Source organism: Embleya sp. NPDC050493 (assembly GCF_044458105.1).
Classification (GTDB): Bacteria; Actinomycetota; Actinomycetes; order Streptomycetales; family Streptomycetaceae; genus Embleya.
Genome location: NZ_JBITHP010000043.1, coordinates 1 through 56817 on the forward strand (window position 1 = coordinate 1; position 56817 = coordinate 56817).

50 protein-coding genes, 1 tRNA gene and 1 pseudogene (1 of these 52 only partly in view) are annotated in these 56817 nt (G+C 72.0%); 32 read left to right on the plus strand and 20 right to left on the minus strand.

Going from position 1 to position 56817, the window contains the following annotated elements; all coding sequences use genetic code 11:
* Positions 1–829, minus strand: a pseudogene (locus tag ACIBM5_RS43595) (peptidase M28); the annotation flags it as partial.
* 260 nt (positions 830–1089) lie between these two features.
* Positions 1090–2643 (minus strand): M4 family metallopeptidase, encoded by a 1554-nt coding sequence (locus ACIBM5_RS43600; RefSeq protein WP_396012243.1) that lies wholly within the window; start codon positions 2641–2643, stop codon positions 1090–1092.
* A 725-nt stretch (positions 2644–3368) separates the two neighbouring features.
* On the opposite strand from ACIBM5_RS43600, the gene ACIBM5_RS43605 reads away from it, so the two are divergent.
* Positions 3369–3869: a hypothetical protein gene (locus tag ACIBM5_RS43605; protein ID WP_396012244.1), complete on the plus strand. Its 501-nt coding sequence runs from the start codon at positions 3369–3371 to the stop codon at positions 3867–3869.
* A gap of 412 nt (positions 3870–4281) precedes the next feature.
* On the opposite strand, the gene ACIBM5_RS43610 is transcribed toward ACIBM5_RS43605, so the two are convergent.
* The 4 genes from ACIBM5_RS43610 to ACIBM5_RS43625 form a co-directional block, all read right to left on the minus strand.
* Complete coding sequence (locus ACIBM5_RS43610; RefSeq protein ID WP_391584366.1) at positions 4282–4515, minus strand: DUF2795 domain-containing protein; 234 nt, start codon at positions 4513–4515, stop codon at positions 4282–4284.
* 308 nt (positions 4516–4823) lie between these two features.
* A complete protein-coding gene (locus tag ACIBM5_RS43615; protein ID WP_396012245.1) occupies positions 4824–5837 on the minus strand; it encodes a hypothetical protein in 1014 nt (337 codons plus the stop codon).
* 91 nt (positions 5838–5928) lie between these two features.
* Positions 5929–6564, minus strand: coding sequence for a class I SAM-dependent methyltransferase (locus ACIBM5_RS43620; RefSeq protein WP_396012246.1), 636 nt, complete (start codon positions 6562–6564; stop codon positions 5929–5931).
* Positions 6565–6595: 31 nt separating this feature from the next.
* Entirely contained in the window at positions 6596–7198 is a 603-nt protein-coding gene (locus ACIBM5_RS43625) for a TetR/AcrR family transcriptional regulator (RefSeq protein ID WP_396012247.1), read from the minus strand.
* Positions 7199–9253: 2055 nt separating this feature from the next.
* Here ACIBM5_RS43625 and ACIBM5_RS43630 point away from each other — a divergent pair.
* The 3 genes from ACIBM5_RS43630 (at position 9254) to ACIBM5_RS43640 (ending at position 11803) form a co-directional block, all read left to right on the plus strand.
* Positions 9254–9712 carry a hypothetical protein gene (locus ACIBM5_RS43630; protein WP_396012248.1) on the plus strand — a complete coding sequence of 153 codons (459 nt, stop codon included), beginning with the start codon at positions 9254–9256 and terminating at the stop codon, positions 9710–9712.
* A 98-nt stretch (positions 9713–9810) separates the two neighbouring features.
* Positions 9811–10041, plus strand: a complete 231-nt coding sequence (locus ACIBM5_RS43635; protein WP_396012250.1) for a hypothetical protein — start codon at positions 9811–9813, stop codon at positions 10039–10041.
* A 1408-nt stretch (positions 10042–11449) separates the two neighbouring features.
* Positions 11450–11803, plus strand: a complete 354-nt coding sequence (locus ACIBM5_RS43640) for a hypothetical protein (protein ID WP_396012251.1) — start codon at positions 11450–11452, stop codon at positions 11801–11803.
* 47 nt (positions 11804–11850) lie between these two features.
* Here the strand turns inward: ACIBM5_RS43640 and ACIBM5_RS43645 are convergent, their stop codons facing one another.
* On the minus strand, positions 11851–13479 hold the full coding sequence (locus ACIBM5_RS43645) for an ISL3 family transposase (RefSeq protein WP_396012252.1): 1629 nt from the start codon (positions 13477–13479) through the stop codon (positions 11851–11853).
* Positions 13480–13994: 515 nt separating this feature from the next.
* On the opposite strand from ACIBM5_RS43645, the gene ACIBM5_RS43650 reads away from it, so the two are divergent.
* From ACIBM5_RS43650 to ACIBM5_RS43675, 6 genes are all read left to right on the plus strand, one after another.
* Positions 13995–15044: a metal ABC transporter substrate-binding protein gene (locus ACIBM5_RS43650; RefSeq protein WP_396012253.1), complete on the plus strand. Its 1050-nt coding sequence runs from the start codon at positions 13995–13997 to the stop codon at positions 15042–15044.
* Between the two features lie 3 nt (positions 15045–15047).
* The gene (locus tag ACIBM5_RS43655) at positions 15048–15821 is read left to right on the plus strand and encodes a metal ABC transporter ATP-binding protein (protein WP_396012254.1); all 774 of its coding nucleotides are present in this window, start codon (positions 15048–15050) and stop codon (positions 15819–15821) included.
* A gap of 8 nt (positions 15822–15829) precedes the next feature.
* Positions 15830–16762: a metal ABC transporter permease gene (locus ACIBM5_RS43660; RefSeq protein ID WP_396012255.1), complete on the plus strand. Its 933-nt coding sequence runs from the start codon at positions 15830–15832 to the stop codon at positions 16760–16762.
* Complete coding sequence (locus tag ACIBM5_RS43665) at positions 16759–17616, plus strand: metal ABC transporter permease (protein ID WP_396012257.1); 858 nt, start codon at positions 16759–16761, stop codon at positions 17614–17616. The genes ACIBM5_RS43660 and ACIBM5_RS43665 overlap by 4 nt, the downstream gene beginning before the upstream one ends.
* A gap of 17 nt (positions 17617–17633) precedes the next feature.
* Positions 17634–18200: a Fur family transcriptional regulator gene (locus ACIBM5_RS43670; protein WP_396012258.1), complete on the plus strand. Its 567-nt coding sequence runs from the start codon at positions 17634–17636 to the stop codon at positions 18198–18200.
* 235 nt (positions 18201–18435) lie between these two features.
* On the plus strand, positions 18436–18855 hold the full coding sequence (locus ACIBM5_RS43675; protein ID WP_396012259.1) for a CBS domain-containing protein: 420 nt from the start codon (positions 18436–18438) through the stop codon (positions 18853–18855).
* 142 nt (positions 18856–18997) lie between these two features.
* Here the strand turns inward: ACIBM5_RS43675 and ACIBM5_RS43680 are convergent, their stop codons facing one another.
* On the minus strand, positions 18998–19861 hold the full coding sequence (locus ACIBM5_RS43680) for a universal stress protein (RefSeq protein WP_396012260.1): 864 nt from the start codon (positions 19859–19861) through the stop codon (positions 18998–19000).
* A gap of 86 nt (positions 19862–19947) precedes the next feature.
* Positions 19948–20934, minus strand: a complete 987-nt coding sequence (locus ACIBM5_RS43685; protein WP_396012261.1) for an alpha/beta fold hydrolase — start codon at positions 20932–20934, stop codon at positions 19948–19950.
* Between the two features lie 303 nt (positions 20935–21237).
* Here ACIBM5_RS43685 and ACIBM5_RS43690 point away from each other — a divergent pair, with 303 nt between their 5' ends.
* From ACIBM5_RS43690 to ACIBM5_RS43715, 6 genes are all read left to right on the plus strand, one after another.
* Complete coding sequence (locus tag ACIBM5_RS43690) at positions 21238–21750, plus strand: methylated-DNA--[protein]-cysteine S-methyltransferase (RefSeq protein WP_391584380.1); 513 nt, start codon at positions 21238–21240, stop codon at positions 21748–21750.
* Positions 21751–21925: 175 nt separating this feature from the next.
* Positions 21926–22384, plus strand: coding sequence for a hypothetical protein (locus ACIBM5_RS43695; protein WP_396012262.1), 459 nt, complete (start codon positions 21926–21928; stop codon positions 22382–22384).
* 55 nt (positions 22385–22439) lie between these two features.
* Positions 22440–22871 (plus strand): GNAT family N-acetyltransferase, encoded by a 432-nt coding sequence (locus ACIBM5_RS43700; RefSeq protein WP_396012263.1) that lies wholly within the window; start codon positions 22440–22442, stop codon positions 22869–22871.
* 226 nt (positions 22872–23097) lie between these two features.
* Positions 23098–24171, plus strand: coding sequence for a dihydrodipicolinate reductase (locus ACIBM5_RS43705; protein ID WP_396012264.1), 1074 nt, complete (start codon positions 23098–23100; stop codon positions 24169–24171).
* Positions 24172–24173: 2 nt separating this feature from the next.
* On the plus strand, positions 24174–24653 hold the full coding sequence (locus tag ACIBM5_RS43710) for a carboxymuconolactone decarboxylase family protein (RefSeq protein ID WP_391584384.1): 480 nt from the start codon (positions 24174–24176) through the stop codon (positions 24651–24653).
* A gap of 234 nt (positions 24654–24887) precedes the next feature.
* Positions 24888–25006: transfer RNA gene (locus ACIBM5_RS43715), tRNA-OTHER, on the plus strand.
* Positions 25007–25063: 57 nt separating this feature from the next.
* On the opposite strand, the gene ACIBM5_RS43720 is transcribed toward ACIBM5_RS43715, so the two are convergent.
* Positions 25064–25648, minus strand: a complete 585-nt coding sequence (locus ACIBM5_RS43720; RefSeq protein WP_396012265.1) for a helix-turn-helix domain-containing protein — start codon at positions 25646–25648, stop codon at positions 25064–25066.
* 331 nt (positions 25649–25979) lie between these two features.
* On the opposite strand from ACIBM5_RS43720, the gene ACIBM5_RS43725 reads away from it, so the two are divergent.
* The gene (locus tag ACIBM5_RS43725; RefSeq protein WP_396012266.1) at positions 25980–27431 is read left to right on the plus strand and encodes an MFS transporter; all 1452 of its coding nucleotides are present in this window, start codon (positions 25980–25982) and stop codon (positions 27429–27431) included.
* A gap of 66 nt (positions 27432–27497) precedes the next feature.
* Here the strand turns inward: ACIBM5_RS43725 and ACIBM5_RS43730 are convergent, their stop codons facing one another.
* On the minus strand, positions 27498–28079 hold the full coding sequence (locus ACIBM5_RS43730; protein WP_396012267.1) for a hypothetical protein: 582 nt from the start codon (positions 28077–28079) through the stop codon (positions 27498–27500).
* 169 nt (positions 28080–28248) lie between these two features.
* Positions 28249–29367 (minus strand): MBL fold metallo-hydrolase, encoded by a 1119-nt coding sequence (locus ACIBM5_RS43735; RefSeq protein WP_396012268.1) that lies wholly within the window; start codon positions 29365–29367, stop codon positions 28249–28251.
* 355 nt (positions 29368–29722) lie between these two features.
* Here ACIBM5_RS43735 and ACIBM5_RS43740 point away from each other — a divergent pair, with 355 nt between their 5' ends.
* The gene (locus ACIBM5_RS43740) at positions 29723–31168 is read left to right on the plus strand and encodes an amidase (RefSeq protein WP_396012269.1); all 1446 of its coding nucleotides are present in this window, start codon (positions 29723–29725) and stop codon (positions 31166–31168) included.
* Positions 31169–31326: 158 nt separating this feature from the next.
* Here ACIBM5_RS43740 and ACIBM5_RS43745 read toward each other — a convergent pair whose 3' ends face one another.
* Positions 31327–32193 carry an SAM-dependent methyltransferase gene (locus tag ACIBM5_RS43745; RefSeq protein ID WP_396012270.1) on the minus strand — a complete coding sequence of 289 codons (867 nt, stop codon included), beginning with the start codon at positions 32191–32193 and terminating at the stop codon, positions 31327–31329.
* A gap of 286 nt (positions 32194–32479) precedes the next feature.
* Positions 32480–33154 carry an HAD-IA family hydrolase gene (locus ACIBM5_RS43750; RefSeq protein WP_396012271.1) on the minus strand — a complete coding sequence of 225 codons (675 nt, stop codon included), beginning with the start codon at positions 33152–33154 and terminating at the stop codon, positions 32480–32482.
* A gap of 93 nt (positions 33155–33247) precedes the next feature.
* On the opposite strand from ACIBM5_RS43750, the gene ACIBM5_RS43755 reads away from it, so the two are divergent.
* Complete coding sequence (locus ACIBM5_RS43755) at positions 33248–33850, plus strand: TetR/AcrR family transcriptional regulator (RefSeq protein WP_396012272.1); 603 nt, start codon at positions 33248–33250, stop codon at positions 33848–33850.
* A gap of 227 nt (positions 33851–34077) precedes the next feature.
* Here ACIBM5_RS43755 and ACIBM5_RS43760 read toward each other — a convergent pair whose 3' ends face one another.
* Positions 34078–34470 (minus strand): DUF2267 domain-containing protein, encoded by a 393-nt coding sequence (locus tag ACIBM5_RS43760; protein WP_391584391.1) that lies wholly within the window; start codon positions 34468–34470, stop codon positions 34078–34080.
* Positions 34471–35605: 1135 nt separating this feature from the next.
* On the opposite strand from ACIBM5_RS43760, the gene ACIBM5_RS43765 reads away from it, so the two are divergent.
* Positions 35606–37042 carry a hypothetical protein gene (locus tag ACIBM5_RS43765; protein ID WP_396012273.1) on the plus strand — a complete coding sequence of 479 codons (1437 nt, stop codon included), beginning with the start codon at positions 35606–35608 and terminating at the stop codon, positions 37040–37042.
* Positions 37043–37080: 38 nt separating this feature from the next.
* Positions 37081–39093, plus strand: a complete 2013-nt coding sequence (locus tag ACIBM5_RS43770) for a phosphocholine-specific phospholipase C (RefSeq protein WP_396012274.1) — start codon at positions 37081–37083, stop codon at positions 39091–39093.
* A gap of 97 nt (positions 39094–39190) precedes the next feature.
* Here ACIBM5_RS43770 and glgX read toward each other — a convergent pair whose 3' ends face one another.
* Both glgX and ACIBM5_RS43780 read right to left on the minus strand, forming a co-directional pair.
* On the minus strand, positions 39191–41311 hold the full coding sequence (gene glgX, locus ACIBM5_RS43775) for a glycogen debranching protein GlgX (RefSeq protein WP_396012275.1): 2121 nt from the start codon (positions 41309–41311) through the stop codon (positions 39191–39193).
* 144 nt (positions 41312–41455) lie between these two features.
* The gene (locus tag ACIBM5_RS43780) at positions 41456–42262 is read right to left on the minus strand and encodes a rhomboid-like protein (protein ID WP_396012276.1); all 807 of its coding nucleotides are present in this window, start codon (positions 42260–42262) and stop codon (positions 41456–41458) included.
* Between the two features lie 251 nt (positions 42263–42513).
* Here ACIBM5_RS43780 and ACIBM5_RS43785 point away from each other — a divergent pair, with 251 nt between their 5' ends.
* On the plus strand, positions 42514–44721 hold the full coding sequence (locus tag ACIBM5_RS43785; protein WP_396012277.1) for an MMPL family transporter: 2208 nt from the start codon (positions 42514–42516) through the stop codon (positions 44719–44721).
* A gap of 102 nt (positions 44722–44823) precedes the next feature.
* Here ACIBM5_RS43785 and ACIBM5_RS43790 read toward each other — a convergent pair whose 3' ends face one another.
* The gene (locus ACIBM5_RS43790) at positions 44824–45345 is read right to left on the minus strand and encodes a type II toxin-antitoxin system RatA family toxin (protein ID WP_396012279.1); all 522 of its coding nucleotides are present in this window, start codon (positions 45343–45345) and stop codon (positions 44824–44826) included.
* Positions 45346–45575: 230 nt separating this feature from the next.
* Between ACIBM5_RS43790 and ACIBM5_RS43795 the strand changes: the two genes are divergently transcribed.
* Genes ACIBM5_RS43795 through ACIBM5_RS43805 form a run of 3 tightly spaced genes read left to right on the plus strand, consistent with a single transcriptional unit; the run spans position 45576 to position 47576 of the window.
* Entirely contained in the window at positions 45576–45767 is a 192-nt protein-coding gene (locus ACIBM5_RS43795) for a hypothetical protein (protein ID WP_355541728.1), read from the plus strand.
* Entirely contained in the window at positions 45760–46737 is a 978-nt protein-coding gene (locus ACIBM5_RS43800; protein ID WP_396012280.1) for a hypothetical protein, read from the plus strand. Before ACIBM5_RS43795 ends, ACIBM5_RS43800 begins: the two co-directional genes overlap by 8 nt.
* A gap of 2 nt (positions 46738–46739) precedes the next feature.
* A complete protein-coding gene (locus tag ACIBM5_RS43805) occupies positions 46740–47576 on the plus strand; it encodes a phosphotransferase (RefSeq protein ID WP_396012281.1) in 837 nt (278 codons plus the stop codon).
* A gap of 278 nt (positions 47577–47854) precedes the next feature.
* Here ACIBM5_RS43805 and ACIBM5_RS43810 read toward each other — a convergent pair whose 3' ends face one another.
* The gene (locus ACIBM5_RS43810; RefSeq protein WP_396012282.1) at positions 47855–48988 is read right to left on the minus strand and encodes a GDSL-type esterase/lipase family protein; all 1134 of its coding nucleotides are present in this window, start codon (positions 48986–48988) and stop codon (positions 47855–47857) included.
* 79 nt (positions 48989–49067) lie between these two features.
* Complete coding sequence (locus tag ACIBM5_RS43815; RefSeq protein ID WP_396012283.1) at positions 49068–50540, minus strand: MFS transporter; 1473 nt, start codon at positions 50538–50540, stop codon at positions 49068–49070.
* Positions 50541–50683: 143 nt separating this feature from the next.
* On the opposite strand from ACIBM5_RS43815, the gene ACIBM5_RS43820 reads away from it, so the two are divergent.
* From ACIBM5_RS43820 to ACIBM5_RS43850, 7 genes are all read left to right on the plus strand, one after another.
* Positions 50684–51373, plus strand: coding sequence for a TetR/AcrR family transcriptional regulator (locus ACIBM5_RS43820; RefSeq protein ID WP_391584402.1), 690 nt, complete (start codon positions 50684–50686; stop codon positions 51371–51373).
* A gap of 162 nt (positions 51374–51535) precedes the next feature.
* Positions 51536–52621 (plus strand): hydrogenase expression protein HypE, encoded by a 1086-nt coding sequence (locus tag ACIBM5_RS43825; protein ID WP_391584403.1) that lies wholly within the window; start codon positions 51536–51538, stop codon positions 52619–52621.
* A gap of 81 nt (positions 52622–52702) precedes the next feature.
* The gene (locus tag ACIBM5_RS43830; RefSeq protein ID WP_391584404.1) at positions 52703–54487 is read left to right on the plus strand and encodes a nickel-dependent hydrogenase large subunit; all 1785 of its coding nucleotides are present in this window, start codon (positions 52703–52705) and stop codon (positions 54485–54487) included.
* Positions 54484–55026 carry a hypothetical protein gene (locus tag ACIBM5_RS43835; protein ID WP_396012284.1) on the plus strand — a complete coding sequence of 181 codons (543 nt, stop codon included), beginning with the start codon at positions 54484–54486 and terminating at the stop codon, positions 55024–55026. Before ACIBM5_RS43830 ends, ACIBM5_RS43835 begins: the two co-directional genes overlap by 4 nt.
* Positions 55023–55673, plus strand: coding sequence for a DUF5947 family protein (locus ACIBM5_RS43840; RefSeq protein WP_396012285.1), 651 nt, complete (start codon positions 55023–55025; stop codon positions 55671–55673). Before ACIBM5_RS43835 ends, ACIBM5_RS43840 begins: the two co-directional genes overlap by 4 nt.
* Positions 55670–56386, plus strand: a complete 717-nt coding sequence (locus ACIBM5_RS43845) for a DUF6084 family protein (RefSeq protein ID WP_396012286.1) — start codon at positions 55670–55672, stop codon at positions 56384–56386. The genes ACIBM5_RS43840 and ACIBM5_RS43845 overlap by 4 nt, the downstream gene beginning before the upstream one ends.
* A protein-coding gene (locus ACIBM5_RS43850) for a hypothetical protein (RefSeq protein WP_396012287.1) crosses the window boundary here: on the plus strand, positions 56383–56817 show its start. 975 nt of this gene lie beyond the right edge of the window; 435 of the gene's 1410 nt are visible here — the first part of the coding sequence; its start codon is at positions 56383–56385; its stop codon lies beyond the right edge, outside the window. Before ACIBM5_RS43845 ends, ACIBM5_RS43850 begins: the two co-directional genes overlap by 4 nt.

The following is a 56817-nucleotide window of genomic DNA, read 5'->3' on the forward strand; positions in this document are numbered from 1 at the left end:
AGTCGCGGAGCATGTTCCATTCCTTCTGCGCCGCCCACATGACGTCGGCGCAGCCGGTCTCCTTGCTGGACGCCTGGCCGTTGCCCCACGAGTCGGTGGACTTCGTGAAGACCTGGCCGGTGGAGTAGTCCGCGCAGGTCAGACCGGGACGGTTCGGGTCGCGCAGCGAGTAGGAGCTGCCCGAGCCGGTGGTGTCGATGGTGAGCGGATTCGGGCCGTTCCATTGGCTGTTGCCGCTGCCGGCCTTGACGTCGTCGACGGTGTCGAGCACCGTGCCCGTGCTCGCGTCGACGAAGACGTGCAGACGGCTGGGCGCGGTGGCGGTACGACCGATCAGCACGGTCTCCCAGGCCAGTGCGCTCTTGCCGTCCTTGACCCGGACGACCAGACGGTGCGAGTCGACCTTGTCCACGACCGCGAGCTTGGTCTTGGACGTGGCCTCCGCCGCGCCGGCCGCCACGACGGGCTGGATCTGGACGGCTATGCGGGCATCGGTCGAGGACTGGGTCGCGCGGACGCGGCCCTGGCCGTCGGCGAGTACGACGGCGTCGCCGCCGACCACCGGGATGCCCCGGTAGGTGCGCTCGTAGGCGACGGAGTAGAGGCCGTTGACCCAGGGGGTCACCGCTTGGCGCTGGTACTCCTCGTCGGGACCCTTGGCGAGGGTGTCCAGACCACTGGCAGCGGCCCGGTCGGCGGCGGAGACCGCCAGGGCCTGCGAGCCGGGCGGAGGGGACGGATCGGCGGCGGCCGGCTGAGCAACCGTGCCGATCGCCAAACCGGCGAGCATGGCCAGGACGGTCCCGGCCGTGGTCGTTCTGCGATTCATCGAGGCTCCTTGAGTGGAAGGCAGACCTCGACCACGAATCCGGCTTTGTGCCGCACGCCTTGTGAGCGTTGCGGCCGACCGTGCACGCCGGGGTTCGTGCCCGAGCGAGCGAAACACTCACACGGTCACGTGGGTTGAGCGAAGGGATCCGGCGAGGCCAGCAAATACTGGCTAAATCGCGCGACCCCGGCGTGCCGATCGTGGAGGTGTCCGCCCGGCCGCCGAGGCGGCGCGGGGGACCGGGTCAAGGGGCCACCGGGTCAAGGGGCCACAGGGCAGGACGGGTCGTAGGTCGCCGGCACGTTCACGGCGTTCCAGGCATCCCTGGTCTTCCGGTACAGGGCGCACGTGGGGTCGAGGACCTTGGCCGCGTTCAGGGTTTGGCCGCGTAGCTTCGGGTAGTTCGTGCCGCGTGTCCTGAGCAGCAGGCCGCCGTAGAAGACCTTGCCGGCCGTTTGCACGCCGACTCCGGTGAGGGTGCTGCCGTTGCAGGTCGGGCTGGTGGGCTTGCCGCCACCGGGGTTGCTGCCTTCGGCGAGCAGATAGAACCAGTGATTCAGCGGACCCGTGGCCTTGTACTCGTCCGGAGGCAACGTGCTCGAATAGCAATTCGGGTCCCCGGCGAGCGAGGGGTTGTACATGTAGCGGATCGGTCCGTGGCCACCCAGGTCGACCATTTCGCCGACGGTGTAGTCCGGGGTGTCGAATGGCGCGGGTTCGTCGGCGTAGGCCTCGGTGAGCGCGCCGAAGATGTCGCCGGTGCCCTCGATCAGGCCGGCTTGCGCGAACGGATGGCCGGGACTGGTCCGGTCGATGCCGTGACCGTACTCGTGGCCCACGATGTCCATCGCGCCCAACCACTGACTCTTGACGTCGTGGCCGATGAACACCCGGGTGTCGTCGAACCAGGCGTTCACGGTGTCGACGCCGACGACCACCGGCCAGGTGCCGCCGTTGCCGTTGTGCCCGTTGCGGCCGAGCCAGTCGCGGAGCATGTTCCATTCCTTCTGCGCGGCCCACATGGAGTCGACGCAGCCGGTCTCCACGGCGGTGGGGTTGCCCGTGCCCCAGTCGTCGACGGTCTTGGTGAGCACGCCGGCGTTGTACTTCGAGCAACTCAGGCCCGGGCGGGTCAGGTCCTGCATGAAATAGGTGCCGCCCGAGCCGGCGGTGGTGATGGTGATCGGGTCGGGGCCGTTCCACTTGCTGTGCCCGGTTCCGGCGTGCACGTCGTCGTAGGAGTCGAGTACCACGCCGGTGCCGGCGTCGACGAAGACGTGCAGGCGGCTGGGGGCGGAGTCGGTGCGGCCGATCAGCACGGTCTCCCAGGCCGGTCGGGCGGCGTCCGCGCCCACGTGCACCACCAGGCGACGCGCGTCGATCCGGTCGACCACGGCAAGTCGGGTGCGTGCGGTGGTCTCGGCCGCCTCGGCCGCTACGGTCGGCTCGGTCGGGATGTCGCCGGGAAGTGCGCCGCCGGTCTCCACGGCACGGACCTTGCCGGTGCCGTCGGCCAACACGGCGGCGTCGCCGCCGACTACGGGAAGTCCGCGGTAGACGCGGGTGTAGGCGATCGAGTAGAGGTTGTCCACCCACGGCGTCACCATGCTCCGTAGATAGGTTTCGCCGGGTACCCGGGCCGGCGCGTTCGGGCCGCTGCCGACGGCCCGGTCGGCCGCGTCGATCGCCGCCGTCCGGGCTGCGGCCGAGGCGGGGGCCGGTGGTGGTGCCGCGTTCGATGGGGCGGTGGTGCCGATCACCAGGCCGGCGAGCAGGGCCGCGACCGACCCGAGCGTCAGCGTTCTGCGATGCATCGAGGCTCCTCGGGTTGAAGGCACGCCCCGACCACGAATCCGACTGCGATCGCGCCGGGTTCGTCGCCCGAGCGAAGGAACCCTCACACCGGGCTCGGCACATGGTCAACGAACATCGATTTATCGGCACATTTTGGCTAGACCGTGCCACGACATCGGCGCCGGGCGGGGGCGGTGATGGTGGCGGTGGCGGTGGCGCGGGCATGTGACCGTGCGATTCCGGGTGCGTCAGGGCTTCTTCGGCGCCTTCCGGGCCTACGCCGCAGCGTGCCGACTGTCCCTGACCGGCACGATCAACCAGGCCGCGGCCGACTCGCCGCCGCCGCCGGTCGCCGCGTACCGGAGCGTCGCGCGGCACCGGCCGGCGGATCGGCCCCGGCCGGTCCGAACCGGCCGAATCGGGTTCGGACGGGTGGGTTTACGACCCGCGGTGTCCGCAGCGCATCCGACACTGGTCACGGGCGGCGGCGACCGGGGGCGGCGCGGATCGGGGCACGACCCACCCTCACACCTACGCTGGGGACATGGACTCTTCGATGATGCGACGAGCACGGCGCCGGCCGGGTGGTCGAGGGTCGGGCCGGGGGTTCGCGTGACATCCGGATCGCCCGGGTGACCCGGCACGCCCGCCCCGGTGTGCTCACCTGGGAACTGCGCTTGGATGGGCGCGGGTTCGTGCCCGAGTCGCGACCCGCGTCCCGGCCGGCCGTGGACGAAGGAGCAGGGTGACCGGGAGCGGGACGCATGCGGCGGGGGGCTTCGAGCCGGCGACCGGTGCCGAGATGCGGCCGGTGTCGGTGGCGGGTGAGGGGACGGCGGAGCGGGCGGCGGCGGTTCGGGAGGCGTTCGATGCGCTGCTGCGGATTCGGGCGGTGGTGAACACGGCCGTGCCGGATCCGAGTGCGGTGCCCGCCGAGTGGGAGCGGGTTCGGATGGTGCGGGCGATCAGCCTGTCCCTGGAGGCGGCCGGGGTGCCGCCGTCGGCGGTCGACGAGCGGGGCGAGCGCACGGCGACGGGGTACTGCGTCACGGCGACCGAGCATCCCGCGGTGGTGCGGGTGGAGTGGCCGGGCCCGCGCGGAAGCGGCGCGCGGCACGAGGCGGAGACGGCGCTGCGCGGGTGCGCACGAGTGCTGGGCGGGCTGGGCTGGGTGGTGCTGGAGTACCGCGGCAGGGCCGGCAGGCGGTACCTGGAGGTCGAGGCGCCCTCGACGGTGCGGCGGTGAGCGGCGGGTGGCGCGGCGGTGGGTGACGGCGGCGCGGAAGGGGGCGCGGAAGGGGGCGCGGCGGTGGGTGACGGTGGCGCGGAGGGGCGGCGCGGGGGGGCGGTGACGGCGCGGCGCGCGACGCCCGGTTCAGGGTACGAAGATTGCGCGGTGCGCGAAGATGGCGCGGCGCGCGGGGGCGGCGCGATCTGGCGGCGCGGCGGACGGTGACGGCGCGGCGCGCGACGCCCGGTTCAGGGTACGAAGATTGCGCGGTGCGCGACGCCGGTTCGGCGCGCGTAAGACGGCGCGGCGGGCGGTGGCGGCGGGGGGCGGTGCGCCGGAGAGGGCGGCCGCTGTCGCTTCGGCCCCGGTCGGTCTGCGGTGCGTGGGTCGGTCGCGGGCGGCGTCGTGGGTTGGGCGGTGGGAGTGGCTACAGACCGGGGTCCATTCCGGCGTGCCGCCCGCACAGGGCCATGCACACCTGGTTCGGCCCCTCGTACGGGCGTTCCGGCAGTGCCGCCAGGGCCCGGGTGACCCATACCGCGGCCCCGTTGTTCGTGGCCGCCGCCGACAGCGCTTCCGGACGGGCCGGGAATCGCACGCCGAACAGCGCGCACTGCAGCGCCTCGGGTTCCATCAACGTCGATTCGCCACTACTGCGCATGGCTCCTCCACAACACCACCCGGCCACTGGTGCGCGACCCGGCGGCCGGTGTCGCCGAACACACCGGGCACCGGCCTCCGCGCGCCCTCCGGGGTGCGCGTCGACACGGAGGGCCGTCTGTCACACGAGCACCGCACATCGGTCGGGGCTCGGGATCCCGAGGCGCCGGCAGCTTTCCGTCTCAGAGCTATAATACGCCGCTCCGCCCCGACGGGACCGGGGATCGGAACGCGCCGCCCGTACCACCCGCCATCGGCGCTGCCCGGCCCGTTTCGAACCCGACGCCGGCCGACCGGGGTGGGGCGATCTCATGTGGTGAACCCGAGGTGTACGTGGTCCCGGTGGGTCGGGTCGCTGAAGAACGCGGCGCCGGAGAGTTGGTACGGGCCGCCCACGTTGTACGAGCCGGCGGCCGCGCCCGCCCGCATGAAGCCCTCGACGAGGGCGCGCGGCGTGGTCGGGTCCACCACGGATCGGCCGTCGATGCGCCATACGTCGACGGCCCGCCCCCGTGGGTGGTCGCTGGGGCGGTTGGTACCGAACACGTTGATGGGGTGGCCCGAGCGCAGGACGCTGACGTCGATGGTGTGGTCGGCGGCGAGCGTCTCCAATGCGGTCAGCACCGACGCGTGCACGGCGCCGGCCCGCACGTCGGCGGTCGCGGCGGGCGGCAGAATGATGCGCGAGTCGGCCAGGATCCGGGACGCCTGGGCGGAGAGCGACGCGGCGGCCGGTCCGGGATCCGAGGGGTACAGCGTGGTGACCGTCCAGACGGGTGTGGCCCGGCTCAACCGCACGTCCACGGTCGACCCGTCCGCCGTCACCGTGCCGTCCTCGGCCCGCGTCCACCGCCGGCAGACGACGAGCACACTCGCGGTGTCGTCCAGGATGCCGCCGTACTGGGCGTCGACCACTTCGAGCACGGCCTCCGGAGCCGGGGACGACAGCGAGCCCGCCCGGTCGGCCAACCCCGGGTCGAAGCCCTGCGCGGCCAGGCGTGCCCGAGCCGCCTCGGGCCCCTGCCCGCCGGGCGGCCACGCCCCCAGAGCCGACACCAGGGTGACCGCACGCTGCTTCACCTGCGGCTGCACGTCGCCGGGATCGGGCGCCCACGCGGTGACCGTGGGCAGCGCGGACGGGGTTGTCGTGGCGGGAGTGCCCCCGCTCGGCGGCGCGGGTCCGGTCGGCGCCGTGGTCGCGGCCGGTGTGCCGCTCGTGGGCGTCGACGTCGCGGACCGCCCACCGGAGGACGAGCAACTTGTCGCAACCGCGGCAACGCCCAGCAGCACCGCACGCCGACTCATCGCATACCGATCGTTCACCTCGCCACGGTAGGTCGCGCTCCCACCGGCTCCCGGCAGATCGCGGCCGGCGGAACCGGGTGTCGCGGCGCGGCGCCGCGTCGACGCCGGCTCAGGGCCGGGCGCGATAGACCAGGAGATAGCGCCAGAAGAGCAATCGGCGCACGGCGCATCCGGGCAACAGCGCCGCGGCCTCGCGCCGGATGCCGGACAGCGGCATCGTGGGCGTACGCACCGGCGCCGTCGTGCCTTGCTCGACCGCGCGGGCGCGGGCGCGGTCGCCGAGCCGCTCCTTCGCGGCCACGGCGAGCCGGGCGGCGGCGTTGACCGGGACGGCGGCGAGGCTGTACGCCCAGTCCACCGGGGTCCGCTCGGGATGGCAGCCCAGGATCACCAGGACCCCGCCCGGTGCGAGGGCGTCCCGCAGGGTGGCGACGGTGTCGAACGGCACGTGATGGATGCTCGCCAGGCACGAGATGAAGTCGTAGTGCCCGCGCGGGAGTTCGATGTCGGTGACGTCCGCGCACACGAAGCTCGGATTCGGCGCACCCGCGGTGCTCGGGGATCGGCGACGGGCCTCGGCGACCACCTCCTCGGCCGGATTGATCGCGTCCACCACGATGCCCGACGCGGCGAGCCGGCGCGCGAACCGCCCGGTGCCGCAGCCCACATCCAATGCCGTCCGACAGTTCTTCGGCACCTGACGCAGCAGCAGCGGATGGTAGTGGTCGTTGTGATCGAAAGACATGTCCGCGACCCTGCCACAGCGCATCCGGGCGTCAGCCGGCCGCATCTCCCGTGGCCGCGACGAGGGCGCCGTCCAGCAGCGCGTCGAGGTAGCGCTGCGCCAACTTGGGGTCGTTGCGGTCGGGGGAGTGGCGTACGGCGAAGCCCAGTCCGCAGAGCATGAGCTGGACGTCGGTGGGCCCCAGGGGCGGGCGCAGGGACTCGGCGCCGGCCGCACGGGTCAGCAGGTCGCCGGTCACGCGCAGCAGGTGATCGCGCAGTTCCAGGGTCTCGGCGGTGGCGACCCCGGGACCGAAGGCCGCCGCGGTGAAGGCCTCGTCCTGGGCGTAGGCGGTCAGCGCGGCCGCCAGGAAGTCGCGCAGGGCGCGCCGCGCGTCCGGCAGACCGGCGGCCCGTTGGGCGTGTCGGATCAGCTCGTCGAACCGGTCGGCGGCGAGTGCTTCGAGCAGCGCCTCGGGGGTGGGGAAGTGCCGGTAGACGGTGCCGACGCCGACGTCGGCGGCCAGTGCGACCGCGTTCAACTGGGGCGGCCTGCCCCTGCGCGCCAGATCGCGCGCGGCATCCATGATCCGGCGCCGATTGCGCGCGGCATCCTTGCGCAGCGTGGGTCTATGGGGTGTGGCCGTGTCGTCCATGCGGTGACGCTATCGGCCGAGCGGACGGCTGGTCCATGTGGCCGATCGATTCCACTCGACGCGGATCGCCGGCTTGCCACCTGCTGGGCGCGGGCGCGGCCGAGCCGCATTCGCCGCAGCTTGCCGCGCCTCGCCGACCGCCGCCGATCTCCCCGGTCGTCCGGAAGCCGAGCCGGAGGCGGAAGCGCTTGGGACCGTCCGCGCGCGGCTTCCTGCGTGCGGCTTCCTGCGCCCGGTTTCCTGCGCCCGGTTTCCTGCGTGCGGCTTCCTGTGCCCGGTTCCCGGTGCCTGGCTTCCTGCGCCCGGCTTCCTGCGCCCGGCTCTCCGCGCCCGGCGCCCCGGGGCGGTCAGGCGCGTGCGGCCGCGGCGGCGGACCTCGGCGGCCCCGTCGTGGACCGCGAACCGACCGTATCCCCGGCCCTGTTCGTCTGCCGCGATGTCGAGGCGCCACGGTCGTCCCGAGCGGAAGTCCCTGCCGGTGCCGGTGCGGGCGCCGCCGTCGGCGGCGGGGTCGGGGTCGGTCCAGGAAGCCGACGATCCGGCCGCCGTCGATGGGCAGGCGCGGGTAGGCCACGTCGGGCTGCACATACGCCTCGGCGAGTGACTTGATGACCGACGCGACCAGGTTTTCCTGGTCCGGGTGGACCTTGAGCGGGGTCGCGGCCGCGAAGTTGCCCGCAGCGATCGGTCCCGGCGTGGGCGGGGCGTCATGGAACGCCCTCGTGGCGGGCCATCCGAGCGGGTTTCGTCCCGGGGGTGGGCGTGGGGCTGCGGGGCGGGGGAGCGGGCGGGGCGGATGGTGCGGGGTCTGCGGGGCTCGGGTGGCGGGGGAGTGGGCCGATCAGTGTCGGCGTGCCGGGTCGATGGTTGGGGCCTCGGGGCGGGGTGCAACGCCGGGCGGGCGGTGCGCGGGGCACGGATGTCCGGGGAGTGGGGCCGATCGGTGTGAGCGTGTCGGGCGAGGGGTGGTGTGGGTTCGCCGGGTCGGTGAAATCCCGGTCGGTCGGCCTTGTTGCCGTGCCGGGTCGGGTGCGCAATCGGGGCCGTTGGAGGAGGCGCGGGGCAGGGGTGAGGTGTGCGAGCTGTGGGGGAGTGGGGTCGATCGGTGTCGCGGACGGCGCCGCCAGGTCGCGTGTCGACGGGGGGACGGTGGTCCCGGCGCAGGTCGGCGGCGAGGCCCCGGCCCCGGCCTTCGCCTCGACCCTGGCCTTCGCCTCGACCCTGGCCTTCGCCTCGACCCCGGCCTCGGTCCGGCCGTGGACCGGCGTCGGCTTGCGGGTTCGGCGACCCGGGGCAACCGTGTGCCGGGCGGGTGGGGGGTGGGTTCGCCGGGTCGGTGAACCCACGTCGTTCAGCCTTGTTGCCGTGCCGGGTCGGGGCCGCTGGAGGGGGCGCGGGCAGGATGGGGTGAGGTCTGCGGGCCGTGGGGGAGTGGGGTCGATCGGTGTCGCGGACGGCACCGCCGGGTCGCGTGTCGACGGGGCACGGTGGTCCCGGCGCAGGTCGGCGGCGAGGCCTCGGCCCCGGCCTTCGCTTCGGCCCCGGCCTCCGCCTCGACCCAGGGCTCCGCCTCGGCCCCGGCCTCCGCTTCGGCCCCGGCCTCCGCCTCGACCCAGGGCTCCGCCTCGATTCCGGCCTCCGCCTCGGCCCCGGCCTCCGCCTCGACCCAGGGCTCCGCCTCGACTCTGGCCTTGGTCCGGCCGTGGACCGGCGTCGGCTTGCGGGTTCGGCGATCCGGGTCAACCGTGTGTCGGGCGGGTGGTGGGGTGGGTTCGCCGGGTCGGGCGAAATCCCGGTCGGTGGCCTTGTTGCCGTGCCGTGCCGGGCCAGGCCGGGTGCGCGGCGGGGGCTTTGGAGCGAGGGTGCGCCGCCGGCGGGACGGATGGTGTGCGGGGCGCGGGTGTCCGGGGTGAGGGCCGACCGGTGTGGGTGGGCCGGGCAGGTGGTGGGGGTCATTCGCCGGATCGGGTGAAATCTTGGTCGGTTCGGCCTCGTTGCCGTGCCGGCGACGGAAATCGGAGGTTCTCTCGGAGAGCGGTACCGAGGGAGGTCAGGATGGGGCAGGTCGCGGCCGGTGGTGCTCCCGCCCGGCACGGCGTGTTCGGGGTGATCGTGCTGATCGCCTTGATGGCCCTGTTGCACGCGACCCACGTCCCGGGAATCGCCCATCGCGCCGCGGCGGATCCGGAGCGTTGCCCGATCGGCGTGGTCGGCCGCGCCACCGTGTCCGTCACACCCGACGCGCCCGCCGACGGACCGCCCGGCGACCACTCGGTGCGCAGCGCCACGCCCGCCGGCGAAACCGGCGGCCGACACGGACCCGCCGTCGGCCCCGCGTGTACGCCGACCACAACCCGGCCGCGGCACCACTCCACCACCGCTTCGACTTCCGCCCTCGCGGATACCGTGGCATCCCGTCCCGCCGATCCGGCCGAGGCCGGCCGGAGCCGCGCCCGCGCGACCACGAGTGTTCCCGGACCGGCCCCTTCTCGGACCGTCGTCCTGCGCTGCTGAGCGATCACCGCCGCCGAGCCGCCGCCGCACCCGGCGCGTGGCCGGACCGGCGTGTCCGCGTTCGACACCTCAGCCCCGCGAACCCGGGAGATCCCGCCATGCCCCTTGACGCCTACCTGCTCATGAGCGCCCTCGTGCGCGCCGAAGCCGCCCGCTCCGCCGCCACTGCCGGCACCGCCGCGACCTCGGACAACCCACCGCCCATCGCCACTTCGGGCCGAACCACGCCCGAAGCGATCGCCCCCGACACGGATCCGCCCGCGGTCGGCTCCTCCGGCGCCGATCAGCAGACCGACCCGCAACCTCCATCCGCAACATCGAAGTCGTAGCACCCACACAGGCCACCCGGCCCACCCACCCCGGTGTCCCCCCCGCGTACCCGCGCCGGGGGACACCGGCGCTTCCCGCCGCCGATGCTTGCTGCCGTGGGCTATGCAGATGAAGACATCGGGAGCCCACGACAAGCCCGCCGCCGACCACGCCCACCGACCCGCGGCCTTCCGCACCCGCGGCGCCGACTTCACGTTCCCGACCCGCTCGCCGACCCCAAGCACGGCCACGATCGACTGCTCGGACGGCAACACGTATCCCCGCTCGGTGGCCGGAAGATCTCCTCGAAACCGCGGACGCGGCCCGCCTTCATCCCGCGCCGCGCCGCACGCCCCTCCGCACCCGAGCCGCGCCTGCCTCGTATTCGTGCCCGCCGCGCGCCCGCGCGGCCGCGCGCTCCCGCCCTGCGCCGCTTCGTCTCCTGCTCGTGCCCAACCCGTGCCCATGTCCGACCCAGAGCCCGCCCAACGCCCCTGCCGCCTCGTGCTCGTGCAGCCTCGTGCTCATGCCCGCCCACGGGCATGCGGCCTGGCGCTCGTGCTTGCCCTGCGCCGCTTCGCCTCCTGCTCGTGCCCGATCCGTGTCCGTGTTCGACCCGAGCCCGCCTGACGCCCCTGCCGCCTCGTGCTCATGCCCGTCCCACGGGCGCCCGGGCTCGCGCTCGTGTCCGCCTCGCGCTCGTGCGGCCTGGCGCTCGTGCTTGCCCTGCGCCGCTTCGTCTACTGCTCGTGCCCGATCCGTGTCCGTGTTCGACCCGAGCCCGCCCAACGCCCCTGCCGCCTCGTGCTCATGCCCGTCCCACGGGCGCCCGGGCTCGCGCTCGTGTCCGCCTCGCGCTTGTGCCCGCCTCGCGCTCGTGCTCGAGCCGAGCCCGTCCGACGCCCCTGCCGCCTCGTGCTCGCGCCCGCCCGACGGGCGCCCGGGCTCGCGCTCGTGCCCGCCTCGTGATCGACCCGAGCCTGCCCGACGTCTGCTCCGCCTCGTGGTCGTGCCCGCTCCGTGGCCGCGCCGCGCCCGTTTCCGTGTCCGCGCCCACCCAACGCCCGTGCTGCCTCGCGTTCGCTCTACGCCCGGGCCGCCCGGCTTCCCGTTCACCTCTCGTTCGTGCGGGCCCGCGTTCCAGCCCGCCCAACGTCGGTGTCCCTCCATGCCCGTGCTGCTCGGCCTCCCGTTTACCCATCGCTGATGAGGATCTGCGAAAACGGCTGTGGCGGATATTTCGTGACGGTCGGGCTCGAGCAGGACATGATGCGGGTCATGACTATGGTGGAGACATGACGTCACTTCGGATAGATGCCGCGTAGGTCCCCGCACACGCTCCGGGCCGGACGCTCTGGTCTGCGAAGTGGTGGTTCGATCAGCAGGCTTCTCGTCGGCAGTTGTCCTGGACCACCGTTGTGCTCAGCCGTGCACACCTACATTTTTGTCGATGGCCTCGACGTGGTTGCGCGCAGCTACGACGGAGCGGTCGGTGTCCACCCGGGAGTCCTGCTTTGCCCCGGCGGGCCGCTCTACCCCACCGATGTGGTTCGCCGCGTGCGGGTGGCGTTTTGGGATCCCTCCGATTCAAACGCCGGCGGCGTCGACATACGGTTGGGCCTGCGCGGTGAGACGGTTGTGTGGTCCGACCTGATGTATCCAGGCCCTGACGGCCAGGCCATCGTCGAAGCTCGGTTCCACTTGGGACACTACGTGGGCGAGATCGAGCGAGCGCTCGCCGAACACGACAGAACCTGGACTTCTCCCCGTGCTGCCGAATAGGTCGGCCGGCGATCGCATGTCATCCGCACGACAATCGGTCAGGGCGGTTACGCGAGTACGAGGGTTCGCAACAGGGCGAACGAAGCGCGCCCGTATGACCTCCGCTTGATTAGCTTGATGCGTGTGACCTGGCCCTCGATTGCTCCGGAACTCCAGTGCAGGGTCAGGCCGTTGATGACGGCGTCCCAGTCGTTCTGGAGGAACGCGGCGAATCCTTGGACCGGTGGCGGGCCGTGGTCGAGGGCGCGGGTCATCCAGGCGGTGAGGTCGGTTCCGCGGCGTTCGCGGGCGAGGGCGCTGAACTCGTGCGCAAGGTCGGAGGCTGCGGCGAGGTCGGGGCATGCGGCCAGAACGCGGTTGAGTTGGTCGCGTTGCTCGGCGGTCAGGGCGTTCGGGTGGCGCATGATCCAGGTCGTGATCCGCCGCGGGCTGGGGATCGCGCGTTTGGGTTCGATGGTCGCGGTGCCGTCGCGCAAGGTCGCGACGTACTTGGTGACCGCGACGCGGCTGCCCCGGTATCCGCGTTCGCGGATCTCGCGGAACAGGGCGGCGGCGTTGGTGGCTCCGGAGCGGAAGCGGTGCTGGAGGTAGGGCTTGAAGCGGTTGAGGTGGCCGTTGGGCCGGCGGTCGCGCGCCGATGCGAGGATCTGGTCGAGGTCGGTCGTCAGGTAGTGGCGGACGGTCTTGCGGTCGCGACCCAGGCGGCGGGCGATCGCGCTGATTGTCCAGCCGCGGTCGCGCAGGTAGTGGATGTCGACGTGCCATTGGCGCACGCGGGCGAGTATCTGGCTGTTGGGCGGGTCGTCTGGCTCGGGCGGGCCGATCAAGGCCGCGAGTTCCGTCGTCGTCAGGACCTCCCGCGGCTTGTCGGGTTCGTCGACCTCGGCGTCTTTGCGCAGGCAGGCGCGGTGAGCGTGGGCGGTGCGCTCGACCGCGCGGGCGAGTGAGTGGAGCAGATGCCACCGATCGGCGACTTGAATGGCGTCGGGTGCTTCGCGGTTTGCGGCCTGGCTGAAGGTGCTGCACCGGTCGCGGCAGATCACCTCGATGTTTGGGTGTTCGGCCAGCCACGCGGCCACCGTGTCCACGGTGCGGTCCGGCAACAGGTCGATCGGACGGCGGGTCTCCACGTCGATGAGCACGGTGCCGTAAGTGCTGCCCTTGCGGAACGCGAACTCGTCGATCCCCAGGACCTTGACCTCGGTCGTCGCAGGGTCCGGCAGCCTCCGCACCTCACCCAGGATCACGTCACGCGTCGCCCGCACGGGCAGGTACTCGGCGAGGCGGGAGCCGGCACGACCGCCGACAGCCAACCCGATCGCCTGAAGCACCCGGGCCACCGCCTGTGTCCGTCGCCGGTGCAGAGCTGTCAGGCCCGCGACCTGCTCGGCGGCGGTCCTCCGGTCGCACCGGTCGTTGTCGCAGAAGAACCTGCGAACTCGTAGGCGTGGTACGACACGTCTGCCTCCGAGCGGCTGATCCGCAAGGCGTCGTTCGTACATGCTGTGGACACGCGACGACGCAGCCCCACACGCCGGGCACTCGACCGACGGCTGCCGGCTCCGGACGTCGATCTGCAACACGTCGTCGGTCACCTCGACCGCGTCGACCACCAGGCCCTCGACCTCGGGCCACACCAGATTCCAGAACCCCGGTTCGTCCCCCACAAACAGCACGCTGGACGACCGTAGCCACCTGGTCAGGCGGATGATCAGAAGTGACCATCACGAAATATCCGCCACAGCCAGATTCAAAGAGCCTCATCACCGCCCGTGCCGCCCCCGTGCGTCCGCTCTACACCCGTGCCGCTCCATGCCCGTGCTGCCCGGCCTCCCGTCCACCCCTCGTCCGTGCGGCTCCGTGCTCGCGCTCGCGCAACGTCGGTGTTGCTTCACGCCCGTGGCGCCCGGCCTCCCATCCACCCACCACCCACCACCCGTCGCCCCGTGCTCGCGCTCGCCCAACGTCCCGGCCGCCCCACGCCCCGTCGGCGCGTGGTCCCCGCCCGCCGCCCGCCGCGAGTCCGGGGCCGGGGCCGGGTCGAGGGTCGTGGGTCGTGGGTCGCTCTTGGGGGGCGATGGGGGGCGTCTGGACAGGGGTTGGTTAGATGATTATGGTTTTCATTATCGAATGATCGAGGCGGCGTCTGCCCGTCGGTGCGTCGATTCACCCCTGCCTGGAGAGAGTTCTGATGCGTATATCCACCCGTGCGGTCTTTGCCGTCGCCGCCACCGCCCTGACCGCCGGGACTTTGACCGCGTGTGGTTCCGACGACAAGGACACCATGGACACCAAGGGCACCAAGGGCGAGAACCGGGTCGGGTCCGCCGCGCCGGTGGCCGGCGGCGGGTCGCCGGGCGGCGGTTCCGGGCCCCGGATCAAGGTCGTGGCGACCACGACGCAGGTTGCCGACTTCGTGCGCAACGTCGGTGGCGACCGGGTCGAGGTCACCCAGTTGATCAAGGCCAACGCGAGTGCCCACGAGTACGAGGCGACGCCGACGGATCTGAACGCCATTCGCGCGGCCAAGCTGGTCGTGGAAAACGGCGTCGACATGGAGAAGGCGTGGTTGCCCAAGGCGGTCCAGGCCGCGGGCTTCAAGGGCCCGGTGGTGGACACCTCCGTCGGGGTGCAGCTCCGCAAGGGCGAGCACGAAGAGCACGAGGAGCACGAAAAGCACGAGGAGCACGAACACGGGGAGTACGACCCGCACATCTGGCACAACCCGCTCAACGCCAAGGTGATGGTGACCAACATCGCCAAGGCATTGACCGCCGCCGACGGGGCCAACGCGAAGGTGTACGAGAACAACCTGGCCGGGTACGCCGCCAAGCTCGACGCGCTCGACGCCGACAACCGGGCCAAGCTGGACGGCATTCCGGCGGCCAACCGCAAACTCGTCACCAACCACGACGCCCTGGGCTACTACGTCGACCGCTACCGGCTGGAGTTCGTCGGCTCGATCATCCCGAGCTTCGACGACCAGGCCGAACTCTCCGGCAGCCGGATCGAGGACGTCGTGGCCAGGATCAAGGCCACCGGCGCCAAGGCCGTGTTCGCCGAAAGCGCGCTGCCGCCCAAGACCGCCGCGACCATCGCCCGGGAAGCGGGCGTCAAGGTCGTCGCCGGCGACGACTCGCTCTACGCCGACTCGCTCGGCGCCTCCGGGTCCGCCGGTGCCACCTACCTCGCATCCGAGGCGCACAACACGGACACCATCGTCGCCGCACTGCGGGGCTGAGCGATGACCGACCGCATCGAGACGACACCGGATCCGGTCCGCTTCACCGAGGCGACCATGGCCTACGACCGCACCCCGGCGCTGACCCGGGTCGACGGCCGCGTCCCGGCCGGGCAGGCGGTGGCCCTGGTCGGCCCCAACGGCGGCGGCAAGTCCACCCTGATCAAGGCCGTCCTGGGCCTGGTTCCCGTGGTCGCCGGAGCGGTCACCGTGGCCGGTCGGCGCCCGGCCGCGGCCCGCGCGTTCGTCGGCTACGTACCGCAGGCGGCGAACCTGGACCCGGAATTCCCGGTCACCGCGCGCCAGGTGGTGCTGATGGGCCGCTACCGGCTGATCGGCCGACTGCGGCGTCCCGGCCGCCGGGACCGGGCCGCCGCCGACGAGGCGCTGGCCCTGGTCGGCCTCGCCGATCGGGCGCACGCGCGCTTCGGCGCCCTGTCCGGCGGCCAACGCCAGCGCGTACTGCTGGCCCGCGCGCTGTCCGCGCAACCGCCGATCCTGGTCCTGGACGAGCCGTTCAACGGCGTCGACGCGGTGAGTCAGGAAGCCCTGATCGACGCGCTGGTCCGGGCCAAGGACGCCGGCGCCGCGGTCCTGGTCAGCACCCACGACCTGGCCGTGGCGCAACGATTGTGCGAGCAGACCTGTCTGGTCAACCGCCGGCAATTCGCCTTCGGCGACACCGAGTCCGCGCTCACCCCGGAACTGCTGTGTGCCTGCTACGGCGGACAGGTCCTCGAACTCGACGCCGGCCGACTCGTCGTCACCCCGGGCTGAGGCCGCCCGTGGACACCACCACCCTGCTCATGGAGCCCTTCCGGGTCCCCTACCTGACCCGGGCCCTGATCGAACTGACCATCCTGGGCGTCCTGTGCGGCACCGTCGGCGCGTTCGTCGCGCTGCGCCGGCTGGAGTTCGTCGCCGACGCGCTCACCCACACGGTTTTCCCCGGCGTCGCCATCGGCTTCGCCCTCCGAGGCGCGGACGGCGTGTTCGAGGGCGCGCTGATCGCGGCCGGCATCACCGCCGGTGTGCTGACCCTGCTCACCCGCAACCGGCGCACCAGCGACGACGCCGCACTGGCGATCGTGCTGACCGCGATGTTCTCGATCGGCGTGGTCGTCGTCTCGCGCAGCCACTCCTACACCGCCGACTTCCAGACCTTCCTGTTCGGCCAGATCCTCTACACGTCCCGCACGCAGATCGTCGAGACCGCCGTGGTCGCCGTGGTGTGCCTGGCCGTCCTCGCCGCGCTGGGCCGGGAACTGTTCCTGCGCAGCTTCGACGTCGAGGCCGCCCGCGCGGCCGGCCACCGGGTCGGCGCGCTGGATCTGGCGCTGAACCTGGTGATCGCCCTGACCGTAGTCGCCGCCGTCCGCACCATCGGCACCGCACTGGTGCTGGCGCTATTGGTGGTCCCCGCGACCATCGGCCGCACCCTGGGCGGTCGGCTCGGCCCGATCATCGCGATCGGCGTCGGCTCGGCCGTACTGTGCGGATACCTCGGCCTGACCATCAGCTACACCGCCTCCATCGACCACGACCTGGCCCTGCCCGCCGGCCCGACCGTCGTGCTCACCCTGGTCGCGGCGTATCTGCTCGCCCTGGCCGCGGCCGGCCTCGTCCGCCGGCGCGGCGTGCGCGCGTCCACCCACGCACCGGCCGTGCGGATCCCCGCCCCGCCGGCGGTCCCCCGGCCGACCGGGAGCCCCCGATGACCTGGTTCGACACGTACACCCACCGCGCCTACGCCGAGGCCGTCATGGTCGGCCTGCTCGCCGGCGTCGTCGGCGTCCAAGTGGTGCTGCGCAAGCTGGCCTTCCACGCCATGGCGATGACCCATGCCACCTTCCCCGGCGTCGTGCTCGCCTCGATGCTGGGCCTGGACATCTATCTGGGCGGTGCCGCGGTCGGCGTGTTGTTGTCGCTGGCCATCGTCGGTCTGACCCGGAGCCCGAGCCGGACCGCGTCCGGTGCGACCGGGGTGATCCTGGCCGCCGGCTTCGCCCTGGGCGCCGCACTGGTCGCCGCCGGGCCCGCGGGAGACCGCAAACTCTCCGCCTTCCTGGTCGGTTCCATCGTCACCACCGACGCCCGCGACCTCGTGGTCACGGCCGGCACCGGGGCGGTGATCCTGCTCGTGCTCGGGTTGTGCGCCAAGGAACTCACCTTCGCCGCGTTCGACCACGAGGGCATGCGGGCCGCCGGGCACCCGGTGACCGCGCTGGACCTGCTGCTCCTGCTGATCGTCCAGGCGGTCGTCGTGGTGCTGACCCCGGCGGTGGGCATCATGCTCACGCTGGCGCTGCTGGTGGCGCCGGCCGCCGCGGCCCGACTGTGGACCGACTCGCTCGCCCGCACCACCGCACTGGCCGGCGCGCTGGGCATCGGCAGCGCCTCGGCCGGGCTGGAGATCTCCCGGCACTACGACGTCGCCGCGGGGGCGACCATCGCGCTGGTGGCCGCCGCCGGATTCGTCCTGTCCCTGCTCCTGTCGCCGCGCCACGGTCTGCTCGGTCGCCTCGTCCGGCGCCGACCCGCCCCCGCTGCGTCGGCCGCGGCGGCAGGCTGAACCTGCCCGGAGGATCGATGCCGTCGGCAACAGACCCCGCCCGCGAGCCCATCGGCCGCCCGCGGACCCCGCGCCGGGCCACCGCCCATCGGGACACCGTGGCCCGAGCCCTGGCCGCGCACGGCGGCTTCGTGAGCGCCCAGGACCTGTTCGTCTGGATGCGGGACCGGGACCGGGACGGAGACCGGGATCGAGACCGGGATCGCGAGCGAGGCGCAGATCGGGACCGGGACGGAGAGCACGAACGAGGCGCAGATCGGGACCGAGACCGCGAGCGGGACGCAGACCGGGGGGATCGCATCCGGAACCGCCCGGTCAGCCTCAGCACCACCTATCGCAGCCTCGCCGCACTGGCCGCGGACGGTAGTGCGGACAGCCGGTACACCGTCGACGGCGAGCGCCAGTACCGACGGCGACGGCGACCGGATCACCACCACCTGCTGATCTGCCGGCTGTGCGGTATCGCGGTCGAGGTGCACTCGGAGGCCGTCGAACGATGGACCGCGAGCGCCGGTGCCCGACACGGCTTCACCGAGATTCGCCACGCCATCGAACTCACCGGCAGGTGCCGGCGCTGCCGATGAGCCGCCGGCAGCGCGCGCCGTCCCCCGGTGGTTCGGTGTCCTCGGTGGTTCGACCGGTGACCGTGAACCCGACCGATCGCGGTGCGCTCCCGGCGCCCACAGGGGCCGTTCACCCGGGTGGCCGACCGGGAGTGGGACGGAGAGGATGGAAGGACCGCGTCGCGGTGTCCGCGGCGCGGTCCCGAGCCCTGCGGTCGGTGTGCTGCCGTCGGCAGGCCCGACGAGAGGTATCACCATGACGAAGGCCAAGGACATCATGCACGAGGGTGCGCAGTGGATTCCGCAGACCGAGACGCTGGATCGGGCCGCGCAGTTGATGCGCCGGCTCGACGTGGGTTCGCTCCCGGTCAGCGATGCGAACGAGCGGCTGTGCGGCATCATCACCGACCGCGACATCGTGACGAAGTGCGTTGCCGAGGGTCACGATCCGGCTCAGGTCACGGCCGGCGAGCTGTGCGTGGGGACGCCGCGCTGGATCGACGCGGAGGCCGACATCGCCGAAGTACTGAGCGAGATGCAGGTGCACCAGATCCGTCGACTGCCGGTGATCGCGCGCAAGCGCCTGGTCGGCATGATCAGCGAGGCGGACGTGGCGCGACACCTGTCGGAGGAGCAGATCGCCGCCTTCGCCGAGAACGTCTACGCAGCGCGTTAGGCCCCGTCCGGCGCGGTGGGCCCCGTCCGGCGACGCGCCGCCGCAAGCGCGGCGCGTCGACCCGAGCCCGCCGCCTCGATCCGCGCGCCGCGTCGGTCCGGTTGCCCGGTCACCTCCCGTCGCCGGGTCGCCGGAGCCGCGGTCAGTGCACCGGGACCACGGCCACCGGGCAGCGCGCATGATGCAGTACGGCGTGGGTGGTCGGGCCCAGCCGCATCGGCAGGGGGCCGTGCCGGGGGTGCGTGGCGACGACCACGAGGGCGTTGCCGATGGACGCGCAGACCAGGTCGCGCCCGGCCGTACCGTTCATCACCACGGTGTCCACCGGCAGTTCGGGGTTGCCGAGCCGGATCGGACCGAGCACCGTTTCGAGCATCCGGCCGCGCTCGGCGGCGATCTCGTCCACGTCGAACATCGACGGCAACATCAGGCTGGGCGCCAGACCGGTCACCGGGAGCGCCCACGAGTGCACCGCGCGCAGACCGCCCAGCCGCCGTGCCCTGCTCGCCGCGAACTCGGCGGCCGGCCCGTCCTCGGGACCGGCGATGCCCACCACCACGCCGCTCGCGTCCTCGGCCGCGTCGGCGTGTACCACCACGACCGGGCACGACGAGTGCGCGCACACCCGCAGGGACACCGATCCCAGCAGCAGGCCCGCGAAACCGCCGTGACCGCGACTGCCGATCACCATCGTGTCGGCACGGCCGCTCGCCTCGAGCAGCGACTCGGCCGCGTCGCCCTCCCGGACCGAGCCTTCCACATCCGCCTTGGCGAACCGCGCCCGCACGCGCGCACAGGCGGCGTCCACCAGCGCATGTGCCCGCTCGCGCAGCTCGACCCGATGCCGGTGGCCGAGCCCGCCGACGGGCACGGCGGTGACCACGTACAGCGGTACGCGCCGGGCGACGGCGTCCTGCGCGGCCCAATCCAGCGCGCGGTCGGCGGCGGGCGAACCGTCGTGCCCGATCAGCACCCCGAGATCGACTTCGTTGTCCGTGGACGACATGGCACTCACTCACCTCGACGGGGAATCCACCAGGCTCATACCCGGTACGCCCAGGACTCAGCTCCCCCGGCCGGCCGACGGATCTCTCAGCGGGGCAGCGCGGCCAGCCAGTCGATCAGGAGCCGGTCGACCTCGGCGGGGCGCTCGTGGTGGAGCCAGTGGCCGCAACCGGCCAGGACGTGCGAGGAGAGCAGGCCGGGCAGCGTGCCGGGGAAGGCCTCGATCGCATCGGACAGCCACGTGGTGGAGGCGTCCAGGGCGCCGCCCAGGAACAGCGAGGGCTGGGTGATCGGCGCGCCGGCGTACGGGGCGAGGTCCGCCCAGTCCCGGTCCATGTTCCGGTAGCGGTTGAGCGCCCCGCTCATTCCGGTCCGCTCGAACTCCCCGGCGTAGACGTCGAGATCGTCCTCGTCGAGCCACCCGGGCAGGCGGCCGATGGGGAATCGGTCACGGAGCCTGCCACCGCGGCCGACGAAGTGCGGGTCCGGCGCATCGGGGCCGGGCATCGTGTCGGCGGAGAGTGCGGCATAGAAGCCGGCCAGCCACCCCCGTACGTCCGGCTCGATCTCCGCCTCGGCGCGGCCGGGCTCCTGGAAGTACCGGACGTAGAACTCCTCGTCGCCGCCCATCGCCGCGAACACGTCGCTGGGCTTCGGTCCGCCGGGCGGGGTGTACGGCACACTCAGCAGCCCGACCGCGCGAAAGACGTCCGGCCGGACCAGGGCCGACCCGGCGGCGATGGTCGCGCCCCAGTCGTGCCCGACGATCACCGCCGAGCGCTCGCCGAGCGCCTCGACCACGGCGACGTTGTCCTCGATCAGCTCCGTCATCCGGTACGCGGCGATGTCCTGCGGCTTGGACGAGCGGCCATAGCCGCGGACGTCGATGGCGACCGCACGGTGACCGGCCGCGGCCAGGTCGGCCAGTTGCCGGCGCCAGCCGTACCAGGAATCGGGAAACCCGTGGACGAGCAGGACCAGCGGACCGGTGCCCTGTTCCACCAGGTGGATGCGGCCGGCGGGGGAGGGGACCAGGCGATGGGTGAGGTCGGCGGTTCGGACAGGTTGTGTCATGGCAACTCCCGGGTCTCGGTACCGATCACCTCGGTACGGATCATGATCATGTGGCGATTCGGCGGGAGCCACAAACTTCCTTGCCGCTTCGGCAAAGTGCGTCCGGAGGCGAAGCCACGCCCCCGTTGCCCGCCCCTTCGGTGAGCGGGATTCCGACGGAGAAGCAGGTCCCGGCGGAGTCGATGTCGCGAAGCAGACCCCCGCGACGTCGGGCCCCACATTTTCCCCGGGGCCCGTGCGTCCAGGGGATGACGGGGATGAAGGATGGGGACGTACACCGCGACACAGGGGGAGATCGGCACCATGAACACACGGCACGCGATCGTCGACACCTCGCTCGGCGGGCTCATCGTGGTGGCAGCGCGGAATGCCATCGTGGGCCTCTACTTCCCGCAGCACTGGTACATGCCTCCGGAGGAGGAACTCGGCCGGCGGGTCGACCATCGCGAGGACCCGCTGCTCGCGGCGGCGGCGACCCAATTGGCCGAATACCTCGACGGTGACCGGACCGCGTTCGACCTGCCCACGGCCACCCACGGCGATCCGTTCCAGGAGCGGGTGTGGGCGATGCTGCGGGAGATTCCGTTCGGCGAGACCACCACCTATGGCGCGCTCGCCGAGCGATTGGGCAACAAGGCGTTGGCCCAGTCGGTGGGACAGGCGGTTGGGCACAATCCGATCTCGATCATCGTGGCCTGCCATCGTGTCGTCGGCAGCGACGGGAAGCTGACCGGCTTCGCCGGCGGCCTCGAACGCAAGCGGCGGCTTCTCGAACTGGAGGAATCCGAGAGCACCAGGGCCGCTCGACTGTTCTGAACCCCGGCTCCGCCGGTGTGCGCGCGAACGGGCGGAATCGGAGGGTGTGGCACGGTCATTCGAATGCGTGCTCGATGGGCATGCGAGCACCGTGTCGCGAATGTACGAAGCCGGGCGGTTCATGGCGTTCGCTCCGGAGAAGCCGGTTACGACACTTCGACTTACAGTGACTGTCATGGACGATTTCTTCGGCGTGTCGGGTGAAGAGGCGCCCGGGGACGCATTGCGCGAATTGGCCGAGCAGACGACCCGGCAGGGCTGGGTGGCGGCGGACCCCGCGGCGGACCTGCTGCCCAGGTTGCGGGTCGCCTGCGATCTGCCCGGCTCGCCGTGGAGCCTGCGCGGCACCACCGTGTTGCCGGACGGTGTCTTCGCCGTCGACGTCGAGCACGCCCGACCCGGCAGCCCCCGCCTGTTGGCCGACGCCATCGAACTGCTCGCCGGGATCGCCGGTCCCGCCTTCTTCGTGCGGCACACCGACGCGGCCACCTTCGACTGCGTCACCGGCACCCTGCAACGCGACACCCCCGGACCCGGCCGAGGCCACCTGCTCCGGCTGCGCCTGGTCTCCCCCGGGCGCGGCGGCGCCCCCACCCTGCGGGCGCGGGCGGAGGCACTGGTGCCCATGCGGTGAGCGGCGTGCGAATAACGGGTGGTCGGCGGCGGGAGCGGGCTGGTTGGATCCGGATATGGACTTTCACCTTCCGGACGGCTACGAGATCTCGACCGATCCGACCCGGCTCGATGTCGCGCTGATACACCGCTGGTTGTCGCTCGACGCCTATTGGGCGCAGGGTCGCCCGCGGGACAAGCAGGATGCGGCGATCGCCGGTTCGCTCAACTTCGGGGTGTACGACACGGCCTCCGCGGCCCAGGTCGGATATGCCCGCGTGGTCACCGACGGGGCCACGTTCGGCTGGCTCTGCGACGTCTACATCGCCCCCGCCGTCCGGGGCAAGGGTCTGGGCACCGCGCTGGTCGCGCACATCCGGGACCACCTGCGCCCCGCCGGTCTGCGGCGCCTGATGTTGGCCACCGCCGACGCGCACGCGGTCTATGCGCAGGTGGGCTTCGAGCCGCTGGCCGCCAACGGCACGTGGATGGTCCTGGGCGAACAGTGAGGCAGCCGAGCGCACCGGGTGGGATCGGCCGAAGTCGGCTGCTCGGCCGGTGACGGTGCGGGTGGGCCGAACCCGACGGCGCGTCGCGTCCCGCGCCCGGTCGGCGGTCCGGCGCGGGCGAGCCCCCTCTTTGTCGGCGTGGTCTCGGCCGGCCGATCGGCCGGCAGGTCAACTTTTCCGGTCGTGGGCCTATGAACCGTAGGAGGCCCTCGCTACCCTCCAGCGCATGATTTCCACGGTTGTCTGGGGTACCGGGAACGTCGGCCGCGCGGCCATCCGTGCCGTCGAGGCGCACCCGGCGCTGAAGCTCGCGGCGGTGCTGGTGCACAATCCCGACAAGGTCGGCCGCGACGCGGGCGAACTCGCCGGGCTGGATCACGAGTTGGGGGTCGCGGCGGAGAACGACATCGACGCCGTGCTGGCCGCAGGGCCGGGCGCGGTGGTGTACGCGGCGTCGGGCGACATCCGTCCCGACGAGGCGCTCGCCGACATCGTGCGGGCGATCAGGGCCGGCGCGGTGGTGGTGACTCCCGCCCTGTACGCGCTCTACGACCAGCGCAACGCCCCGACCGAGTTGCGCGAGCCGGTACTTGCCGCCATCGAGGCCGGCGGCGGGTCGCTGTTCGTCTCCGGTGTGGATCCGGGCTGGGGCAACGACGTGCTGCCGCTGCTGATCAGCGGGCTGGGCACCACCGTGGACGCGATCCGCTGCCAGGAGATCTTCGACTACTCCACCTACGACCAGGAGGACTCGGTCCGGAACCTGGTCGGCATGGGGCAGCCGATGGACTACGGGGCGCCGATGTTGTGGCCGGAGATGCCGACCATGGTCTGGGGCGGGCAAATCCGGTTGATGGCACGGGCGTTGGGCGTCGAGCTGGACGAAATCCGGGAAACGATGGACCGCCGTCCGCTGGAGAGCACGGTACGCACCACGACGATGGGCGAGTTCGAGGCCGGCACCCAGGGCGCGGTGCGGTTCGAGGTGCAGGGCATCGTCGGGGGCGAGCCGCGGATCGTGATCGAGCACGTGACCCGCATCCACCCCTCCTGCGCGCCGGACTGGCCCACTCCGCCCAACGGCGACGGGGCGCACCGGGTGATCATCGAGGGACGCCCGCGCATCGAGGTCACGGTCGAGGCCACCGACGAGGGCACGAACCGGTCCGCGGGCGGGAACGCCACCGCGGTCGGCCGACTCGTCGGCGCCATCGACTGGCTGGTCGCCGCCGAACCCGGGCTCTACGACGCACTCGACATTCCGCTCCGTCCCGCAGTCGGCAAGCTCGGAAGGAAGTAACCATGCACATCGACATCCCCGAGGACAAGGACCCGATCGCCTACGTGTGGGCGGAGATGGTGCCCGAGATCGGGATCGCGGCCTCCACGTTCTCGATGAAGGTCTACGACGCATCGAACCTGGGGCTGCGCGAGTTCGAGGCCGCACGACTTCGGATCGCACAGATCAACGGGTGTGTCTTCTGCCTGGACTGGCGCACCGAACGGGACGGGGAGAAGGTCGAGGACGGCTTCGACGTCGCGGTCACCGAGTGGCGCACCACCGAGATCTTCGACGACCGCACCCGGCTGGCCGCCGAATACGCCGAGCGGTACGCGGTGGACCACCACAACCTGGACGACGAGTTCTGGGCCCGGATGACCGCGCACTACACCCAGGCCGAGATCGTCGAACTGAGCATGGCGATCGGGTCCTGGTTGGCCTTCGGTCGGCTCAACCACGTGCTCGGCCTCGACTCGGTGTGTGTGCTGCCGAGCCACTGACGACGCCCCGTGGGGGCCGCCGAATCCTCCCGGGCGGCCCCGCGGGTCATCGGCGGGCTCCGTTCGACGCGTCGAACGTGCGCGCCCGCTCCGGCCGTTCGGGAAGCCGGGTACGACGAAGGCCGGTTCGCGCGGTGCGAAGCACAAAGGTGCGCCGCGGCGAAATCGGGTGGTCACCGCGGAACCGCGCAACCTACGCTCGGCGCAGCGGGATTGCGCAGTTCCGCAGGTTGCGGTGCCGTGGCAGAGCGGCCCATTGCGATCGACGCGGCGGAGGTTCCCGCCGCGTCGACTGAGGGGGTACGGGCGGGCCTGCCCGGCTCCTTCCGCGGGTTCGAATCCCGTCGGCACCGCAACCGCCCGAATCCCGCCTGCGACACCGCCGCACGGCCCGCGCCGCCGTGGTGGCGTCAGGCGTGCGGTTTGGCGCGGACGTGCATGCGCTCGCCCTGTCTGCCGAAGAGGCTGAGGATCTCCACCGGGCGTCCGTCCGCGCTGCCGAACCAGTGCGGCAGCCGGGTGTCCCACTCGGCGGCCTCGCCCGGGCCGAGGACCAGGTCGTGGTCGGCCAGCACCAGCCGCAGCCGGCCGTTCAGCACATAAAGCCACTCGTAGCCCTCGTGGGTACGCAGGTTCGGGTCGGTGCCCCGGTCGGCGATGACCATCTTGAACGCCTGGAGGGGACCGGGGGTTCGGGTCAGGGACACCGACGTGCCGCCGCTGGGCAGCGGGCGCGGGGTCAGCCGGACCCGGGGGTCGCCCACCTCGGGAGCGCCGACCAACTCGTCCAGCGGCACGTGGTAGACGCCGGCCAGCGGCAGCAGCAGTTCCAGGCTGGGACGGCGTTGTCCGGACTCCAGTCGGGACAGCGTGCTCTTGGAGATGCCGGTCGCCTCGGAGAGCGCGGCCAGGGTCAGACCGTGCCGGGCGCGCAGGCGCCTGAGCCGTGGGGCGACCTCGTCCAGGACCGTTCGGTAGGCCGGTGCGTTGTCCATGGGGGCATTCCACCCCGCCGTCCCGGAATTGGCAACAAGAGTTGCCGGGATCGCGGGGTGCGGACAACCCTCCTCGGCATGAGCCCACACAGTGCGTCCGGCCGTGCGGTGCGCCGACCCGGCGGCCGGATCGAACGACGCGGACCGGCCGGGGGACGGCGGGCCGGGTACGGCGGACGCGGCTGACGGTCCTCACGGGCCTGCGTCCGCCCCACCGACCGGGCAGGACGCGGGCCCCGCGGCATCGGGCCGAACGGCCGGCCGCACCCCACGAACCCGGCCGGGTCACCCGACCACCGGGCTTCGGGAGCCACCAGGAAACGGAGTGCACGTGAAAACGATCAGTGCGGGATCGGGTGAGGCGGCCACGGGCGGCGCCGAGCGCACACCCGCGGTGCGGTGGGCGCTGGCCGGCCTGTCCCTGTCGATGTTGCTGTCCTCGCTCGGCACGAGCGTCGCCAACGTCGCGCTGCCGACCCTGGCCGGCACGTTCGACGCCTCCTTCCAGGCGGTCCAGTGGATCGTCCTGGCCTACCTCCTCGCGATCACCACCGTGATCGTCAGCGTCGGCCGGCTCGGCGACATCATCGGTCGGCGTCGGCTGCTCCTGGCCGGCATCCTGCTGTTCACGGTGGCCTCGGTCCTGTGCGGCCTGGCGCCCTCGTTGTGGCTGCTGGTCGCCGCCCGGGCGGCACAGGGCCTCGGCGCGGCCGTGATGATGGCGCTGACCATGGCGTTCGTGGGCGAGACGGTGCCCAAGGCGCGGACCGGCAGTGCCATGGGCCTGCTCGGCACGATGTCCGCGATCGGCACCGCGCTCGGCCCGTCCCTGGGCGGCGCGTTGATCGCCGGGCCCGGCTGGCGGGCGATCTTCCTGGTCAACGCACCGGCGGGCGTGGTGACGCTGGTCCTCGCGTACCGCCACCTGCCCGTCGACCGACCCGAGGCCGCGACCGGGCGGGCCCGCTTCGACCATGTGGGCACGTTGCTGCTCGCCTTGACGCTCGCGGCCTACGCGCTCGCCATGACGATCGGGCGCGGCGACTTCGGATGGCTCAACGCGGCCCTGCTGGCCGCCGCCGCCATCGGCGTCGGAGTGTTCGTCCGGGTCGAGACGAGAGCCGGCGCACCGCTGATCCGGCCGGCGATGTTCCGGGATCCGGTGCTGAGCGCGAGTCTGGCCATGAGCGCGCTGGTCTCGACGGTGATGATGGCCACGCTCGTGGTCGGGCCGTTCTACCTCGCGCGCACGCTCCGGCTGGAAGAGGCCCTGGTCGGGCTCGTGCTGTCGGTCGGTCCGGTCGTCGCCGCGCTGACCGGGGTGCCGGCCGGCCGCGTCGCCGATCGGTTCGGCGCACCTCGGATGACCGTGGTCGGACTCGGCGCGATGGCCGTCGGTGCGTTCGCGTTGTCGACGACGCCGGCGTCGTTCGGCGTCGCCGGCTACCTGGCGCCGATCGTGGTCGTCACCGCCGGCTATGCGGTGTTCCAGACGGCCAACAACACCGCCGTGATGGCCGACGTCCCGCCGGACCGCCGCGGTGTCGTGTCCGGCATGCTCAACCTGTCGCGCAATCTCGGGCTGATCACCGGTACATCGGTGATGGGCGCGGTGTTCGCCCTCGCGTCGGCCACGAACGACGTCACCACGGCCCGGGCGGGCGCCGTCGCCACCGGCATGCGGGTCACCTTCGCGGTCGCGGCGGCGCTGATCGTGGCGGCACTCGCCATCGGTCTCGGCAGCCGGATGCCGGCGCGGCGCGCGGCACGGGGTGCGCTCTGAGCCGTGCCTGCCGACGGGGCCGGTCTCCGGCCGGACGCGAGATTGCAGACAGGCCCCAGCGCGGCACTAGTCGACGATGTACCAGGCGTGGTCGATGTATTGGAGAGTCTGGTCGCCGAGGTCGCTTTGGGAGAAGGTGACGGTGGTGCGGACCGCCTTGGCGGGGACCTCCACCTTGTCGGGTCGGCGGGTCGAGACGCGGCTCGGGTCGACCGTGGCGGTTTGCAGGGCCTTCTTCTGTGCGCCGGAGAACATCCGGAACGTGATGGGCATCGTGGTGGTGCACGGGCCGAAGCCGTCGTCCTGGGCCTTCTTCGCCGCCGGGCCGGCGATTTCGCAGACCGTGGCGAGGTCCTCGCGGCCCACGGCGTGCAGGTACTGCTCGTAGCGCTGGATCGCGGCCTCAGTGGACGCGGCCTGCTGTGCCGGCTGTGTGCCGGACGTCGCGGACGGGCTCGGTGCTCCGGAGGCGGTCGGCGCCGGCGGCGCGGATGTGGCCGGTGCCGGGGCGACGACGGTCTGTGCGGTCGTCGGCGTCGGGGACGATGTCGAAGGTGGGGCCGTGGCCTGCTTCTTCGGGGAGTCGGTGTCGTTGCATGCCGCCAACAGGATGACGGCCGATACGGTCACGCCCACGATCGCCCGCACGCGATGCTCCCCTCGCTGAGATCACTGGCGGCCGATGCTACTTCGGTCGGTGATGTTCCCGCTGGGCTCGTGTTCCGTCGGCCGGGCCGGTGGCGGCCGGTCCGGCCGGTCCGATTCGGCCCTTCCGCTCCGTCCGAGGGATCGTCGGACGGAGCGGAGCCTCCCCGGCTCAGGGGGTGTTGGTGAGCACGCTCCACCACGGGGTCGGCTGGGACGAAGCGGTGGTGTCGATGCGGTCGCCTGGGCGGGGGATGGCGAGTGTCACGTCCTTGGCCTTGGCCTCGTGCCACAGGCGGTCGACCGGTTCGGCCCACGGGTGCGGGGCCAGGTCGAAGGTCGCCCAGTGCACCGGCAGCAGCACCTTGCCGCCGAGGTCGAGGTGGGCCCTGATCGCCTCTTCCGGGTTCATGTGGATGTCGGGCCAACTCGGGCTGTAGGCGCCGATCGGCATCAGGGTCAGGTCGAAGGGGCCGTGCGCCGCGCCGATGCGGGCATAGCCGTCGAAGTAGCCGGAGTCGCCGGCGTAGAAGACCCGGTGCCCGGCGCCGGCGACCACCCACGAGCCCCAGAGCGTGTCGTTGCGGCGCAGCGTGCGGCCGGAAAAGTGGCGGGCCGCGGTGGCGGTGAAGCGCAGGCCGGCGACGACGGCGTCCTCCTCCCAGTCGAGTTCGATGATCCGCGAGGCGGGGACGTTCCAGCGTTCCAGGTGGGCGCCGATGCCGAGGGGCACCAGGAACGGCGCGGTCTGGGTCGCGGTGAGGGTGCGTACGGTCGCCCGGTCGAGGTGGTCGTAGTGATCGTGCGAGATGACCACCGCGTCCAGCGTCGGCAGCGCGGCCGAGGGGATCGGGAGCGGGTGCAGCCGGCGCGGACCGACGAGTTGGGAGGGGGACACCCGCTCGCTCCACACCGGGTCGAACAGCACCCGGCGGCCCTCGATCTCGACCAGGGTGGTTGCGTGGCCGTACCAGACGGCGCTCAGCCCGTCCCGGGCCGGCGGTGTGGCAGGGGCGCTGACCAGCGGCACGGGTGCGGCGGGTCGGCGCTCGCTGCGGTTGCGGAGCATCTGGCCGATGAGTTGTGGGGCGCTGCCGGCCGCGACCAGGTCGGCGGGGACCGGATTGCGGAACGCACCCTCGTGGTACTGCGGCGATCGTCGAAAGCGGGCGAGTCGTTCGCCCTCGGCCCGACCGCCGAACTCCGCCGGGACGTCCCGCAGGGCCCATCCGGCGGCGGCCAGCGCCAGTCCACCCGTGACCAGCCGCCGAGCCGCGGCATTTCCCGCCATCTGTCCCACTCTCCTTGTGTCGTCCTCGGATTCTTCAACCGATGGTGCGGGTGACACGTTCCCTGAATCGCGATTCCGGTCGTGGCGGGGGCCGTGTGGGTGGGTCGATGGGGCGTCCGGTCGAGAGGTCGGGTGGGCGACGGGTCGGTTTGTCGGGTGGCTCGGGTCGGGTCGGGTGGGTCGGGGTCGAGGTCGGGGTCGGGTTGCCGGGTCGGCCGGTCGGGCCGGTCGGGGTGATCGCGGGCTGTGGGCGCCCGGGGTGCCGGGGGCTCGGGGTGCGCATGTCCTTGTCATCTGTATTGCTTGACTGCATCATGCATTTGTTTGATCGAGTCGAACGAAACGAGGCACGGCCATGGGCACCGGTGAACTGCTGGACGACAACGACGCGGTGGGGCTGGCCGAGCTCGTACGACAGGGCACGGTCAAGCCGATCGAGATCCTGGACGCGGTGATCACCCGGATCGAGGAACGCGACCCGACGCTGCGCGCGTTCGTGTCCACGCGGTTCGAGGCGGCTCGGGCCGAGGCCGAGGGCACGTTGCCGGACGGGCCGCTGCGGGGCGTGCCGTTCGCGGTGAAGGACCTCGGCTGCGATGTCGCCGGCATGGTGAGCACGCACGGCTCACGGCTGTTCGCCGATGCGGTCGCCGAGCGGGACGGGGCGCTGGCCGCCCGCTATCGCCGTGCCGGGCTGGTGATCGTCGGCAAGACCAACACCCCCGAATTCGGCAAGAACGCCAGTACCGAACCGCTCCTGCACGGCCCGTCGCACAACCCGTGGCGGACCACCCACTCGACGGGCGGTTCCTCCGGCGGGTCGGCCGCCGCGGTGGCGGGCGGGATGTTGCCCGCCGCGCACGCCAACGACGGCGGCGGCTCGATTCGCATCCCGGCGGCCTGCTGCGGACTGTTCGGGCTCAAGCCCTCGCGTGGGCGCGTTCCGGACGACCACGGCGTGTCCGGGCTGGCCTACCCGCTGGCGATCGCGCACGCGGTCACCCGTACGGTCCGCGACTCCGCCGCGCTGCTCGACGTCGTCGCCGGTCCGCTGCCCGGCGAGCCGTATGCCACGTTGCCGATGCCGGCCGCCGGATCCTTCCTGGCCGCGCTGGACACCGCGCCGGGGCGGCTGCGGATCGGCTTCGCGACCGCGAACGTGGACGGAACGGCCGCCCACCCGGCGGCCGTTGCGGCGGTGGAGCGTACGGCGGCGCTGCTCGCCGAGCTCGGCCATCGGGTCGAGGAGGGTGCGCCGGTGTGGGACGGTCCGGCGACCGGTCGGGCGCTCGGTCAGGTGATGGCGGCGGCCACACACGCCCAGATCGAGGACCGACTCGCCGAACTCGGCCGTGAGTTGCGGGAGGACGACCTCGAACCGTTCACCCGGGTCATCCACGAGCACACGGCCGGAATGCGCGGTCAGGATCTGGTCCGAGCGTTGCAGACGGTGGTTCGGATCGGCCGCGAGGTGGCGCCCTTCTTCGACGCGCACGACGTCTGGCTGAGCCCGACGTTGGGTGTTCCGGTGCCCGAACTCGGGGTCTTGGACACGAGCAACCCGGCGAGCATGTACGCGCACGCCGCGAAGATGACGTGGTTCACGTCCGTGTTCAACGTCTCGGGGTTGCCCGCGGCGAGCGTGCCGGCGGGCTTCGACGAGGCGGGCCTGCCGGTGGCGATCCAGCTCACCGGTCGGCTGGGTGCCGAGGCTGAACTGCTGCGGCTGGCGGCTCAGTTGGAGGAGGCGGCGCCGTGGCCGGGGCAGGCACCGTGGCCGACCGGGGTGGCCGGCGGCTGAGTGCGGCGGCCGATGGCGGGCGACGGGCCTTCGCGGGCCCGCCGACCCGCGCCTTCGGCCGTCGGGCCCGGATGCGTCGGCCGGATCGGCCGGTGGATCTCCCGGTCGGGCTCGGGGCGGACCGGGTGCCCTCGGCGGACTCGGCCGACTCGGCGGACTCAGCGCAGGATGCCGAGGCCGCCGTAACCCCACACGTTCTCCACGGAGTCCAGGGGGTCCTCGGGCTCGCCGTCGGGGTTCCAGTGCGGGCGGATGCCGGGCGGTTCGACCAGTTCGAAGCCGTCGAAGAAGGCCAGCACGCGGTCGTAGTCGCGCATGGTCATCTCGGCGGAGGCGTTCTTCCAACCGGCGGCTCCCGCGCGGCCGCGGGCGGGGTCGGCGTCCGAGGAGGCGTGCGAGAGGATGAGCATGCTGCCCGGGGCGAGGGCGTCGCGCAGTGTCGCGACGATCCCGGTCGGGTTCTCGTCATCCTTGATGAAGTGCAGGATGGCGACCAGCATCACCGCGACCGGCTCGGCGAAATCGATCACCTCCAGCACTTCGGGCGCGGTCAGGATGGCCTTCGGGTCGCGCAGGTCGGCCTGGGTGAAGGTGGTTCGTCCCGGGCCGGCATCGCTCATCAGGGCCCGACCGTGGACGAGCACGATCGGGTCGTTGTCCACGTAGGCCACCCGCGCGTCCGGCGCGACCTGGTGGGCCGCCTCGTGGGTGTTCCCGCCGGTGGGGATGCCGGTCCCGATGTCCAGGAACTGGCGGATGCCGCGCCGCGCGGCGTATCGCACGGCGCGCTGGAGGAAGAGTCGGTTGAGCCGGAGCGTGGTGGGCAGATCGGGCATCGCGGCCAGGATGTGCTCGGCCGCCGCGCGGTCCACGGCGAAGTTGCTCTTGCCGCCCAGCAGATAGTCGTAGATCCGCGCGGTGTGCGCGATGCTCGTGTCGATCCGGGGCGGCACGGACGCCGCCTCCACCTCGTCCAGACGCGGCAGCCGCCAGGCGTCCTCATCGCTGTTCGATATCGACGTCACGGGGTCACCCTTCGGACCGGCACTTCCACGGATCCGCCGAGACTACTGCGACCGGCGGCGGTTCGGGCCGGCACGCGACGAATAGGCCGGTCGACGCCGCTGCTTGCCGCTCGCCGGGTACGCCCGTCGGCCGGACCGCCAAGCCGGGGCCGATGGGCGGAGCGGAACTTCCGGGGTGACGACGGGAGTCGGGCCGAGGACAGGACGTCTACCCTGCGGCTCGGTTGCGGACCTCGATGCGACCACCACCGGTCGGGGGCGTGCGCGCGGGGGTTGTTCGGCGGGGTCAGGGCGATCCGCCGGCACGTGGCTGCGGCAGGTCTGGTGGTGGGGTGCGTACGTCGGCCGACGGCCCGAGGAGCGGCGCGAGTGCCGTGCGGAGGTCTTCGAGGCGGCGGTAGTGCACGGCGGTCATCCCGACCGCACGGGCCGCCATGACGTTGGCCTCCGTGTCGTCGACGAACAGGCAGCGATGTGGGGCGGATCCGACGATCTCGGCGGCGATGCGACAGACCCGGGGATCCGGTTTCGCGACGCCGATCCGTGCGGTGTTCACGACCGAGCCGGCGAGATCGGACAGGCCCTGTCGGGCGAGGTCCCACTCCAGCCGGGTGGTCGCGTTGGAGACCAGGGCCACGGCGGCGACCTCGCGGACCCGAGTGAGCAGGGCGACGACGTCTCGGTCGACGGTCGGCAGCAGATCGGACCAGGCGGCCACGGCGGCACTTGCGCGCTCGATCGACCCGCAGTCGGCGGCGAGGTCGGCGGTGACGGCGGCCCGCCATTGCTCGTCCGTGATCTGCCCGGTGATCGCCGGGAGCAGGCGGGCCGAGGCGAAGGCCGCGGCGGCGAGGGCACCCTCGGGGAGTCCGTGGGTGTGTTCCAGGGAGTGTGCGGGCCAGTGGCGAAGGACGCCGTCGAGATCGCAGAGTACGGCGTCGTAGCGGAGCGGGGGTGGCATCAGGGGCTCCTCGGTGTGGTGGTGGATCACGTGGCCCGGCCGGGTCGGGGCGTTCGGGGGCGGTACGGAGTCTCACGGTAGGGTGAAGGCCCCATGCGTACCGTCGATCCCGTCAAGCAAGCTGCCAAGCGGCGCCGGATTCTCGAGGCCGCCGCTTCCTGTTTCGCGGAGATGCGCTTCCAAGGCACCCGTACCGCGGACATCTGTAAGCGCGCGGGGATGAGTCCGGGGAATCTCTTCCACTACTTCCCGAGCAAGCACGCGATCATCGTGGCGCTGATCGAGAGTGAGGGCGTGCAGACCGCGGCCTACCTGGAGCGGCTGGTCGCCGAGGAGGACGCGATCGGAGCGCTGTTCACGCTGATCGACGCGGTCGTCGAGCCGGCCGCCGACCCCGAGTACGCGGGTCTCGCGCTGGATACCGCGGCGGCGGCTCAGCGGGACGAAGGCATCGCCGCGGTCGTGGCGCGCAACGACCGTCGACTCCGGGCGGGCATCGCCGACTTGCTGCGCCGTGCCGCCGCGGCCGGGCGGATCGACGCCGGGCCGGCCGCCGACGGCGCGGCGACCCGGATCGCGGCCCGGATCGACGGGATCTTCGCGCGGCCGGCGACCGATCCGAACTTCGCGCCGCGGGAGCAGGCGCCGATGCTCCGGCTGCTGCTCACCCGGTTCCCGCGCGTCGAACAGCCCTGACCGCCACGCGGCGGCTTCGCGAGCGGGTCCGGCCGTGCGGCGGTTCCGACTGTGCGGCGGTTCCGATCGTTGGCCGGCCCTGATCCGGGGCGCGCGAGCCCTCGCGGGGTCGGCTGCGCATGGCCCGGGCCGGTGGTGTCGCCCATCGGTCACGCCGCCGGGGCCACGCAGGACCGGGCCCGCGCCGCGGTTCCGTCACCGCGCCGCCTTTTCCCGCTCGGGCGGGGTCAGCGTCGTGGGCGGCCGAAGAGGACGTCGTAGCCCGGCGGCAGTTGTAGGAGCAGGCGGTTCATCAGGTCGTCGTCGGTGGCGTCGGCGACGACGCTGAGTACCGCTCCGACGTCCCACTTGGCGGTCTCGTCGGTGGCGCCCTCGATCCACGCGCCGGTGGCCCGGACGAACCGGTCCGCGCTGAGCGGTTCGTGCGCGGGGAGCGGATTGAGCAGCACCAGGGCGCACGCCTCGGGGAGCCGGGCGGCCAGTTCGGCGCCTTCGCCGCCGACCAGGTGTGCACCGAGGAGGGCGAGTACGACGCGGACGGCGCGTTCCGCCTCCTCGGGTGAGGAGTATTCGCCCCGCTCCTGGACTGCCGCGAGGAAGGATTCCCATCGCATCGGCATCTGTATCGGCCCTTCTTCCGTCTTCCGTCGGAGGCGATCGGGGCGGGGCTCGGGCGGGGCCGCCTCGATCGGAGGGCGGGCGGCGGGCCGATTCGACCATCGGGACGGCAGCCGCGGGACGCCGGTTCGGCGAGCCGCGCCGACCTCTGCACCGGCGAGGGCCCGTCGCGGCACGATGCCGCGCGCTTTCGACCACGCGCGCCATTTTCCGGGGCCACGGAGCGGGCCTGTGCGCATGAGGTGCTCCCCACCTTATAACTCTCCAGAGGAGACTTGACAAGCCGAGGCTCAGGGCGAGCGGGCTCGTCCGGGCGACATCCGCGCCGACGGCATCGCTGGATCGGGTCGCCGCGGCCCGGACGGGCTCGGGGCCGTCGCCTTCCCGGGGCGGCTCGGAACGCACGAGGGGGTGCGGCGGTGGTGGGCCGGCCGGGACGTGCGACCTTGCCGGCCGCCGGCTGCCCGAGCGGCACGGGCCCGCCGGCGCCGCTCATCCCGAGGGTCGCGGTCCAGGCGGTGGCAGCGGCGTCAGGAGCACGGGCGTCATGACCACGTGGGTTCGAGTCGTCGCCCTGTGTGCCGGCGCCGACTGCCGTGCAAGCCGAGCGGGAGGCGGCCCCGCAGCCGGGCGCCGGGCGCCCGAGCGGTAGACGGCCTCGCAACCGGGCGCCGGGCGCCGGGCGCCCGAGCGGTAGGCGCCGGTCGTCGTGATCGCCTCGCGTACTTCCACTGCGACCGGTGGATGACGCCGGCACGGAATGCGCGCTCGCTCCGTCGGGTTCGCCGCCGTTGCCGCCGCCGCTGCCGTCGTTGCGGTCTCCCCAACCGAGTCGATCGTGGGCGCCCGCACCTGTAGTCGGGGGCTTCGTCCGGAGGCCGCCGGCTCTTCCCGTGAAGCTTGCCCGCCGGAGCGCGTGCGTTCACGCTCCGGCCATCGGGTGCCGGCCTACTGAGCCGAGTTGTACAGACAACTCGACTTCCGCCTGGAGCATTTCCGTGCCCGCCTCCCGTGGCCGCAGTACCCCGATCGCCGTCGGCCCCGCCCCGGTCACGATCCCGGGCCCCGAGTTCGCCACTGTCCGCTGCGATGCCGTCATGTGCACCTTCACCCCTGCTCCGGAAAGGAATTGACGATATGTCAGGGAGTTTGCTCACTCTTCTGCGTCCCACCGTGCCGAAGGAGGGTGATCAGCTGACCTTTCGGTTCGCCACCGACGCACCGCACGCGAAGAACTGGGTGGGGGTGTACGACGGGGCTCGACAGCCGGGCAACGGGGGGTCGTTGGCCTGGAAGTACGTCACCACCGCCGAGGGCGAGGTGACCATCGAGACGCAGGGACTCACGGACGGCCCCTACACCGCCTACCTGCTGGCCAAGGACGGCTACGGAATCCTCGCGCAGACCGCGCCGTTCGGCTTCGCGGCGCGGCCGGTGCCGCCTCGGCCCCGGTTCGCGGTGGACACCGTCACCGGCGCGGCGGTCACCCCGGGGGAGAGCGCTACCGTGCGCCTGGCCGGGCTGTGGACCGCGTCGAACGGGCAACAGTCCGGCCGGGGCGTCACCTTCCGTGCCCGAGGCGGCGACGGTTGGCTCGGTGTCGGTGCCGACGGCGTCGTCACCGCCCAGGCCCCGCGTGGCGGTGCGCGCCGGCCGGGCGTGCTCACCGTCGAGGGCCGGGACGGCGCGACCGGCGCCACGTCGCAGCTCACCGTGCAGGTGCCGGTCCGGCGCAACGCGCGCAGCGCCACGCTCAAGGTCGCCGGCCTCGACGCCTGGGAGGCGGGCAGGCACGTGGACGGCGCGGTGACCAAGGTGTCGCGGCTCGCGCTGACCCAGGATCTGGACGTACTGGCGTTGCAGGACACCGGCGGCACCCTGGGCAAGTCGGTGGCCGAGGCGCTGGGTTGGGCGGTGTACGAGGACCCGGCCGGACTCGCACTGATCAGTCGGCACCCGCTCACCGACCCGCGCCCCGCGAACGCCGAGCTGCCGGCAGTCGCGGCCACCGTGCGGGCGCCCGGGGTACGGGCCGTCCGGGTGTGGATCGCCCGCCTGGACGAGGGGGACTACGGGCCGATCGGGATTCGCCGGGGCCGTACGCCCGCGCAGGCCGAGGCGGCCGAACTGACGAGCCTGCGCTACCGCCAGGCCCAGACCCTGGTCACGGCGATGGCGCCCGACCTGCACGCGGCCCGGGACACCCCGGTGCTGCTCGCCGGCGCCCTCGCCTCGCCCTCGCACCTGGACTGGACCGCCCGCACCGCCGGTGTCCACGGGACGTCCGGGCCGGTGCGCTGGCCGGTCACCCGATTGCTCGAACAGGCCCGACTGGTCGACGTGTTCCGCGACCGCCACCACGATCCGGCCCGCGAACCCGGCAACACCTGGTCGCCGGTGGACCCGTCCCAGCCGCAGGACCGGATCGACGCGCTGCACACCGCCGGACCGCTGTCCGCCGAGGAGGCGCACAACCTGGTCACCGGCTGGCCCAAGCCGATCCCGGGCACCGCCGGCAACGGCTGGCCCAGCGACCACGCCGCCGCCGTCGCCACCTTCACGCTGCGCGCCTGACTCCGCGTCACCTCCCCTCACCGAAAGGTCGGTTCGTCATGACCGAGTTCAGCCGCCGCTCCTTCGTGGGCGCCTCCGCCGCCGTCGGCGCGGCCGGCGCGGTGGGCCTCACCGCGAGCCCCGCGCTCGCGGACCAGGCGCCGGACCCCGCCGCGGACGCCGCACGCCGGCCGACGCCCGGCAGTATCAAGGACGTTCGGCACGTGGTGATCCTGATGCAGGAGAACCGCAGCTTCGACCACTACTTCGGCACCCTCGCGGGCGTGCGCGGCTTCGCCGACCGCCAGGGCCTGGTGCTGCCGGGCGGCGACGACGTGTTCCGCCAGCCGCACCCCGGCCGCACCGACGGCGGCTACCTGCTGCCGTACCGGATGGACTCCACCAAGTACAACGCGCAGAACGCCGGCGGCCTCCCGCACGACTGGAGCACCGGTCACACCGCGGTCAACAACGGCGCACAGAACCGCTGGGTCGCGGCCAAGGGCGAACGCTCGATGGGCTACTTCACCCGCGAGGACATCCCGTACCAGTACGCCCTCGCCGACGCGTTCACCGTGTGCGACGCCTACTTCACCTCACTCAACGGCCCCACCGACCCGAACCGGCTCTACCTGTGGTCGGGCACCGCCGGGCCCGGCCGGGACGGCACCACCGGTCCGTGGATCGACAACACCCCCGTCACCGACAACCCGGTCGCCGACTGGACCACCTACGCCGAGCGGCTGTCCGCCGCCGGGGTGAGCTGGCGCGTGTACCACAACCCGAGCAAGGACGAACGCTACGGCGACTACGACGACAACGGCCTGTCCTACTTCAAGCAGTTCCACAACTTCCCCAAGGACGACCCGCGTTACGTCAACGCGATGACCAAGTGGGACCTGACCGCCTTCGACGCGCACTGCAAGGACGGCACGCTGCCCACCGTCTCCTGGCTCGTCGCACCCTATCTGTTCAGCGAACACCCGGACGCCGGACCCAACTACGGTGCGCACTGGGTGAACACCGCGATGCAATCGATGTTCGCAAACCCCGAGGTGTGGAAGCACACCGTGTTCCTGCTGATGTACGACGAGAACGACGGCTACTTCGACCACGTGGTGCCGCCGATGCCCGAGCCGGGCACGCCCGAGGAGTTCGTCGGCGGCCGGCCGATCGGTCTCGGCACGCGCGTACCGCTGTGGATCGCCTCGCCGTGGAGTCGTGGTGGGCACGTCAACTCCCAGGTGGCCGACCACACTTCGGTGCTGCGCTTTTTGGAGACGGTGACCGGGGTGAACGAACCCAACATCTCCGCGTGGCGCCGCGCGGTCTGCGGCGACCTCACCTCGTGCTTCGACTTCGCCCGTCCCGACTACACGATTCCGGCCCTGCCCGACACCAACGCGCTGATCGCCAAGGCGGATGCGGCCAAGGCGCTGCCCGGCGTCAAGCTGCCCGCGACCGGCGCCCAGCAGGTACCCACCCAGGAACCCGGCTACCGGCCGCACCGGCCGCTGCCCTACCGTCCCTGGGCGGATGTCACCGTCGACCGCAAGACCGGCCGGGTGCAGTGCACACTGACCAACGAGGGCACGGTGACCTACCACTTCACCGTGTTCCCCAACATCGTGCTCCCGTTCGCGGGCACCCCGTTCACCGTCGCGCCGGGAAGGAGCGCGACCTACGTCTGGGAGGCCGCCGGCACCGACGGCGCCTACGACTTCAGCGTGCACGGCGCGGACGGCTTCGTCCGGCGGTTCGCCGGGATCGTGGTCCGTGATCCGCAGCGCGACGTCGCGGTCCCCTCGGTCCGGGCCACGCTGAGCGGCCGCCGGCCCGACGCGGCCCGGGTGGAGCTTCGGCTGGCCAACGAGGGCGACACCGACGTGCGCTTCACCATCACGCCGAACGACTTCGGCGGAACCGCCCGCGAGCAGTGGGTCGGCGCCCGGGACCGGGACACCGTGACCTGGCCGACCGACCCGCACGGCCGGTACGACGTCACGGTCGCGGCGGCGGACGGGTTCACCCGCCGCTACGCCGGCACGGTCCACCCCTCGAACCGGGACTGATCGGCGCACGGCTCGCGGTGCCCGGCCCCGGATTCCGGGCGGCCGGGCACCGCGGGCCGCGCTCACTGCGGCCGGCGATGCGGTGCGGCTCCGTTGCTCACTCGGGCCGGCGGCGCCGGATCAGCACCAGGGCACTGTGTGCCTCGACCGACCGGACGCCGCCCGCCTTGACCTCCACCTCGTCGGCGCCGTCCGGGTCGGCGGTGTCCACGGCGACGTGCCAGATGTCGCCGTGGTCGTGCAGGACCGGGATGCGGACGTGCACGCCCTCGTAGTGGGCGTTGAGCACGAACAGGAACGAGTCGTCGACGATCGGGCCGCCTCGGGAGTCCCGTTCGGAGATGGCGTCCCCGTTGAGGAAGACCACGACGGAGCGGGCGTCGGGTCGATCCCAGTCCTTCGCGGTCATCTCCGCGCCGTCCGGGCGGAACCACAGCAGGTCGGCCGGGCCGTCCGTGCCGTCGCCGCGGAAGAAGCGCCGGCGGCGCAGCACGGGGTGTTCGGCGCGGAGCCGGACCAGGCCGCGGGTGAATTCCAGAAGATCCTGTCGGGCCGGGTCGGCGACGGCCCGGGCCCAGTCCATCCACGCGATCTCGTTGTCCTGGCAGTACACGTTGTTGTTGCCGTGTTGGGTGCGGCCGAGTTCGTCGCCGTGCGAGAGCATCGGCACGCCCTGCGCAACGAACAGGGTCGTGAGCAGGTTGCGCTGCCGACGCTCGCGCAGCGCGCGTACGCCCGGGTCGTCGGTCTCGCCCTCGGCGCCGGAGTTCCACGAGCGGTTGTCGTCGGCGCCGTCGCGGCCCTGCTCGCCGTTGGCCTCGTTGTGCTTGGTGTTGTAGGACACCAGGTCGCGCAGGGTGAAGCCGTCGTGCGCGGTGACGAAGTTGACGCCCGCCAGGGGCCTGCGGTGCTCGCTCGTGTACAGGTCGGCGGAACCGGTCAGGCGCACCGCGAACTCGGGCAGCACGCCGTCCGTACCGCGCCAGAAGTCGCGTACGCAGTCCCGGAACTTGCCGTTCCACTCACTCCACAGCGGCGGGAAGTTGCCCACCTGGTAGCCGCCCTCGCCCAGATCCCACGGCTCGGCGATCAGTTTGACCCGGCTGACCACCGGATCCTGCTGGACCAGGTCGAAGAACGCGGAGAGCCGGTCCACCTCGTGGAACTGCCGCGCCAGGGTGGCCGCCAGGTCGAAGCGGAAGCCGTCCACGTGCATCTCGGTGACCCAGTGGCGCAGCGAGTCCATGATCAGCTGGAGCACGTTGGGGTGCCGCATCAGCAGACTGTTCCCGGTGCCGGTGGTGTCGTAGTAGTGCGCCGGATCGTCGTCCACCAGGCGGTAGTACGAGGCGTTGTCGATGCCGCGGAAGGAGAGCGTGGGCCCCAACTCGTTGCCCTCGGCGGTGTGGTTGTAGACCACGTCGAGGATGACCTCGATCCCGGCCGCGTGCAGGGCCTTGACCATCGCCTTGAACTCGGTGACCTGTTCGCCGCGGCTCCCGGAGGACGAATAGGCGTTGTGCGGGGCGAGGAAGCCGATGGTGTTGTAGCCCCAGTAGTTCGACAACCCTCGGCCGATCAACAAACCGTCCTGGACGAACTGGTGCACCGGCATGAGCTCGATCGCGGTGACGCCGAGTGTGGTCAGGTGCTCGATCACGGCGGGATGGGCGAGGCCGGCGTAGGTGCCGCGCCGGTGCTCGGGAACGGCGGGATGGGTGCGGGTCATGCCCTTGACGTGCGCCTCGTAGATCACCGTCTCGTGGTACGGACGATTCGGGCTGCGGTCGTCGCCCCAGTCGAAGGTCGAGTCGGTCACCACCGACAACATGGTGTGGCCCAGGTTGTCCGAGGTGTTCCGCTGGTCCCGCGCCTCGGGACGGTAGTCGAGCAGCGACGGGTGGCCGTCGGTGTTGCCGTCGATCGCCTTGGCGTAGGGGTCGATCAGGATCTTCGCCGGATTGCAGCGGTGCCCCCGGGCGGGATCGTGCGGTCCGTGCACGCGGTACCCGTAGCGTGTGCCCGGCCCGACGCCGGGCAGGTAGCCGTGCCACACGAAGCCGTCCACCTCGGGCAGCGGCACCCGCTGCTCGGTGCCGTCGTCGCCGATCAGCGCGACCTCGACGCGTTCGGCGACCTCGGAGAACACCGCGAAGTTGGTGCCCGAGCCGTCGAACGTGGCGCCGAGAGGATGGGAGCTGCCATTCCATGCCTGCATGAAGCGACATTAACCGGTCATATCGGGCAAGAATCCGATCGTCGACCCGGCGCAGTGGCGTGTCTCGTCGCGAACCGGGCCGATGCGTGGCGCACCCGGCCGATACGCCACGCGCGAAGGGGCGGCCGGTGTGGACGGGGCCGCTCAGCGCCCGTTCGGGAAACCGCCGGACGGCTTGGAGGCGGGAGCCGCCTCGACCGGGTCGGCGGCGGGGAAGGGGCTTCCGGCCGGCCCCGCGGGCTGCCGCGCGGACTCGGGCGGCACGCTCCGGGGGCGTACCGTACGCCACCACGCGCCCGAGTCCCACTTCGGCCGGCCGCGGGTGAACGGCAGGCAACACAGCCCGATCACCACCGCGCTCAGGTGTCCGGTCGCGGTGAAGTCCCGATGCACGAACATCGGCAGGCCGACGTACAGGGCCAGGCCCGCCAGATAGGGCCACAACCACGGTCCGGCGATGCGGTGGCAGAGCACCCCCGCGACGGCCATGTATCCGTAGCTGGGGCCGACGTCCAGCTGAAAGCGCGCGCTCGGGGCCGCCGTCCCGGCGTGGACCTGCGCCAGGACGATCGCCTGGCTGACGCACGTGGCGCCCACGTGCCCGAGTGCGGCGACGGCCAGCCACCGCCGAGTCCCGATCCACCGCTCGGCGACCGCGCACAGCACGGTGAACATGACCGTGAACTTGAACAGGTGCAAACCCTGGTCCCACGCGGCGCTGGTCACCAGCACCCGCAGCGGCGCGGTGTCGAGGTTGTGCAGGTTCGTGCTCTGTCGGCGGAGGAAGGCGATGCGCTCGTCGGCGGTCAGCCGGATGTACTGGTCGGCTGTCGTCACATAGAGGATCAGCAGCCAGAGATAGGTACCGGGGGCCGAGACCACCCAGTCGCGGACTGCGCCGAGGGCTCGCCGGGTCGAATCCTGGCCGGGCACGGGCAATGGTCTTCCCATCGGGAGGCAGAGGTTCGCCCCGATACAACCACGAACAACCGGCCGGCCGAACTCGGGGCCCGCGCAGAAGCCCTGCCGGGGATTCGTCGGTTCGGCGGGGGTCTCGGCGGATTCACCGGCGCGTCGTCGGGGGCTTTGCTGCGGCAAAGTGCGCAAAATGGGCGGGATTGCGATGTGTCGGTGTGGTCGCGGGGCGTCGCGTGACGGTCCGTGAAGGTTACGGCCGGTCGGTCGGTGCGGAGGGAAGCGGCTTGTCCACCTATCTGTTCCGGCTGGGGAAGTGGGCGTTTCGGCATCGGCGGCTCGTGTTGGCCGGCTGGCTTGCCCTGGCCGTGGGCGCGGTGGTTCTTGCCACGGTGAGTGGCGGCAAGACCAACGACACCTTCACGATTCCCGGGACCGAGGCACAACGCACGACGGACCTGCTGCAGGACAAGCTGCCCGCGCTCGGTGGCGGCCAGACACAGGTGGTGTTCGCCGGGAAGGGCACGGCCAAGGTCACCGACCAGGGCCCTCGGGCCGGTATCGAGGCGGCGATCGCGCAGTTGCGGACCGTGCCGCAAGTGGCCTCCGTGTCCGACCCGTTCACCGATCAGGGCGTGGCGCCCGACGGGCAGGTCGCGCTCGGCTGGGTCCAGTACACCGCGCAGCCGGCCGACGTCGAGGACGCCACCCTGGACAAGCTCCAGGACGCGGTGGCGCCGGCCCGGCAGGCCGGAGTCCAAGTCGAGTACTCGGGCAGTGTGTACCCGGGCTGGCGGATCACCCCCTCCGAGCTGCCGGAGGTGCTCGGTCTGGTGATCGCGCTGATCATCCTGCTGATCACGTTCGGCGCGATCGTGGCCGCCAGCGTGCCGATCGTCACCGCGATCATCGGTGTCGTGATCGCCCTGATGGGCGTGACCGCGCTCGCGTCGGTGGTGAACATCGCGTCGGCGTCCACGACGGTGGCGCTCATGCTCGGGTTGTCCTGCGGCATCGACTACGGGCTCTTCATCCTGTTCAGGCACCGCAACAATCTGATCTCCGGCATGGCGGTGGAGGAGTCCGCGGCCCTGGCCCTGGGCACCGCCGGCAGTTCGGTGGTCTTCGCCGGGCTCACCGTGATCATCGCCCTGTGCGGGCTGGCCGTCGTGGGCATCCCGTTCCTGACCCTGATGGGCCTGTGCGCCGCCGCGGCGGTGGCGGTCGCGTTGTTGATCGCGCTCACCCTGCTGCCCGCGATCCTGGGCTTCGCCGGTCCCAAGGTCGCCTCGTTCATCGACACGCGGCTGCGCCCCGGCCATCACGAGGAGGTGGCCCGGATCACCGCGACCGAACCGGCCCGGACCTTCGGCGCGGCCTGGGCACGTTTCGTGGTGCGCCACCGGATTCCGGTGCTGGTCCTCGGCATCGGTCTGTTGCTCGTACTGGCGATCCCGGCCACGAGCATGGAGCTGGGCCTGCCCAGCGCCTCCTCCCAGCCCGAGTCCTCGACCCAGCGCAAGGCGTACGACCTGACCGCGGCGAGTTTCGGACCCGGGTTCAACGGACCCCTCCTGGTGGTCGCCGACGGACCGGTGAATCAGGCCGGCATGCAGAATCTGGTGACCGCGCTGAAGCAGCAGCCGGACGTGGCCACGGCGGGCCCGCTCGCCGTGAACGATCAGGTCGCCGTGGTCCGGGTGATTCCCACGACCGGGCCCGACTCCGGCACCACCGCCGACCTGGTGCACCACATCCGCGACAACCGTGCGGCGATCGAGGCGGGCGTCGGCGCACCGATCCTGGTCGGTGGCAGCACCGCGTCCAACATCGACGTGTCCGCCAAGCTCTCCGCCGCGCTTCCGGTGTTCCTGGCCGTGGTGATCGGGCTGGCGTTCGTGCTGCTCACCTTCGCGTTCCGGACCATCCTGGTGCCGATCAAGTCGATCATCGGCTTCCTGCTGTCGGTCGCGGCGGCGCTCGGCGCCCTGGTCGCGATGTTCCAATGGGGCTGGGGCGAGCACATCTTCGACATCACCCCGACCGAGACGATCAGCTTCCTGCCGATCCTGATGCTCGCGATCATCTTCGGACTGTCCAGCGACTACGAGGTGTTCGTCGTCTCCCGGATCAAGGAGGACTTCTCCACCACCGGCGATGCACGCGGTGCGGTCGCGCGCGGCACCGGGCTGTCCGCGCGCGTGGTGACGGCGGCGGCGCTGATCATGTTCGCGATCTTCGTGGCGTTCATGTTCACCGACGACCCGACCATCAAGACGATCGGCTTCGGCTTCGCGGTCGGTGTCTTCCTGGACGCCTTCGTGGTCCGGCTGACCCTGGTCCCGGCGACGATGGCGATCATCCGCGCCAAGCTCTGGTACCACCCCCAGTGGTTCGCCGAGTACGTCCCCGACCCGGACATCGAGGGCAAACACCTGGAGGAGCGCCTGACCGGCGGCAGATCCGGCGGCAGCGGCGGCACGGGAGCGCACTGACGCGCGGGGTGCCGGGTCTCGGTGTCGCCCGGCCTCGCGTCGCGCGGTCTTCGGCCGGCGGCACCCACCCCGCTCGGCCCGAGCGGCTCGGCCCCGCCGCGCTCAGTCCCGCGCCGCTCCGTCGCCCGCCGGCGGGGGCACGTCGCCGCCACGGATCGCGGCCAGGACGACCGGGTCGGAACACGCACGCGCGAAGCGGGCGATGCGGTGCTCGATCTCACGCCGGAGCACGAACGTCCCGATGCGCTCGGCGACCGGCGCCAACCAGCGCGGACGACAGCCGAAGTTGTAGCGCCACACCGCCCGGGTGCGACCCGGCTCGCCCGGGACCGGGGTGAACCGCCAACCGCCGCCCATCTTCGCGAAGAACCACGACCCCTCGACCATCCGCATGCCCACGTTGGTCGGCGGCTGGTACGAGACGTACTCGCTGATCATCCGAAAGCCGGCCCGATGGATCGTGAGCGTGCGCACACCCTTGCCCGGCTCGGTGGCACCGTCCAGGAAGCGCTGCCCGCGGATGAACGGATCCCACCGCCGGCGCACCGCGCCGGTCGTCTGCGACACCGCGAACGCCGTCGCCGGGTCGACGGGTACCTCGACCGACGCTTCCACCAGGGGCATGCCGGTCATCCTGTCAGGTCGTCCCGATCCGGGTCCGACCCGGTCCGGGACGGATCCGGGGGACCGCTCGCGGCGGTCGCCTCGCGTTCGGAGCGACCGTCCCGGGCGAAGCCGGAGGGGGTCGGCCGCCTCTTTTTGCCAAGCAGATGCAACTGATGTGCCCCATCCGGGCGTTGATGAAGGTGACGCACCGTTTCGGGTTCGTCGGACACCCACAGTCAGGAGAGGTCATGCCCGGTCCCTTGATTCTCGGCCGCAGGGCCCCCGTCCCCACCCGAGGTGCGCCCGCACTGCCCCGGCACCACTACGATCCCGACTTGTGCGTCAACGTCACCCCGGGCGGAACGCTGCTGATCCACGCGGTCGACTCCGGCACCTACACCGGAACGCAGGAACCCAGGGGATACAAGAAGGATGACTGATCACGACGCGAGCGTCGTGATCGTGGCCACCGAGGAGGACCTGACCGCCGACATGGTGGCGGCACACCTCCTCGGCGGCCCCGTGGCCCTGCTCCGGCTGGACCCGGGCCGCCTGCGCGAACGCCCGCTGGTCACGGGTCGCTTCGCCGGTGGGCGCTGGCACACCGTGCTGGCCTCGGGGCGGGCGACGGTGACCCTGGACGAGCGCTGTGCGGTCTACTGGCGCAAGCCCACCCGGCCGGACACCCTGGCCACCGCCGAGGAGCGCTGGCGTGCGGACGAGAACACCACCGCGCTGCTGGGCCTGTTGCGCGCCCACCCGCTGAAGGTGTGGATCGACGACCCCACCGTCGTGGCCGCCTCACTGCACAAGCCCACCCAACTGGCGACCGCCGCGCGCAACGGTTTCGCGGTGCCCGACACGCTGTTCACCAGCGATCCGCACGCCGCCCGGGCGTTCATCGCCGCACACCGGGACAAGGTCGTGGTCAAGGCGCTCACCCAGCGGCACACCACCTTCATCCCGACCACCCGCATCCACCTCACGGACGACCTGGCGGGCATCGCCGGCACTCTGCACTACCTGCAAGCCCTGGTCGAGGACCGACTGTTCGACGCCCGGGTGACCGTCGTGGACGATCGGGTGTTCGCCGCCGCGATCAGGACGGACGGCGCGCTCGACTGGCGGGCCGTTCCGCGGGAGGCGGCCGAGTACCGGGCGATCGAGCCGCCGGCGGAGATCGCGAGGGCGTGCGTGGAGCACGTGCGCGACCTGGGGTTGGTCTACGCCGCACTGGACTTCGTGGTCACCTCGGCCGGCTGGACCTACCTGGAGACCAACTGCGTGGGCGAGTTCGGCTGGATCGAGAGTGCGACCGGCCTGCCGATCTCGGCGCAACTCGCCCGAATTCTCTCCCGGGGACCGGCCCGGCGCAGGACGATCTTGACCTGCGCGTCCGGGAGAATGTGACGATGGATCCGCTGCTCGCCGCCGCGTTGGAGACTCTCGGCATCGCCGACCGGCCACGCCCGCTGACCTCGCATCACACACACGCCTGGCGGGCGGGCGGGTGGCGGATCAAGACCGCGGAGGGGCCGGCCGACGCCGTCTCGCTGCACCACGAGGCCCGTGCGTTGACGATACTGCGCGAACAGGGCCTGTATCCGGTCGGCGGCGCACACGGACACGTCGGCGACGGGGTGTGGACGGCGGTGGAGTGGCGTCAGGGGGTGACCCTGTGGCGCTGGTGCGAGTCGGCCCGCCGTACCGGTCCCGGCCCCGCGGACCGATTGCCCGCGCTGGCCCGGCGGGCGTTCGCGGCGCTGGCGCGGCTGCACGCGGTGGGCTGGCACCACGGGGACATCCAGCCGATGAACATCCTGGTCACCCCGGGCGACGGGATCGAGTTCATCGACCACGACCTGGCCCATCATCCGGATCTGCTTCCGCTGCCGCTTCCCTATCGGGGCGGGATGGACCTGACCACGGCCCCCGAGATCGCCCGGCAGCTCCTGGACACCGGGCCCGGGCACCACGTGTGCCTCACCGACGCCGCCGAGGTGTACAGCCTGGGCGCCTCGTTCCGGGCGGCGTGGACCGGCAGCGCGCCGGCGACGGACCGGGCGATCGGGGGGCGGATCGGCGCCGCCGACATCCTGGAGGACATCGCCACCGGCCGGCATCGCCCCCCGCTGGCCGCCGTGCGCCCGTGGTCGGACCCCGACCTGGAGGCACTGCTGGAGGCGACGATGTCCCTGGACCCGAGGGACCGGGCCGCGGTGAGCCCGGCGGCGCCGTATCGCTGCTGAACGGCACGGCGGGTGCCCGGCGTTCGCCGTCGGGAAACACGCGACGGGCGCCCGCCGCCGCGTCGCGGGACGCGAGGCCGGGCGCCCGTCGGCTGCCGGAGTGTGGACCGAGTGCCCGCCGCCGCGTCGCGGGACGCGAGGGTCGGGCGCCCGTCGGGGCATGTGGGGCGGATACCCCCCCCGCCCCGCCACGGGAGGTGAGGGCCGGGTTACCGTCGGGTGCCCGGAGCCGTGTCCGGAACGACCCGGTGCCCGCCCCGACGGGTCCGGTGGTGCCGTCACAGTCGCAGGTACGACAGGTCCACGGCCTCGGCCATCGCCCGTGCGCCCGCGTCGTTGAGGTGCAAGTGGTCGCCGCTGTCCAGGTCGGGCCGGATGCGGTCCGGCTCGTCGGGGTCCTGAACCGCCGCCGCGACGTCCACGACCGCGTCGAAGACCGCCGCGGTGCGGATCCAGTCGTTGACCCGACGGCGGATCACCCGTCCCTGCGCGCTGTCGATGCCGGGGTAGATGGTGCCGGCGTAGGGGCCCATGGTCATCCCGATGCCGGTCAGCCCCGCCGCCCTGGCCCGGGCGGCCAGCGTGGTGAATCCGGCGATCAGGTCCTCCGCCGTGGCCGGGGGTTCGCCGGACATGCCCGGCAGGCCCAGGTCGTTGAGGCCGAAGTGGAAGAGCACGTGGGTGGCCCCGGGCACGGTGAGCACGTCGCGGTCGAAGCGGGCGAGACCGCGCAGGCCGACCTCGTCGGTCAGCAACCGGTTGCCGCCGATGCCCTGGTTGACCACCCAACCCCGGTGCAGTCGCCGGTTCAACTGGTTGGGGAAGCGCAGGTTGGCACCGGTGGAGGTGCCCCCGCCCTCGAACCAGGAGTCGCCGAACGCCACGGCGATCGCGGTGCCTTCGGGAGCCAGTACGTCCACTCCGGCGACGAAGTAGCGGTTGTCCGCCTCCTCCGCGCCCACGAAGCTCGCCGAGACGGCGTTGCCCGGTAGCACGTAGGCGAGTTGCGACGGGGTGGCGGAGTAGGTGGCGAGGCCGGTGTCCCCGGGCAGGTACAGGGTCAGCGCCAGGTCGGTCCCGGCCTGCACGGCCAACTCCACCGGGTCGCTCCGGCGGTATCCGCCGACCGGGATGGTCACCTCGGCCGCGCCGCCGAAGCGCAGCACGGTGTCCGTCGCGGGGTCGATCGTGCCCTCGCCGGTGCCGACGGCCACCCGGGCGGCGCCGATGACGAGCGGTTCCTTGCCGTATTCGTTGCTGAGCAGCACCCGCAGCGTGGTACCGCCGCCGTCCAGGTGCAGGATCTGCCGCACCGTCTGGTCGCGGAAGCCCCGCGAGGGCTGGATCAGGATGCTCTCGTTCGGGTCGAGCACGGCGGAGCGGAAGCCCGCGACCCAGGTCGTCGTGGTCATGATCGGTGAACTCCTTCGATGGGTGGAGCGGCGGTTCGGGTGGAGCGGCGGTTCGGGTGGGGTGGTGGATCGGTGGGGCTCAGACCCGGACGGGCCGCGGATGGGGCGTACGGCGGCCCCGCAGGCTCACCGCGGCGAGCGCGGCGAGGGCGAACAGCGCCGCCGCGGCCCGGAAGGCGAACGTGTAGCCGTCGGTGGCCGCCTGTTCGGGGGAGGGGCCGGTGCCGGTGTGCGCGTCGGCGAGCGAGGCGAACAGGGCCATGCCGACGGTGGGGCCGAGCAGCATCGTGGTGTTGAACGCGCCGCCGGCGAGGGCGGCCTGAGCGGGCGGTACGCCGCGGGTGGCGGCGACCACCGCCGCCGCGGCGGTCAGGCCGATGCCGATCGGCAGGGTGAGCATGCCCGCGAGCGGTGCTCCCGAGTAGGCCGCGTCCGGGCCGATCCGGGAGAACAGCAGGAAGGCGCCGGCCATCGTGACCAGCCCCAGTGCGGCCGTCCACCGCACGCCCAACCGGGCCACGATCGGCACACTGCCGGCGCTGACCGCGATCAGCATCAGGGTGTACGGGACGAAGCCCATCGCCGAGCGCAGCGCGGACCACTCCAGCACCCGCTGGAAGTACAGCGACATCAAGAACGCGGCCGTCGACCCGGCGATCGGTGCGAGCATGCCGGTGGCGAGCGCTGCCACGCGTCGACGGGAGGCGAGGAACGGCAGCGGCACGAGCGGCGCCGCGACCCGGTTCTCGGCCACGCCGAAGGCCGCCAGCAGCAGCAGCCCCACGACCAGCGGCAGCAGTACCTCCGGGGCGAGCCAGCCGTGGGTGCCCACTGCCACCAGTCCCAGGCTGAGCACCGCGACGCCGCCGGTGACCAGAGCGGCGCCGAGTACGTCCACCCGGCCGGGGACCCGGGCCGGGCCGGACGGCAGATGGCGGCCGGCGAGCACGGCGACGGCCAGGCCGACCAGCGCGAGCACCGCGAACGACCAGCGCCAGGACGCCCAGGTCGCGGTCGCGCCGCCGAGTTGCATGCCCAGCGCCGCACCGACCCCGGAGAGCCCGCCCCACGCGGCCATCGCCCGCCGACGGGCGGCATCGGCCGGGAACACGTCACCGACCAGCGCCATCGCGGCCGGTGCGGCGAGTGCGGCGCCGGCGCCCTGGGCGAGTCGGGCCGCGATCAGCCATCCACCGCCCGGTACGAGGGCGCCGGCCAGGGACGCGGCGGCGAACACCGCGGTGCCGATCCGGAAGCCGGCCCGCCGTCCGCGCAGGTCGGCCACCCGGCCACCGAGCAGCAGGAGGCCGCTGAACGCCAGGGTGTACGCGGCGCCGGCCCAGATCAGGCCCGATGCGCCGAGGTCGAGGTCGGCGGCGATGTCGGGCCCCGCGGCCGAGGTGATGGTGACCGACGTGTTGAGGATCGCCTGCACCGCGGCGAGCAGCGCGAATGCCGGCCCCGGTCGCGCCGAGCGCACAGCCTGCTCGTGCGTCTTGTGCTCCATGTGCTGTATGTCCGCCATGCGTTCCAGGTGCTTCAAGCGCTTCATGTGCTGATCCCCTCCCGGAAAAGGCCCGCTTCGGAGACCAAACCATACAGTGCAGTTCAGTTGAACTCAACAGTGCAGTTCGGATGAACTCACCGGTTCGGTTCACCTTGGCTAGACTGCGCTCGACGAACGGAGACACGACTGTGTGGGCAGCGGAGCAGACCCCCAAGCGCATCCCTTCCGGTGACCGGGCGGCGCGCAAGCGCAAGGCGATCCTGGAGGCGGCCACGCAGGCCTTCCTGCGCGAGGGCTACCAGGTGGGCATGGACACCATCGCCGCCGAGGCGGGCGTCGCGAAGGTGACCGTCTACAACCACTTCGGCAGCAAGGAAGCCCTGTTCACGGCGATCGTCGGCGAGATCCTGGACCGGGCGCTCGCCGAGTCCACCCGCCTGATCGAGGAGCGGCTGGGCTCCTCGACGGACGTGCGGGCCGACCTGACGGCGATCTGCGAGGCGTGGGTGGCGGGGCATGCCACGCCGGAGGTGCTGACCCTGCACAACGTGGTGATGGGCTCGATGCCGCGGCTGCCGGACCTGGGGCGCACCTGGCGCGAGCTGGGACCGGACCGCTTCCACGTGGTGGTCCGCACGGCGCTCGCGGAACTCGTCGAGCGCGGCGAACTCGCGATCGACGACGTGCCGTTGGCTGCGATCCAACTCTCCGGCCTGGTCCTGATGCCGCACATCGCCTACGGCTCGTCGGGTGCGGTCCCCGACGCCGATCTGACCCGGCGGCTGATCACGGGCGGCGTGGACATGTTCCTGGCCCGCTACGGCCCGGCGGCCGCCGCTACCCCCACCCGGGTCGCGCCCGCACCGCCGGCGTCCTGACGCGGACCGGTACCGCGGCGGCCGGTCGGTCTCGGCGCCGCGGAATCGGCGCGTCGCGACTCGCCCGGATGGCCCGGGTGTGAGGCGCGTCACGTGGTGGACTGATAGGAAGGTTCAGGAGTCCGTTATGTCTGACTCATAACCTTTCGAGGAGGCGTCGTCATGCGCGCCACGTCCGAGAACACCGCCGAGAGTGCGACCGCCGCCACGCCGGCCGACTCACCGTCCCCGATCCATATTCTGTGGATCAATGCCGGTCTGAGCTGCGACGGCGACTCCGTCGCCCTGACCGCCGCGATGCAGCCGTCGATCGAGGAGATCGTCACCGGCGCGCTGCCCGGACTGCCCCCGATCGCCGTGCACTGGCCGCTGATCGATTTCGAGTGCGGCCCGGTCGGGGGCGCGGACACCTTCATCGAATGGTTCTTCAAGGCCGAACGCGGCGAACTCGACCCGTTCGTCCTGGTGATCGAGGGATCCATCCCGAACGAGTCGATCAAGCCCGAGGGTTACTGGTGCGGATTCGGCGACGACCCCACCACCGGCCAACCGATCACCACCAGCGAATGGCTGGACCGGCTCGCGCCCAAGGCCACCGGCGTGGTGGCGATCGGCACGTGCGCCACGTACGGCGGCATCCACGCGATGGCCGGCAACCCGACCGGCGCCATGGGCGTGCCCGACTACCTGGGCTGGGACTGGACCTCCAAGGCGGGCCTGCCGATCGTCTGCGTGCCCGGGTGCCCCATCCAGCCGGACAACTTCGCCGAGACGCTGACCTACCTGCTCTACCAGCTCGCCGGGTCCGCGCCGATGATCCCGTTGGACGACAAACTGCGCCCGACCTGGCTGTTCGGCGCCACCGTGCACGAGGGCTGCGACCGCGGCGGCTACTACGAACAGGGCCAGTTCGCCGACGAGTACGGCTCGCCGCTGTGCCTGGTGAAGCTGGGCTGCTGGGGTCCGGTGGTCAAGTGCAACGTGCCCAAGCGCGGTTGGATCAACGGCGTCGGCGGTTGTCCGAACGTCGGCGGGATCTGCATCGCCTGCACGATGCCCGGCTTCCCGGACAAGTTCATGCCGTTCATGGACGAACCGCCCGGCAGCAAGGTCTCCGCGACCGCCAGCGGCGCGTACGGCCTGCTGATCCGCAAACTGCGCTCGATCACCGCGCAGACCGTGGACAAGGAACCCAAGTGGCGCCACTCCGACCGCAAGCTGACCACCGGCTACCGCCCGCCCTGGTGAGCCGTGCGCAGTCCTCGACCCCGCGGCCGACCCCGAGCGTGCCGCCGTCCCGTCCCACACCGCAGAAGGGCACGACACACGATGGCACCCTCGACCAAAGTGGCCGGCGACGGCAGCGGCCTCACCGAGATGTCCTGGGATCCGATCACCCGGATCGTGGGCAGTCTGGGCATCCACACCAAGATCGACTTCAAGCAGAAGCGGGTCGCCGAGTGCTACAGCACCTCGTCGGTCTTCCGCGGCTACAGCGTGTTCATGCGCGGCAAGGACCCCCGCGACGCGCACTTCATCACCAGCCGGATCTGCGGTATCTGCGGCGACAACCACGCCACCTGCTCGGTCTACGCGCAGAACATGGCCTACGGCGTCAAGCCGCCGCACCTGGCCGAGTGGATCATCAACCTCGGTGAGGCCGCCGAGTACATGTTCGACCACAACATCTTCCAGGAGAACCTGGTCGGGGTGGACTACTGCGAGCGCATGGTCCGCGAGACCAACCCCGGTGTGCTGGATCTGGCCGAACGCACCGAGGCCCCGCACGCCGCGGAACACGGCTACCGCACCATCGCCGACATCATGCGCTCGCTCAACCCGATCGAGGGTGAGTTCTACCGCGAGGCGCTGGCGGTCAGCCGCTACACCCGGGAGATGTTCTGTCTGATGGAGGGCCGGCACGTGCATCCCTCCACGCTCTACCCGGGCGGCGTGGGCACGGTCGCCTCGGTTCAGTTGTTCACCGACTACCTGTCCCGACTGATGCGCTACGTCGAGTTCATGAAGCGCGTGGTGCCGCTGCACGACGACCTCTTCGACTTCTTCTACACGGCCCTGCCGGGCTACGAAGAGGTCGGCCGAAGGCGGGTGTTGCTCGGCTGCTGGGGCGCGCTCAACGACCCCGACCACTGCGACTTCACCTATCGCAACATGACCGACTGGGGCCGGCGGATGTACGTCAGCCCCGGCATCGTGGTGGACGGCAAACTGATCACCAACGACCTGACCGAGATCAACCTGGGCATCCGGATCCTGCTCGGCAGCTCCTACTACCAGGACTGGGAGGGCCAGGAGCAGTTCGTCACGCACGACCCGCTGGGCAACCCGGTCGACCCGCGCCACCCGTGGAATCAGCACACCATCCCCGCACCGCAGAAGCGGGACTTCGAGAACAACTACAGCTGGGTGATGTCGCCGCGCTGGTTCGACGGCACCGACTACCTGGCCCTGGACACCGGCGGCGGCCCGCTCGCCCGGCTGTGGTCCACCGCGCTCAACGGACTGGTCGACACCGGCTTCGTCAAAGCCACCGGGCACAGCGTGGTGATCAACCTGCCCAAGTCGATGACCAAGCCGGAGACCACCTTCGAGTGGAAGATCCCGCAGTGGAGCAACGCCCTGGAGCGCAACCGCGCCCGCACCTACTTCCAGGCGTACATGGCCGCCATGGCGGTGCACTTCGCCGAGAAGGCACTCGACGAGGTGCGTTCGGGCCGGACCAAGACCTGGGAGAAGTTCGAGGTGCCCGACGAGGCGGTCGGCGTCGGCTTCACCGAGGCCGTGCGCGGCGTGCTCTCGCACCACATGGTGATCCGGGACGGGAAGATCGCCAACTATCACCCGTACCCGCCCACTCCGTGGAACGCCAGCGTCCGCGACACCCTGGGCACCCCCGGGCCCTACGAGGACGCGGTGCAGAACACGCCGATCTTCGAGGAGAACTCCCCGGAGAACTTCAAGGGCATCGACATCATGCGGGCCGTGCGCAGCTTCGACCCCTGCCTGCCGTGCGGCGTGCACATGTACCTCGGCGACGGCAAGACCCTGCAGAAGCTGCACGTGCCCACCGGCCTGAGCGGGCTGAGCGGATGAACGCCGAACAGACCGGACTGCGGGTCGAGGAGATCCTCACCCGCCTGGCCGAGAGCGGCGACCCGGCCGGCCGGGCCGCCGCCGAGGAACTGGTACGCGCCCTGATGGACTTCTACGGCGCCGGCCTGGCCCGCCTGGCCGCGCTGTTGCGCGACGCCGATGCGGACCGGCGCGCCGTGCTCGACGACGAACTGGTCACCGGGCTGTTGGTCCTGCACGACCTGCATCCGGACGACGTGCCCACCCGGGTCGCCCGCGGTCTCGTGGCCCACCCGGAACACCACGCCGAACTGCTCGACTACGACGAGCACGCCCGGTGCGTCCGACTGCGGATCACCGCCGCGAGCGGCGGCGGCTGCGGATGCGCGAGCACGGGCACGGGCACCGACGGTGCGCGGGAGGCCATCGAGGGGGTCCTCGCGGGTTACGCACCCGAGGTCGAGCGCGTCGAGATCGAGGAGGCCCCGGCCGCGCCCGCGGAACCCGCGCTGCTCCAGATCGGCGTGCGACCGGCCGATCCGGCTCGGGCCGCGCGGTGAGCGCGCCACCCCCGACGCGCGTGCGACCGGCGGACGGGCTGCGCCGATTCCGCCGGCCGGCCGGACCGCAGCCGGAACGCTGCGAGTTGTGCGCCCAGGAGGTCGGCCCGGGACACCGCCACCTCGTCGACACCGACGCCCGGGTGCTGGCCTGCGCGTGCCGCGGCTGCGCCATGTTGTTCGAGCAGCGCGGTGCGGCCGGCGGTCGCTATCGGGCCGTGCCCGAGCGCTACCTCGTCGACCCCGAACACAGCCTGGACGACGGCGCGTGGGAGGCTCTGCAGATCCCGGTCGGCATGGCGTTCTTCCTGCGCAACGCCGCGGCGGACCGGCTGATCGCCTTCTACCCCAGCCCGGCCGGCGCCACCGAAAGCGACCTGGATCCGCAGCTGTGGCAGGCGGTGCTCGGCGAGAGTCGGCTCGCCCGACTGCTGCACGCCGACGTCGAGGCGCTGCTGGTGCGGCGCACCGACGGGGCGAGCGAGTGTTTCCTGGTCCCGGTCGACGTCTGCTACGCGCTGGTGGGCCGGATGCGCCTGCACTGGCAGGGCTTCGACGGCGGTGCCGAGGCGCGCGCCGACCTGGCCGCGTTCTTCGCCGACGTGCGCTCGCGGGCTCGCGTGCCCGGAAGGGACGAACTGCCGTGACCGAGTTGGGCTTCTCCTGCGTCGGGGTGCGAGCGGACGGCTACGCGGCGGGCCCCACCCTGGTCTTCCGGCTGCGGATCACCGCCGCCGAGCAGGCCCGGGTGCACGCGCTCGCGCTGCATGTGCAACTGCGGATCGAGCCGGCCCGGCGGCGCTACGGCGCGGCCGAGGGCGACCGGCTGGACGTGCTCTTCGGCGAACGGTCCCGCTGGGGCAGCACGCTGCACCCGATCCGGTTCGCCCAGGTGGCGTTGACCGTGCCGGGCTTCACCGGGGAGACCGAGGTGGACCTGGTGGTGCCGTGCACCTACGACATGGACATCGCCTCCTCCCGCTACTTCCACGCCCTGGGCGAGGGCGAGGCACCGCTGCTGATGCTCTTCTCCGGAACCGCGTTCATCGGCCCCGGCGGATTCCGGGTCGAACCGGTGCCCTGGCACAAGGAGGCCGCATGCCGCATGCCGGTGGCCGTGTGGCGGGAGATGATCGAGCAGCACTTCCCCGGCTGCGGCTGGCTGCGCCTGCCGCGTGAGGGCATGGACGCGTTGCTCGCCTACCGGTCCCGGCATGCGCTGCCCTCCTGGGAGGCCACGATGCAGGCCCTGCTGGCGGCGGCCGAACCCGACTCCGCGTCCGAGCGCATCCTCGGCGTCGCGGCCGGCCGCCACCGCGCGCCGGATCGCGGCGGCGACACCGAGGAGATCGTGCGATGACACCGTCCGGGCTCGCCACCGAGGAGCGGTTCGCCGCCGCTCGGCAGATCGCCGACGCCGTGCTGTTCGAGGGCTACGTGCTCTACCCGTACCGGGCCTCGGCCGCCAAGAACCGGATGCGCTGGCAGTTCGGCGTCCTGGTGCCCCCGGCCTGGGGGCAGGGCAGCGGCGAACACCACGACCAGCGGACCGAGTGCCTGATCGAACCGCGGGACGGTGCGAACCTCTCGGTCGAGCTGCGCTTCCTGCATGCGCAACGACGCACGGTGCAACAGGTGGGCCCCGACGGGGGATTCACCGGTGTGGACACGTTGGAGCTGCCCGATCGGGTGCTCGTGCCGTGGGACGAGGGCGTCGAGGAGCGGGTCGAACTCGCGGTGCCCGTAGCCGACTTGGCCGGCGACGGGTTGGTCGTGCCGTTCGAGCGGGCC

Coding starts and splice junctions, on each gene's coding strand:
- ACIBM5_RS43625 (WP_396012247.1), bottom strand. CDS start 7,198: ATGGACGACACGGCCACACCCCATAGACCCACGCTGCGCAAGGATGCC.
- ACIBM5_RS43680 (WP_396012260.1), bottom strand. CDS start 19,861: ATGTCGTCCACGGACAACGAAGTCGATCTCGGGGTGCTGATCGGGCAC.
- ACIBM5_RS43750 (WP_396012271.1), bottom strand. CDS start 33,154: ATGCCACCCCCGCTCCGCTACGACGCCGTACTCTGCGATCTCGACGGC.
- ACIBM5_RS43655 (WP_396012254.1), top strand. CDS start 15,048: ATGACCGACCGCATCGAGACGACACCGGATCCGGTCCGCTTCACCGAG.
- ACIBM5_RS43720 (WP_396012265.1), bottom strand. CDS start 25,648: ATGGACAACGCACCGGCCTACCGAACGGTCCTGGACGAGGTCGCCCCA.
- ACIBM5_RS43675 (WP_396012259.1), top strand. CDS start 18,436: ATGACGAAGGCCAAGGACATCATGCACGAGGGTGCGCAGTGGATTCCG.
- ACIBM5_RS43790 (WP_396012279.1), bottom strand. CDS start 45,345: ATGCCCCTGGTGGAAGCGTCGGTCGAGGTACCCGTCGACCCGGCGACG.
- ACIBM5_RS43670 (WP_396012258.1), top strand. CDS start 17,634: ATGCCGTCGGCAACAGACCCCGCCCGCGAGCCCATCGGCCGCCCGCGG.
- ACIBM5_RS43765 (WP_396012273.1), top strand. CDS start 35,606: ATGTCAGGGAGTTTGCTCACTCTTCTGCGTCCCACCGTGCCGAAGGAG.
- ACIBM5_RS43800 (WP_396012280.1), top strand. CDS start 45,760: ATGACTGATCACGACGCGAGCGTCGTGATCGTGGCCACCGAGGAGGAC.
- ACIBM5_RS43620 (WP_396012246.1), bottom strand. CDS start 6,564: ATGTCTTTCGATCACAACGACCACTACCATCCGCTGCTGCTGCGTCAG.
- ACIBM5_RS43770 (WP_396012274.1), top strand. CDS start 37,081: ATGACCGAGTTCAGCCGCCGCTCCTTCGTGGGCGCCTCCGCCGCCGTC.
- ACIBM5_RS43685 (WP_396012261.1), bottom strand. CDS start 20,934: ATGACACAACCTGTCCGAACCGCCGACCTCACCCATCGCCTGGTCCCC.
- ACIBM5_RS43665 (WP_396012257.1), top strand. CDS start 16,759: ATGACCTGGTTCGACACGTACACCCACCGCGCCTACGCCGAGGCCGTC.
- glgX (WP_396012275.1), bottom strand. CDS start 41,311: ATGCAGGCATGGAATGGCAGCTCCCATCCTCTCGGCGCCACGTTCGAC.
- ACIBM5_RS43755 (WP_396012272.1), top strand. CDS start 33,248: ATGCGTACCGTCGATCCCGTCAAGCAAGCTGCCAAGCGGCGCCGGATT.
- ACIBM5_RS43815 (WP_396012283.1), bottom strand. CDS start 50,540: ATGAAGCGCTTGAAGCACCTGGAACGCATGGCGGACATACAGCACATG.
- ACIBM5_RS43710 (WP_391584384.1), top strand. CDS start 24,174: ATGCACATCGACATCCCCGAGGACAAGGACCCGATCGCCTACGTGTGG.
- ACIBM5_RS43805 (WP_396012281.1), top strand. CDS start 46,740: ATGGATCCGCTGCTCGCCGCCGCGTTGGAGACTCTCGGCATCGCCGAC.
- ACIBM5_RS43705 (WP_396012264.1), top strand. CDS start 23,098: ATGATTTCCACGGTTGTCTGGGGTACCGGGAACGTCGGCCGCGCGGCC.
- ACIBM5_RS43760 (WP_391584391.1), bottom strand. CDS start 34,470: ATGCCGATGCGATGGGAATCCTTCCTCGCGGCAGTCCAGGAGCGGGGC.
- ACIBM5_RS43635 (WP_396012250.1), top strand. CDS start 9,811: ATGCCCCTTGACGCCTACCTGCTCATGAGCGCCCTCGTGCGCGCCGAA.
- ACIBM5_RS43810 (WP_396012282.1), bottom strand. CDS start 48,988: ATGACCACGACGACCTGGGTCGCGGGCTTCCGCTCCGCCGTGCTCGAC.
- ACIBM5_RS43610 (WP_391584366.1), bottom strand. CDS start 4,515: ATGCGCAGTAGTGGCGAATCGACGTTGATGGAACCCGAGGCGCTGCAG.
- ACIBM5_RS43780 (WP_396012276.1), bottom strand. CDS start 42,262: ATGGGAAGACCATTGCCCGTGCCCGGCCAGGATTCGACCCGGCGAGCC.
- ACIBM5_RS43825 (WP_391584403.1), top strand. CDS start 51,536: ATGCGCGCCACGTCCGAGAACACCGCCGAGAGTGCGACCGCCGCCACG.
- ACIBM5_RS43630 (WP_396012248.1), top strand. CDS start 9,254: ATGGGGCAGGTCGCGGCCGGTGGTGCTCCCGCCCGGCACGGCGTGTTC.
- ACIBM5_RS43830 (WP_391584404.1), top strand. CDS start 52,703: ATGGCACCCTCGACCAAAGTGGCCGGCGACGGCAGCGGCCTCACCGAG.
- ACIBM5_RS43795 (WP_355541728.1), top strand. CDS start 45,576: ATGCCCGGTCCCTTGATTCTCGGCCGCAGGGCCCCCGTCCCCACCCGA.
- ACIBM5_RS43695 (WP_396012262.1), top strand. CDS start 21,926: ATGGACGATTTCTTCGGCGTGTCGGGTGAAGAGGCGCCCGGGGACGCA.
- ACIBM5_RS43650 (WP_396012253.1), top strand. CDS start 13,995: ATGCGTATATCCACCCGTGCGGTCTTTGCCGTCGCCGCCACCGCCCTG.
- ACIBM5_RS43740 (WP_396012269.1), top strand. CDS start 29,723: ATGGGCACCGGTGAACTGCTGGACGACAACGACGCGGTGGGGCTGGCC.
- ACIBM5_RS43690 (WP_391584380.1), top strand. CDS start 21,238: ATGAACACACGGCACGCGATCGTCGACACCTCGCTCGGCGGGCTCATC.
- ACIBM5_RS43600 (WP_396012243.1), bottom strand. CDS start 2,643: ATGCATCGCAGAACGCTGACGCTCGGGTCGGTCGCGGCCCTGCTCGCC.
- ACIBM5_RS43700 (WP_396012263.1), top strand. CDS start 22,440: ATGGACTTTCACCTTCCGGACGGCTACGAGATCTCGACCGATCCGACC.
- ACIBM5_RS43735 (WP_396012268.1), bottom strand. CDS start 29,367: ATGGCGGGAAATGCCGCGGCTCGGCGGCTGGTCACGGGTGGACTGGCG.
- ACIBM5_RS43835 (WP_396012284.1), top strand. CDS start 54,484: ATGAACGCCGAACAGACCGGACTGCGGGTCGAGGAGATCCTCACCCGC.